The following is a 56,254-nucleotide window of genomic DNA, read 5'->3' as shown; positions in this document are numbered from 1 at the left end:
CCGCGTCGTGCACGCCGGCCGCCGCCAGCTCCGCCGACCGCCGCGAGCTGAACGGCCCCAGATATGCCGCCTCCGGCTCGGCCACCGCGCGGACCAGCGACAACCGGGGGTATGCCTCCGCGGTGAGCTTGAGCCACACGACCCGCTCGGGGTACTTGGAGCGCCGGTTGTACGGCGGGGCGTGCGCGGCGATCAGGCGCAGCTCGCGCACCTCCGCCTCGAGCGAGTGGGCGCACTCGACCGGCTCCACCGTCTCCGCCGCGGCCAGCATCTCCGAGATGCGCGCCCGCTTCTCGCCCGCCGTGAAGTAGCTGCGCACGCGGGTCGCGATGTCGCCGGAGGTGCCCACGTAGAGCGGGCGGCCGTCGGCGGCCCGGAAGATGTAGACGCCCGGGACGTGCGGGAGCCCTTCGGCCAGGTGGCGCTTGCGCCGCTGGGTCGGGGTGACCGCCTTGGCGAACTCGATCGCGTCGCCGAGCGTGTGCACGCGAAAACTGCCCAATCGGCCGATCAGCGCGTGCAGCACCTCCACCGTGGCGTGCGCGTCGTCGAGGGCCCGGTGGGTCGGCTGGCGCGCGGTGCCGAAGTGGGCGGCGAGCGTGCCGAGCCGGTGGTTGGGCACCTCGTCGCGGGTCATCGCCCGACGGGCCAGCGCCACGGTGTCGAGCACCTTGGGGTGGGGCCAGCGGTAGCCGTGCCTGGCGCAGGCGGCCTTGAGGAAGCCGACGTCGTACGACGCGTTGTGGGCGACCAGCACGCTGCCCTGGATGAACTCCAGGAAGCTCGGCAGCACGCGCTCGATCGGCGGCGCCTCGTAGGTCATCGCCTGCGTGATGCCGGTCAGCACGGTGATGAACGGCGGGATCGGCACGCCGGGGTTGACCAGTGTGGCCAGCACGCCCAGCTCCTCGCCACCGCGCACCTTGACCGCGCCGATCTCGGTGATGCCGCCCCCGTCTGGCGCGCCGCCGGTGGTCTCCAGGTCGACGACGACGAACGTGGTCTCCCGCAGCGAGAGGGCCGCCGGGTCGTCGAGAAGCGTGTCGAGGGTGCCCTGGACGTAGTCCACATGCGTCACGCGCGGCACGGTAGAAGACAGGTACGACATTCTTCCCATCGGGTTCCCCGTCCGGGAAAGGGTTCGATCCGGAAAAGATCGTCTCCGCAGCCGGGCGAGGATGGCGTAGGTGGTGGGAGACTTGTGGGATGTCCGTACCGGTTCCGCCCGACGACCACACCGCCGGTGGTGTGGCCCATGGGGGGTCGGAGCCTGTTTCGGGTGAAATGTCCCCGTCCGTCCTGTCTGATCCCCCAAGCGCGGTCGCGCCGCCCGCCGGAGTCGCCCCGCCAGCGGAGCCGGCCCCCGAGTCCTCGGGCGACGGCGCGGCACCGTCCGAGCCCGAGCCGGAGCCCGTGCTGCCCGAGCCGGTGCGCCAGCGGGTGATCGGCCTGACCGCGGCCGCCCTGCCCACGCTCCCCGCCGACGAGCTGCCGGCGGCGCTGCGCCGGGTCGCGAAGTTCGCGCCCAACCGGCGGGCCCGCCACGGTGGCCCGATGATCGCCACGCAGCTCGCCGGCGACCCGCTCTTCCGCCAGCGGATCACCAGCCGGGTCCTCGACGAGGCCGGCGACCTGGGCGCCGCGGTGATCGAGGGCATCTGCCCGGCCGCGGCCGACCCGGTCGAGGTGGCCGCGCTGGCCTACCTGGCCCGCCCCGAGGGCTGGCGTGACCTGGTCGCCGCCGCCGGCGAGGCGGTCCGCGCCGAGGCCGACAGCGCAGCCGTCGCCGAGCTGCTCCGCGATGCCGAGCAGCGGGCCGCCCGGGCCGAGCACGACCGCGCGGTCGCCAAGGTCGAGGCGGAAAAGCTCCGCGACGAGCTCGCCCGCGTCCGCGAGGAGCTGGGCCAGCTCCGCGAGGAGACGCGCCAGGCGACCCGGGCCTTGCGCGAGATCCAGGCGCGCGAGCGCAAGGCTTCCGAGATGCTGGCCACCGAGCGGGGGCGGGCCGCGCGGGCCACCGCCGACCACGATGCGGAGCTGCGGCGGGTCCGGGCCAAGCTCGCCGAGGCCGAGGCGGTCGCCGGCAACGCCCGGGCCACCGCCAAGGAGGCGCGGGCCGTCGACGACGCGCGGCTGTGGCTGCTGCTGGAGACGATCGGCCAAGCGGCCGTGGGGCTCCGCCGCGAGCTGGCGCTCGACCCGGCGGAGCGGCGGCCGGCCGACTTCGTGGCCGACGCGTTCGCCGACCGCCCCGACGAGGTCTCCAGCACGCGCGCGCTCGACGGCGACGACCCGGCCCGCCTCGACCAGCTGCTCGCGCTGCCCCGGGCCCACCTGGTGGTCGACGGCTACAACGTGACCAAGCGCGGCTTCGGCGAGATGTCGCTGGAGCAGCAGCGCAAGCGCCTGATCACCGGGCTCGGCGGCATCGCGGCGCAGACCGGCGACGAGGTGACGGTGGTCTTCGACGGCGCCGAGCGGGTGCACGGCCTGCCCCCGGCCCCGCGGGGCGTGCGTGTGCTCTTCTCCCGCAAGGGCGAGACCGCCGACGAGCTGATCCGCCGCCTCGTCCGCGCCGAGCCGTCCGGCCGCCCGATCGTGGTGGTCTCCTCCGACCGCGAGGTGGCCGACGGCGTGCGCCGCCACGGGGCGTATCCGCTGGGTGCGGACGCCCTGCTGCGCCGCCTCTCCCGCGCGTAGCGGTTTTGTCGTACCCCTCCCATACCGTCGATGTCACGGACGGTGGCTGTCCGGCCCACCCTGAGGAGGGACGATGCTCATCGATTGCGACACCTGCGTGGTCCGTGGGGCCGCGTGCGGCGGGTGCCTGGTGAGCGCCCTGCTCGACACGCCGCCCCAGCAGGGCGATCTCACCAGCGACGAGCGGCGGGCGATCGAGGCGTTCGCGCGGGCCGGCTTCGAGGTGGAGGTCATCTCCGAGCCGGTGCGCCCCCGCCTGCGGCTCATGCCGGGCGGACGGCGGCGGCGCCACGTGGCGTGACCATTCGACCTTTCAGCCAAGCAGCGCGGAGCTTGCGTCCCGCCTGACTTGCGCCATGGCAGACCGCAAGTGGGGTCGAAAAGGGTTGAATTACTATCGGCTCGCATGACCCCCAGGCTCTGGGCGGCCGTCGCGCTCGGCGGCCTCGCTGTGGCGCTGCTGGTCGCGGCCGCGCTGCTCGTGCCATGGCACCGCCCGCCCGCGCCCCGCGCCGACCAGCTCGACGCCCTCCGCGACCTGCCGCAGGAGCAGGTGCGCAGGGGCCGCGAGTTTCACTCGGCGCTGCGCCCGGGGTCCTACGTCGGGCTGGTGCTCGGCCTCGCCGTCACGCTCGCGCTCGGCCTCACCCCGCTGGGCAGCCGGCTGGTGGAGGCGGCGGGGCGCCCGTTCGGCGACCACTGGATCGCGCGCGCGGTGCTCGGCGGGCTGGCGGTCGTGCTGGTCGCCCAGATCGTCACCCTCCCGCTCGCCGCGTGGCGTCACACGATCGTGGCGCGCTACGGCCTCTCCACGCAGACCTGGGGCGGCTGGACCGTCGACGTCCTGAAGTCGTACGCGGTGAGTGCCGTCATCGCCGCCGTCGCCCTGCTCGGCTTCTACACGGTCACGCGGCTGGCGCCGCGCTGGTGGTGGGCCTTCGGCGCCGCGGGGGCGGCCGCGCTCGTCGTGCTGCTGTCGTTCGTCCTTCCGGTACTCGTGGAGCCGGTCTTCAACAAGTTCACGCCGATGGAGCCCGGGTCGCTGCGTACCGAGCTGATGAGCCTGGCCCAGCGCGACGGCGTGCCGGTCAAGGACGTGCTGGTGGCCGACGCGTCCCGGCGCACCCGGGCCGTCAACGCGTACGTGTCCGGCCTCGGCCCGACCCGCCGCATAGTCGTCTACGACACGCTGCTGCGCGAGGCGCCGCCGGCCGAGGTGGCGAGCGTGGTGGCGCACGAGCTGGGGCACGCCAAGGATCGCGACGTGTTCACCGGCACGCTGATCGGCGCGCTGGGCGCGGCGGCCGCGGTCGTGGCGCTCTACCTGCTCGGCGGCTGGGCGTGGCTGCTGCGCACCGCGGGCGTCGACTCGATGGGCGAGCCGCGGGCGCTGGCGCTGATGCTCGCGGTGGTGGCTGTCGCCGGCATCGTCGCCGCGCCGGTGCAGAGCCTCGTCTCCCGCCGCGTCGAGGCCCGGGCCGACGCGCACGCGCTGGAGCTGACCCGCGACCCGGCGACGTTCGAGGCGATGCAGCGGCGCCTCTCCACGGTCAACCTCGGCGATCCCGATCCGCCCCGCTGGGAGTACCTCTACAGCGCCTCCCATCCCTCTACAGTGGAGCGCATGGCGGCGGCGCGGGCGTACGCGCGCGGCGAGCGATGACCACGCTCCTCGTCACCAACGACTTCCCGCCCCGGCCCGGTGGCATCCAGTCGTTCGTGCACGGCCTGGCCGTACGGCAGCCGCCCGGCTCGCTCGTCGTCTACGCCTCCACCTGGCAGGGCGCGGCGAAGTTCGACGCCGAGCAGCCCTTCGAGGTGGTCCGCGAGGCGACCTCGGTGCTGCTCCCCACGCGGCGCGCGGCCCGGCGTTCGGCGGAGATCGCGAGGGCGTACGGCTGTGACACCGTCTGGTTCGGCGCCGCCGCGCCACTCGGCCTGCTCGCCCCTGGGCTGCGGCGGCGGGCCGGCGTCGAGCGCGCGGTGGCACAGACCCACGGCCACGAGATCGGCTGGGCCGCCCTGCCCGGCGCGCGCGGCCTGCTGCGCCGCATCGCGCGGGGCACCGACGTGGTGACCTACCTGGGGGAGTACACGCGCGTGCGGCTGGACAAGGCGCTGCGCGGCCTCACCGACCTGCGCCGCCTGGCGCCCGGCGTCGACGTGGACGCGTACCACCCGGAGGTCGACGGCGCGGAGATCCGCCGCCGGCACGGCCTGGGCGACCGCCCGGTCGTGGTGTGCGTCTCCCGCCTGGTGCCCCGCAAGGGCCAGGACGCGCTGGTCCGCGCGCTGCCCGCGATCCGCCGCCGCGTGCCCGACGCGGCCCTGCTCGTGGTCGGCGGCGGCCCGCACCGGTCCACGTTGGAAAAGCTCGCCGCCGGCGTGGAGGGCGTGGTCCTCACCGGCTCGGTGCCGGCCGAGGAGCTGCCGGCCCACTACGCGGCGGGCGACGTCTTCGCGATGCCCTGCCGCACCCGCAACCGCGGTCTCGACGTCGAAGGGCTGGGCATCGTCTACCTGGAGGCGTCCGCGTCCGGCCTGCCCGTGGTGGCGGGCGACTCGGGCGGCGCGCCCGACGCGGTGCGCGAGGGCGAGACCGGTTACGTGGTGGGCGGCCGCGACCTCGACGCCATCGCCGACCGCGTCGCCACGCTGCTCTCCGACCGCGACCTCGCCCGCCGCATGGGCATCGCGGGTCGGGAGTGGGTCGAGCGGGAGTGGCGCTGGGAGAGGCAGGCTGCCCGCATGGCCGAGTTGCTGTGATCGACAACTGTCCAGGGTGGACAGACCTTGGCCTGCGGTGGACGGCAACCGGCGCGCCGAGGAAGATGCGCCGGCGCCGGGGGCGGTCGACTGGCTGACCGCGCGCGGTCAGGCGGCGGGGTCGGGCTGCTGGTACGCGCTGGCCTGGAGTGTGAAGAGCGTGGCGTACGTGCCGGCGAGCGCCATCAGCTCCTGGTGCGTGCCCTCCTCGGTCACCGCCCCGTGGTCGAGTACGTAGACGCGGTCGGCGTCGCGAACGCTGGCCAGCCGGTGGGTGATCAGGACGACGGTGCGGCCGGCGGCAAGCTCGCGCAGGCGCTGGTACACGTCGTGTTCGGCGCGGGCGTCCAGGTTGGCGGTCGGCTCGTCGCAGATGAGCAGCGCGGCGTCACGGAAGAAGGCGCGGCTCACCGCGAGCCGTTGCCACTGGCCGCCGGAGAGGTCGGCGCCGTCGGTGAAGTGGCGGGAGAGCAGCGTGTCGTACTGACGGGGAAGCTCGGTGATGAAGTCGTGCGCGTCGCCCTGGCGGGCGGCCAGCTCGATCTCGGGCTGTTCTGTGGGGCGTTCGTACCGACCGATCGTGATGTTGGCCCGCGCGGAGAGCGGCCACCGGGTCGGTTCCTGCATGACGACGGCGACCTGGTCGCGGACGCTGACCGGGTCGACGCCGGAGAGGTCGACGCCGTCCCAGGCCACCGTGCCCCGGTCGGGGTGGTAGAGGCCGGCGAGCAGCCGGGCGAGCGTGGACTTGCCGGAGCCGTTCTCGCCGACGAGCGCGATGGTCTCGCCGCGGCGGAGGGTCAGCGTGACGTCGCGGACGGCGGGGCGGTCGGCGCCGGGGTAGGCGAAGGTGACCTCGCGCAGCTCGATCGTGCCCGGTCCGAGCGGCGCGCGGGCCGGCGGCGTGGCCTCCGCGCGCTCGGTGGCGAGGGCGCAGAAGCCCTCGTAGTCGCTGAAGTACAGGCCCTGCTCGTACAAGTGGTTGACGCTGAACGCGACCTGGGTGAGCCGGCCGATGCCGGTGCTGATCGCGTACGCCGCCGCGCCGCCCGCCGCCAGCTCCATGCGGCCGGTGACGAGCAGGACGACGAGCACGGTGTACGTGAGGCCAGTCGCCACCCCGCCGAGCGCGGCGCCCATGAGATTGGTGCGCACCTGGCGGGTCGAGACCCGCATGTACTCGCCGGTGGCCACGTCGAGCAGTCGCTTCACCTCGGTGAGCAGGTACCGCCGCACGGTGAACGCGCGTACCTCCGGCGCCGGCTCGCGGTCGGCGAGCAGGTCGCTGAGCATCCACTTGCGACGCCACACCGCCACGAGGCGCAGCTGCTGCCGGTAGCCCAGCCGCGCCGAGCGTACGGCCGCCCAGCCGGTGGGGAGCACGGCGAGCACGAGCAGGGGGAGGAGGACCGGGTGGAGGACAGCGAGCACGCTGCCCGCGGCGGCCAGCCCGACCAGGTTGGTGCCCAGCTCGATCGCGTGGTCGACGACCCGCTGCGCCGCGTCGATGCCCCGGTCGCGGGCCCGCTGCATCGCGTCCCGCCAGTCCGGGTCGTCGAACGTCGCCAGGTCGACCCGCGTCGTCAGGTCCAGCAGCCGCATCTCCGCGGTCTGGCTCACCTGCGGGGACAGTCGCCCCTGGGCGGCCGTCGCGGCTGAGCCGAGAAGCGTGTGGAGGGCGCCCGCGCCCACCATGACGAGCAGCGAGGGTACGGCCGCGCGGATCCGGTCCGGCGTCGGTCCCTCGCGCAGGAGCCCGTCGAGTACGCCGACGACGCTCACCAGGCCGGCCGCGCTGGCGACACCGGCCGCCAGCTCGAAGCCGACCACGGCGAGCGTGTGCCGGCGGCTGGCCTGCCACGCCAGCCGCCACGCCTGTGCCAGCAGGTGCGGCAGCCGCCGCAGCATCCGCCAGAAGGTGGCGTTGGCCGCCTCGGCGGTGGCCGTCAGCCAGTACGGGACCTTGAGTTCGTCATCTCCCGCGTCCATGTGTCATTGGTACGCGGTGTAGCCCATCTACAACAGAGCGTCCACATTCGAGGCCGGCATGGGTACGCCGAAGTGCCAGCCCTGGGCCGCGTCGCAGCCGATCGCCCGGAGCCGGTCGGCCTGCGTGGCGGTCTCCACGCCCTCGGCGGTGACGGTGAGATCGAGCGTGTGCGCCAGCGACACCAGCGTGGCGAGGATCCGCTCGTCGGTCATGCTGGCCGGCTCGGCGGCCGGCGCGCGTAGACCCTCCACAAAGGAGCCGGCCACCTTCAGCTCGCAGACCGGGAGGGTACGCAGGTAGGAGAGGTTGGAGTAGCCGGTGCCGAAGTCGTCGATCGCGATCCGCACGCCCAGGTCGGAGAGGGTGCGGAGATTGCCGACCGACTCGTCGGCGCCGTTCATCATCGCGCTCTCGGTGATCTCGAGCTGGAGCCGGTCGGGCGGCAGGTCGTGCTGGCGCAGCAGGCCGGTGACCTCCTCGACCAGCCCGTGGCCGCGCACCTGCCGCACCGCCAGGTTGACGCTCACGAACGGCGCCTTGGGGCTCAGGTCGATCCAGTGCCGGGCCTGCCGGCACGCCTCGGCGAGTACCCAACCGCCCAGGCGCACGATCAGCCCGGTCTCCTCGGCCAGCCCGATGAACTTGTCCGGCCGCAGCACGCCCAACTGCGGATGGCGCCACCGGACCAGCGCCTCGACGCCGAGCAGGCGGCCGTCGGCCAGCGACACCAGCGGCTGGTAGTCGAGGCAGAACTCGCCCCGCTCCAGCGCGGCGGGCATGGCCGAGGAGAGGGCGTACCGGGTCAGCTCGCGCTCGTTGCGCTCGGGGTCGAACAGCGCCCACCGCCCCTTGCCCGAGGTCTTGGCCCAGTGCAGCGTGATGTCGGCGGCGCGCATCACCTCGCTCGGCGTGGTGCCGGCGACCGGGCGCTCGACGATGCCGATGCTGGCCGAGACGCGCAGCTCCTGCCCGTCCACCATGGACGGCTCGCTGACCGCGGCCAGCGCGGCGTCGGCGACCTTGAGCACGTCGTCGGTGCAGGTGGTGTCTTCGACCAGGATGACGAACTCGTCGCCGCCCATCCGCGCGACCAGGTGCGAGCCCACACCGCGACGCAGCTTGGCGGCGACCGAAACGAGCAGCAGGTCGCCGGCGTGGTGGCCGAGCGTGTCGTTGACCATCTTGAAGCCGTCGAGGTCGACGAAGCAGACCCCGATGCGGCGGTCCGAGCCGCCCTCGCGGTCGAAGGCGGCGGCAAGCCGCTCGGTGAAGAGCGCGCGGTTGGGCAGGTCGGTGAGGGGGTCGTGGGTCGCCTGGTGGCGGAAGCGCGCCTCGCTCTCGCGGAGCGCCTGCTCGGCCTGCTCGCGGGCGACCAGCGCGGCGCGCCGGATCGCCTCCTGCTCGTCGAGCGTGCGGTCGCGCAGCGCGCGGGCGTATCCGATCGCGACCGTGCCGAGCAGCCGCGCCATCCGGTCGCGCAGGTCGTCGCTGGAACCAGGATCGGCGGTAGGGGAGGTGGGGGAGATGCCGAGGTCGCGCAGCAGCCGCAGGTCGATGACCTCGATGGTGCGGCCCAGCCCTTCGGCCGAGGCGATGTGGGCGGCGACCAGCTCGGCGCCGATCTGGTAGCCCCGGCGGAGGCTGAACGGCTCGGCGTACAGCGCGTCGACCAGGCGGATCGTGAGCCCTTCCAGGAACTCCTCCAGCTCGGCCGGGGTCACCGGTACGTAGCTGGTGCCGGTGACCGCCTTCGCCCAGGCACGGGCGAAGATCGCGAGTCCGGGGCTTTGCCGGCTGGCATCCGCTCCACTGGCGGGCGGCGCGGCCGAGCCGGTGGTCCCGGGCGCGGTTGGCCCGTACCCGGGGGTCGCCACCGGGTACGGCATCGCGTCCGGGTCATGGATCACGAGAGCCGACCCACGCCGCCGATGTAGATCGACCGTTCGGCGTCGTCCACAGTGTGCGGTGTGTCCGGCCGCCACTCGGGGACCCACACCACGCCCGGCTCCACCAGTGTGAAACCGTCGAAGAGGCGGATGATCGCGTCGCGCCCCCGAATGGACAGGGGGAGGTCGGTGCGCTGGTAGACCGCGCTCGCCTCGTCCCACTCCGTCTCGGTGCGCCCATCGCCGCACACCTGGGATAGCACCAGGTAGCTGCCGGGCACGAGCGCCGACCGGAGGCGGGCGACGATCTCCGGCGGCTGGTCGTCGTCGCGGATGTAGTGCATGACCGCCACGATCATCAGCGCCACCGGCTGCCCGAAGTCGATCAGCTTGAGCACGTCGGGGTGGTCGAGGATGCGGTCTGGGTCGCGGATGTCCGCCTGGATGGCCACCGCGCGCTCGTTGCCGGCGAGGATCTCCCGGCTGTGCCCGACCACGCCCGGGTCGATGTCCACATAAGCCACTGTGGACTCGGGCGCCATCCCCTGGGCGATCTCGTGCACGTTGCCGACCGTGGGGATGCCCGAGCCGATGTCGAGGAACTGCCGGACCCCGGCCTCCACGAGGAAGCGCACCGCCCGCCGCAGGAACGCCCGATTGGCCTGCGCGATCAGCGGCGTCTCCGGCACGGCCGCGATCATCGCCTGGGCGGCCTCGCGGTCGACGGCGAAGTTGTGCGACCCACCGAGGAAGTAGTCGTACATGCGGGCTGCGCTGGGCCGATCGGTGTCGATCGTCGCTGGTGCCCAGTCCGGACGTCGCATACCGTCCCCTCTGTCCTGTCCGGGGTCAAAATGGCGCGCTTGGGTGGTCGCCGCCATTGTGCCCGGAGAGTGTGCCGCCTTCCAGACTCGCCCGCCATACCCCGCCCGTACGGGCAGACTACGCCGGAATGGGTCGCTATGCGGTGCGCCCAGCCGGCGGGACATCATGGTCATCCTGACGGTGACGTGTCACCGTGGTGGACGTGGACGATACGGCATGGACCGGACTCGCGGTGGCCGTGGCGGCACTGGCCGCCGCGACCGCCTTCGGTCTGTGGCGCCGCCGGCGGGATGGGCGCCTCCGCGCCGCCGCGTCGTCCGAGCCGATCCCCACGGTCCTCACCAGCCTCGGCGTCGAGCGGGGCACGCCGGCGACGCTGTTGCAGTTCTCGTCCGCGTTCTGCGCGCCGTGCCGGGCGGTGAGGCTGGTCTGCGCCGACGTGGCCAAAAGCGTCGAAGGTGTGCGGCACGTGGAGGTCGACGCCGAAAGCCACCTGGAGGCGGTCCGCGAGCTGGGCATCTGGCGCACCCCGACGGTGCTGGTCGTCGACCGAGGCGGGCGGGTCGTCCAGCGGGCCTCCGGCGTGCCCGCCAAGGCACAGGTGATCGCGGCGGTCGCCCCGCTGCTGGAGCCGGCCCGATGAGCGGCCTCCTGCTCACCCGCCGCCGCGCCGTCGACCACGGCCGGCTCGCGGCGAGCCTGTGTACGGACTGAGTCAGTCCCGCTCAGTCCCTATCGCCCGTACCCCCGGAGGCTCCTCATGCTGCTCGACCCCCGCGGACCGCGCTTCGCCGCGGCGCTGACCGCCCTCGTGCTCGTCGTCGTCCTGATCACCGGCTCAGGCTGGCTCGCCCTCGTCCAGGCGGCGGTCTTCGCCGTCACCGCGATCGACCCGCGCCGCGGCCCGTACGGGCTGCTCTACCGCGCCCTGGTCGCACCCCGCCTGGGCCGCCCGGCCGAGCTGGAGCCCGCCGCGCCGGTGCGCTTCGCGCAGGTGCTCGGCTTCGCGTTCGCGGTGCTGGCCGCGGTCGGATACCTCTCCGGCACCACCGCACTCGGCCTGGTGATGGCCGCGTTCGCACTGGTCGCGGCGTTTCTCAACGCGGCCTTCGGCCTGTGCCTGGGCTGCGAGTTCTACCTGGCCTTCCGCCGCCTGACCGGCCGCCCGCTCGCCGCGCGGGTGCCGGCCCCACAGGCCAGGCGCTGAGCGCGGCCGCCCCTCCCGCCGGGGCGCCGCGATCAGTCCGTCAGAACTTCGGCGCGTCAGGGGCCTCGAGCAGGCCCAGGCGCAGCGCGGTCATCAGGGCCTGGGCGCGGTTGGCGGCGCCGAGCTTCTCGTACAGCTTGGAGATGTGGGTCTTGGCCGTCGACTCGCTGACGAAGAGCTGCTTGGCGATGCCGGCCACGCTCATGCCGTCGGCGAGCAGGCGGAGCACCTGGCCCTCGCGTGGGGAGAGCTGGGGGCCGGACGGCGCGAGCCGGCGCTTCATCGCCTCGGCCAGGTCGGCCGCGGTGAAGGCGCTGGGGGAGGAGGCGGCGTGCCGGGCGGCAGCCACGACCTCGTCGGCCGGGGCGGTCTTGGGCACGAACGCGCTCGCGCCCGCCTCGAGGGCGCCGAAGAGCTGGTCGTCGCCGGCGTACATGGTCAGGACGACGATGCCCATGGTCGCGGAGGACTTGCGCAGCGCGCGGGTCGCCTCCAGACCGCTGCCGTCGGGCAGGCGCAGGTCCATGATCACGACATCGGGCTGCAACGCGCCGGCCTGGCGCACCCCCTCGGCAGCCGTGGCCGCCTCACCCACGACCTCGAACTGGCGGTCCCGCTCGAACGCGTGCCGAAGACCCTTGCGGATCAGGTCGTGGTCATCGACGAGGAGGACCTTGGTGCGGGTGGTCGGTGGTGTGGGGCTGGTGGTCATGCTGGGCTTACTCCCCTTCTGGTGCATTTACGCTATCGCGCACGCTATCGCGCCGGGGCGAGCTTCCCAGTACGACAGCGACAGTTGTGCCGCTCGGATGGCGTGGCCTGATCTCTAGCCGGCCACGGATACGTTCCGCTCTCTCTGCCATGATCGCAAGGCCGTACCTCCCGTCCGGCCGCTGGTCAGCGATGCCCTGACCGTCATCCGACACTTCAATTTGGGCGTACGGCGGATCGATCGCACACGTTACCCAGAGATTGGACGCGCCCGCGTGCTTTCGCGCGTTGGTGATCGCCTCCTGGGCGATGCGGAGCAACTCGGCCTCGGTGGCGGCCGGCAGCCGGGCGGTGGACTCGTCGAGCGTGTAGTGGACGCGCAGGCCGGCGGAGGCACCGACCTGCCGGGCGTACTCGGAGATGGCCGCGGCCAGGCCACCGTGCCGGTCGACCTCGCTGCGCAGCTCGAACAGGCTGAGTCGCAGCTCAGTGATGACGCGAGTGACCTCGCCGCGGAGCGAGCGGAGTTCCTCGCCGCTCTCCTTGGCCTCCTCGGGGAGGAGCGCGAGAGCGTTGTCGATGCCGTATCCCACCATCACCAGTTCCTGCGCGACGCCGTCGTGGATTTCCCGCGCGAGGCGCTGCCGCTCCTCGTTGGTGGCGAGGGAGCGGACCTCGTCGAAGAGCAGCGCGGCCTCCAGCCGGAGCGCCGCGGGTCCGGTCACCGCGGTCACGCGGTCGACGACTGATGATGGGTACGCGTTGGTGACATCGGCCTCGAGAGTCACCAATCCGACAGTGCGGACGCCGGCCACGAGTGGGACCACGAGGGCCGAAACATCACCTTTGCGGTGCGACCGCGACTGCGACCGGTGGGCGGTCTGCGGCTGCTGGCTCGCCCACGCGTCGGCGATGGCCGAGTCGGCATCGAGGGTCGTCTCCCAGTCGACCCGGTCGACGCCGGTCTGGGCGAGTACGACGAGGCGGCCGCCCCCGCTCGCGGTCAGCACCGCCGCCCGGTCGGCCCGGGTGAGCGTGCGCAGCTCGTCGAGCAGGTGCTCGGCGATGCCGCCCGGGTCGAGCGTGGCACCGGGGAGCTGGCGGGCGACGCTGCGGAGCTGGGTGAGCAGGCGGGTCGCCTCGGCGTACGGCTGCGGGGGGCGGTTGTCTCCGCGGGCCTGGAGCACGCGGTGGAGCGTGCCCGCGGCGGTGATCCCCACCACGGCGAGGATCAGCCACTGCGCGGAGGCGAGCAGGTATCCGCCGTCGGTGATCAGGCGCTCGTCGTTGGCCTCGGTGACCGCGCCGCCGAAGGCCAGGGTCACCGCGGCGACGCCGAGCAGGGCGAGGGACTCGCGGCTGCGGCGGTACAGCGTGGCGACCGTGAGGGGGACCGCCAGGTAGGGCAGCATCGCCTCGGCGCCCAGCCCGGAGCCGAGCGTGCCCTGGATCTGCGCCTCGGCCGCGACCTTGCCCGCCGCCAGGCCCACGATGATGACCTCGGCGAAGCGGCCCAGCGGCCCCAGCACCACGTGCCGCGGGGCCAGGATGCCCGGGATGGCGGCGACCGCCAGCAGTCCGATCCACCGCAGCTGCTCGACCTCGTGCGTGGTGATCAAGGTGAGCACCGCGACCAGGGCCAGCATGACCAGCCGCGCCGCCACCGCCAGCGGGTGCGGCCGGGGCTGCCCGTGCGGGCGGGTACGCGGTCGGGCCGCGGTGGGGGACGGGTGCACGTCAGCCTCCGTAGATCGCGGAGATCTCGTCGGCGTACGTCTTGTGCACCACGCCGCGTTTCACCTTCAGCGACGGGGTCAGCTCGCCGGTGGCCTCGGTGAAGTCACGCGGGAGGATGCGGAACACCTTGATCGCCTCGGCGTGCGAGACCGCCTTGTTGGCCTCGTCCACCGCCTTCTGCACCTCGGCCCGCAGCTTTTCGTCGTCGCGGCGGTCGGCGACCGTGTCGGTCTCCGGGTAGCCCGCGCTGGCGCGCCACTTCGGCCACGCCTCCTCGTCGATCGTGACCAGCGCGGCGATGAACGGCTGCCGGTCGCCCACCACCAGCGTCTGGCTGATCAGCGGATGCGCCCGGAGGCGGTCTTCGAGCAGCGCCGGGGCGACGTTCTTGCCGCCGGCGGTCACGATGATCTCCTTCTTGCGCCCGGTGATCGTCAGGTAGCCGTCGGCGTCGAGCTCGCCCAGGTCACCGCTGTGGAACCAGCCGTCGCTGTCGAGCACCTCGGCGGTGGCCTCGTCGTTGTTCCAGTACCGCTCGAAGACCACCGCGCCATTGATCAGGATCTCGCCGTCGTCGGCGATCCGGATGGTCACGCCGGGCAGCGGGCGGCCGACCGTGCCGATGCGGATCGCCTTGCGCAGGTTGACCGCGACCGCCGGGGACGTCTCGGTGAGCCCGTACCCCTCGTAGACGGTGACTCCGACGCCGCGGAAGAAATGCGCGAGCCGCGCGCCCAGCGGCGCTCCGCCGGAGATGGCGTCGGTGCACTGCCCGCCGAGCGCGGCGCGCAGCTTGCCGTAGACCAGCCGGTCGAAGAGCGCGTGCTGGAGCTTCACCGCGAGGCTGGGGCCGCCGGGCCGGTCGAGCCCTTCGCTGTAGGCGATCGCGACCGCCTCGGCCCGGTCGAAGATCTTGCCCTTGCCGTCGCCGTGGGCCCGCTGCTTGGCGGTGTTGTAGACCTTCTCGAAGACCCGGGGGACCGAGAGCACGAACGTGGGCCGGAACGCCTGGAGGTCGGCCACCAGGTTCTTGACGTCGGCGGTGTGCCCCATGCGGGCCCGCGCGGTGACCACGCCGACCTGGATCAGCCGGGCGAACGAGTGGGCCAGCGGCAGGAAGAGCAGCGTCGAGGCGCCGGGGCGGAAGAGGTTGTTGAGGCCAGGGATGGCGTTGGCGATGTCGGAGTAGATGTTGCGGTGGGTGAGCACGCAACCCTTGGGGCGGCCGGTGGTGCCGCTGGTGTAGATGATGGTGGCCACGTCGCCCGCGCCCACCGCCCGGCGGCGCCGGTCGATCTCGGCGGCCTCGACGCTCGCGCCCCGCTCGCCGAGCGCATCGAGGTCGCCGGTCTCGATCTGCCACACCTCGCCGAGCGCGGGCAGCTGGTCGCGCTCGCCCGCGACGGCCAGCGCGTGCGTGTTGGTCTCCACGAAGCACGCTGTGGCGCCGGAGTCGGCGAGGATCCAGGCCACCTGCTCGGCGCTGGAGGTCTCGTAGATCGGCACCGTCACGCCGCCCACCGACCAGATCGCGTAGTCGATGAGGGTCCACTCGTAGCGGGTCTTGCTCATCAGCGCGACCCGGTCTCCCGGCTCGACGCCGGCCGCCACCAGCCCGCGGGCCAGCGCCACCACATCGTCGCGGAACTGGGCGCAGGTGACGTCGACCCAGCCGTGCGACGTGCGCCGGGCGAACTGGACCGCGTCGGGGGCGGCCTCGGCGTTGTCCCAGACGGGGTCGGTCAGGCTGGCGGCGTCACCGATGGTCACCACCGGCGGTACGGCGAACTCGCGCACGTCACTCCTCACGGAAAACTAACCGCAACCTACCCGGGAGCAGGGCCGGTCCGCTCGCCAGCCCGCGGGCCGACACGGGGTAGCCTGCGCTCCATGGCGGACTCCTCCACCCAGTCGATAGTCATCGCCGCGCCGCCGGAGCGGGTCGCGGCCGTCATCTGCGACTTCGCCAGCTACCCCGAGTGGACCGACGCGATGAAGCGGGTCGAGGTCCTCGAGGAGTACGAGGACGGCTACGCCAGCCAGGTGCGCTTCACGCTCGACGCCGGTGTCCTGGCGGACGAGTACACGTTGACATACGAGTACGCCGAGGACATCTCCCGGATCGAGTGGCACCTTGTCGCGCCGTCGAAGATGCAGCGGATCCAGGACGGGGCGTACGACATCGTCGACAACGGCGACGGTACGACGACCGTCACTTACACCTTGGAGGTGGAGTTGTCGGTGGGCATGCTTGGAATGTTCCGCCGCAAGGCGGAGAAAATGATCATGGATACGGCGCTGAGGCAACTCAAGCGCCGCGTCGAAGGGGAAGCGTAGCGTCATGAACCCGACCGATCCCGCCTCCGCCCGCGAGGAGGCCGAGCGCCTGGTGGCGACGGTCCTCGCCACCGTCTCGTCGGGACGGGGCTTCGGCTCCTTCTTCGGCGCCCCACACGAGCCGGGCCCGATGGCGACGGGGTCGGCCGAGTGCTGCGTGTGCCCCCTGTGCCGGGCGATCGCGGCGATGCGCGACCCCAACCCGCAGTTCGCGGAGCGCGTGGCGACCGGGGCCGGCGACTTCGCGGCCGGCGTGGCGAGCCTGCTGCGCTCGCTCTCCGTGCCCCCGCCCGCGCCTCCTACTGGCCAGTCTCCTACGGGGCAGTCTCCTACGGGGCAGTCTCCTACGGGGCAGTCTCCTACGGGGCAGTCTCCTACGAGGCAGGATGGCCCTACCGCGGATTCCGGTTCGCGGGACGATGAGGAGGATGTCTGGCGCGCCGCGACCCGCGCCAGTCATGATCCAGGGCCGGAGTAGGGCGGGTCGGCTGCCCGAAGGGCTTCGACAGAGGGGACATCAGCGTGACGCTGACCATCGGTGTGGACGTCGGCGGCACGAAGGTGGCCGCCGGTGTCGTCGACCCGGCCGGTGCGGTGTTGGCGCAGACGCGCCGCGACACCCCCGCGGATGACGTGGCCAAGACCCGCGACGTGATCATCGAGGCGGTCGCCGAGATGGCTCGCGGGCGCGAGATCGAGGCGGTCGGCATCGGCGCCGCCGGCTGGATCGACGCCACTCGCTCGAATGTGCTCTTCGCCCCCAACATCGCCTGGCGCGACGAGCCGCTGCGCGAGAACGTGACCGCCGCCACCGGCCTGCCCGTCATCGTGGAAAACGACGCCAACGCGGCGGCCTGGGCGGAGTTCCGCTTCGGGGCGGCCCGGCAGGCCGAAGACTCGATGGTCATGTTCACCATCGGCACCGGCGTGGGCGGCGCGCTCGTGCTCGGCGGCGAGCTGGTGCGCGGCACGCACGGCATCGCGGCCGAGCTGGGCCACATGCTCTCCGTGCCCGAGGGCCACCTGTGCGGGTGCGGGCGGTATGGCTGCCTGGAGCAGTACGCCAGCGGCAACGCCCTGGTCCGCTTCGCCCGCGCCGGCGCCCGCCAGGAGCCGGGCCGGGCCGCCGCGCTGCTGGAGCTGGCCGAGGGAGACGCCGAGGGGATCACCGGTCCGATGGTCACCGCGGCGGCGATGGACGGCGATCCGGTGTCCCGGCAGGCGTTCGCGCAGATCGGGCACTGGCTCGGCATCGCGCTCGCCGACATGGTGCAGATCCTCGACCCGCAGATGCTGGTGGTCGGCGGGGGCGTGGTGGAGGCGGGCGACCTGCTGCTCGGCCCCACACATCGGTCCTATATGGACTCGCTGGCGCAGCGCGGGCGCGTACCCGTGGCCGAGCTCAAGCCGGCCGAGATGGGCAACGCGGCCGGCGTGGTCGGCGCGGGAGACCTCGCCCGCCGGCGTTAGGGTCGCTCGGTGGGGCGGCGGGCCGGTCCGGCGTCGGGTCCGGCCCCCGTGCGGGCGAGCGAGCGAGGAGATGCTGTGGATCTGCGGGTCCTGACGTACAACGTGCACAGCCTGAAGGACGACCAGGCCGCGCTCGCCGCGGTGGTGCGGGACATCGCGCCGGACGTCCTGATCCTGCAGGAGGGGCCGCGCCGCTTCCGCTGGCGCGGGAAGGGCGCGGCGCTCGCCCGGTCGTTCGACATGCTGGTCGCCGCCGGCGGCCTGCCCTCGCTGGGCAACCTGATCTTCACCAATCTCCGGGTACGGGTGCACGACGCGTGGTCGATCCGGCTCCCGCACACGCCGGGGCGGCACATGCGGGGCGCGGCTTTCGCCGAGTGCTCGGTGGGGGCGGCCCGCTTCGTCGCCGCCGGCTCGCACCTCTCCACCGACGCGGCCGAGCGCCCGGCGCAGGCGGCCGAGCTGCGCGCGGCGCTCTCCAAAGTGGAGCTTCCGGTGGTGCTCGGCGCCGACCTCAACGAGTCCTCCGCGGGCAGCGCGTGGCGTCTCCTGGCCGAGGGGATGACCGACGCGGCGGTGGCGGCGGGCGGTCGCGACCGGCCCACGTTCTCCTGTGCCAACCCCCGCGACCGCATCGACGCGCTCTTCATCGACCCGCGCGTCTCGGTGCTCGGGTACGACGTCGTGGACACTCCGGAGGCGCACCGCGCGAGCGACCACTTTCCCGTGGTCGCCCATCTGCACTTCACGTGAATCCCCTGGGGGAGCTGTTTTCGGAGGTCTCGGCTCGGATACTCGCCATGGAAACATTCACTTGTATCTATGGAGTGTTGCCGTGTCGCCCTCGATCCGCGCCGTCCTGACCCCCGCCGTCGCATCCCGCCCGGCACCACCGCCCCTGACGCCCCGCGCCTACGTCGACTTCTACCGCGACCCGGCGTCCCGCCTCGGGCTGCTGGTGACCGCGGTGTCGATGTGCTACGTGGGCGGCATCGCGATGTTCTGGTTTCACGCGATCTACCTCGACGAGGGCGGCCCGGCGATCAGCTGGCTCGTGCACTGGCTGCTCGACTCGTCGTTCGCCTTCGTGGCGCTGACGCCGGCGCTCGCGCTCATCATGCCGCTGGCGGTGTGGGTCGCGCGCGCCGTCGCGCCCGCGTCCAAGCGCCTGATCCCGTGGCTCTACGCGGCGGTGGCCGGCACGGGGTTCGCGCTGGTCACCACGCCCGGCCCGATCGCGCACGACCTGATCGTGGGGCGCGGCACGTGGGTCGCCGAGCAGGTGACCAGTGCGGTCGGCGACCCGTCGGCACCACTGCCGCCGGTCGCCGACTATCCGCCGCTGGCCGCGATGGCCCAGCAGTTGGGGGCGGGCGTGCCGCTGTACGTCGCGCTGATGGCCCTGACGGTGCTCGCACTCCGCGCGCTCCTGCGCCCCCGTCCCGCTCCCGACCAGCCATAGGGTCGGTCTGGCGGATCTTCGCAGGGCTGCGGCGGGCCCAGACGGCGTCCGATCGCACCGGACAAAAGGTTACATACAGCACCGGTATGCGACCTTCCGCCCTGAAGCGGTGTCCACCGGCATCGCCGGGCCGGTGGGCGCTGGTGGTCACCGCCAGACGATCTATGCCGAGCGCTGAGGTATCACGCCCGTGAGCCTCGCCGCACGCCCCTGGCCGGTCGACCGGGGCCAGAGCATCGACGCGTAGCGTGCGTCCGTTTCCGCGCGGCGAGCGCTCGATGCCGGCGGCGGAGGCGGTGGGGTTGTGTACCGCGGAGGGTGCGGCCGCGGGAGCAGCGGCTTGGAGCGCGGCGGACATCGCGGTAGCCCACGTCTGTCCCTTGGAATACATAGATCGTCTAGCTCGCTGCTCGCCGGTGCAAGGCGGCCTTGAGCTCGGCGACGAAGCCCTCGAAGTCGTCCCGGAGCCGTTGGGCGGTCACGTGCAGCACGACCCAGTCGGCGCCGAGCAGGCGGTTGAGGCGGCGGCGGTCGCGGTGGAGCTGCTCGCCGTCCGAGTGCCAGGCGCCGTCGTACTCCACCGCCACCTTCTGCTCCGGCCAGGCGAGATCTACGCGGGCGAGGAAGGTGTCGCGGCGCTCGATGACGTGTTGCGTGACCGGTCGTGGCACCCCCCGCCAGCACAAGGCGTACGCGGAGCCGGGTCTCCTGCGGCGACTCGGCGCCGGGGTCGGCGAGCGCGGTGGCCGCACGTAGGCGGCGCCAGCCCCGCGCCCCCGCGCGGCACGCCGCGAAGGCTTCGAGGTCGGCGACGCTCACAAGGCGGCTCCGGAGCAGCATGTCGATCACGACGACCGCCTCCACCGGGTCCAGCCACTGCGCCACGTCCCAGCAGGTCCGCGCGGGCGTGGTGGTGCGTACACCGTCGAGGTCGCGCAGATCGCCGGTCGCGAGGTCGGCGGTGTGGACGCGGAGGCCGGTCACCGGGCCGAACCGGGCGGGTCGAGGGACGACGACCTCCACCGGGTCGGTGTCGCCCGGGGTGCCGGCACCGTAGAGCGCGGCCGCCGAACGCCCGGCGACAGCGCCGCTCGGCGGGAGGAAGTAGCGACATACCGCGAGGCAGCGGTGTCGATGCGTGATCGCGAGCGAGGCGTCGGCGTAGACACCGCGGAAGAGCGGCCGCCAGGCGCTGCTGCGCAACTGCTTGGTGGTGAGCAGGCCCTTGGCGACCGCGGCCCGCCCAAGAAAGACCTTCCCCACGAGGGCGGCAGGCCGCCGAGGCTCTCTTCCCACCCCTGAAACTCTGGCCCGTAGGGCCGCCCCGTGTCTGTCCCTGTGGACAACGCCGCCGTCGAGTGGGCTGTGTCCCCGACATTGCCGTTTGGTCGGGGGTTGAGTGGGCTGTGTCCGTGACGTAGCCCCTTGGTCGGGGGTTGAGGGGGCTGTGTCCCTGGCATTGCCGGTTGGTCGGGGGTTGAGAGGGCTTTGTCCCTGGCATTGCCCCTTGGTCGGGCGTTGAGTGGGCCGTGTCCGTGACATTGCCGGTTGGTCGGGGGTTGAGTGGGCCGTGTCCCTGACATAGCCCCTTGGTCGGGCGTTGAGTGGGCCGTGTCCCCGACATTGCCCCTTGGTCGGGCGTTGAGTGGGCCGTGTCCCCGACGTTGCCCCTTGTTCGGGGCTGCGCGGGCCATGTCCCTGACATTGCCGTTTGTTCGGGCGTTGAGTGGGCTGTGGCCCTGACAGTGACCCGATCGGGCGGGGTTTGCGGGCGGGCGCGCCGAAACATTCCGGCGGGGGTGGACAAACGGGGCGGGCAGCCGAGAGGATTTCGCAGCGCCAATTTCAAGGAGAAGACTCGGTGACCACCTCCACCGACCACGACAGCGCGACCCTGTGGCGAGATGGGCGCCCGGTCTACGACCGCGGTGAGACCGTCTGCGTCGTCGGCGCCGGCCCAAGCGGCCTCGCCGCCATCAAAAACCTCAGGGAAGCCGGCTTCGGCGTCGACTGCTACGAGCGCGAGACCGGCGTCGCCGGGGGTTGGAACTGGCGGCACGACCGCAGCCCCGTCTACGCCAGCACGCACCTGATCTCGTCCAAGCCGTTTACGCAGTACCCCGACTTTCCGATGCCGGACGACTGGCCGGACTATCCACACCACAGCCAGGTGCTCTCCTATCTGGAGCGATACGCCGACCACTTCGACCTGCGCCCGCACATCTGGTTCGGCACCGAGGTGGTCAAGGTCGAGCCGGCCGACGGGCTGCGGTGGGACGTGACGACCCGCAGCACCGGGGGGTACGGTGCGGAGCGGACCCACCGATACGCTGCCGTCGTCGTCGCCAACGGTCACAACTGGTCGCCCAACCTTCCGGTGTACGACGGGCTCGACGAGTTCAAGGGCAAGGTCATCCACTCGTCGGCGTACAAGGATCCGGCCGAGCTGCGCGGCAAGCGCGTGCTGGTGATCGGCGGTGGCAACACGGGGTGCGACATCGCGGTCGAGGCGGCCCAGCAGGCGTCCCGCTGCTGGCACTCGACCCGGCGCGGCTACTGGTACGCGCCCAAGTACCTGCTCGGCCGCCCCACCGACCAGTTTCACGACTCGGTGCTGCGGCTGCGCCTCCCGCTCCGCGTGCGGCAGTGGCTGTTTCACCGCACGCTGCGGCTGGCGGTGGGCGACCTGCGGCGCTTCGGCATGCGGCGGCCCGACCACCGGGTCTTCGAGACCCATCCGATCGTCAACAGCCAGCTCGTCTATCACGTGGGGCACGGTGGCATCGCGCCCTTGCCCGAGGTTGCCCGCTTCCGGACGTACAGCGTGGAACTCACCGACGGCACCGAGGTCGAGCCCGACCTGGTGATCGCGGCGACCGGCTACCGGCCGCGCTTCGAGTTTCTGGCACCGGAGGCGCTGTCCGCGACGCCGGAGGGGCGGCCGCGGCTGCACCTGCACGCGTTCTCCCGGCGCCACCCCACGCTCGCGGTGGCCGGGCTGCTGGAGTCCGACTCGGGCATCCTCCCGCTCGTGCACTGGCAGACCGTGGCCATCGCGCGGTGGCTGCGGCTGCGCGAGTCGGCGCCGCAGCGGGCCGGCGAGTTCTGGACGCGCGCGGTGGCCAAGGAGCCCGACCGCGCCTGGTCCGGCGCCAAGGTCAAGGACACGCCGCGGCACTGGTTCGAGGTGAGCCATGTGGACTACCTGCGGGCGCTGCAAAAGATGATCGACGGGCTGGCGGAGGCGCGCTCATGAATGCACCCCACCGAAACGCTCCGCTGCGCTCCACGTTTCCGCGGGGATCCCGCCTCATCCGCTTCGAAGACTGGGCCAAGCCGGTGCCGCCGGTGCGGCGCGAGGTGCTCAGCGCCACGCCGGAGGTCGACGAGGGCAAGCCGCCGGTGCTGTTCGTGCCGGGCTTCGGGCACGGGGCGTGGGCCTTCGCCGAGCACTGGCTGGAGCACGCCGCCGGCCGTGGCTTCCCGGCACACGCGGTCAGCCCACGGGGTCATGGCGGCAGCGGCGGCACGCCGGGCGCCTCGCTGCGGGCGTACCAGCATGATGTCGTGCAGGCGGCGGCGAGCCTGCCCCGGCAGGCCGTGCTGGTCGGGCACGGCGCCGGGGCCCTGGTGGTGGAGCGGGCGATGGCGCGCTACCCCGCGCGGGCGGCGGTGCTGGCGGCGCCGGTGCTCGGCGGCTGGGCGATCCTCGGGGCGGCGCTGCGCCGAAACCCCGCCGGCACGCTGCCCGCGATCCTCGGGGGCCGGCTGCGGCTGAGCCGCCGCCAGCTCTTCAGCCGGGAAGTGCCGGACGCGGTGGCGAAGGGCTACGTCGCGCGCCTCGGCCGGGCCTCCGCCCGCGCGCAGTGGCAGCTACTGCTCCACCGCGCGCCCGAGCCCGCCGTGGGCGACCCGCCCGTGCTGGTGGTGGGGAGCCCCGACGACCGCGTGGTGCCGGCGTCCGCCCTGACCCGCGCGGCGCGGCGATACGGCGGCGCGCCCCTGCTCTTCCCCGGCATGGGCCACGACCTGATGCTCGACGCCCGGTGGCGCGAGCCCATCGACGCGATCCTCGACTGGCTCGAAAAGGGCGGCGCCTGACCCGGCCCTCGGTCCTGACTCACGCTCCGTCCCGGCTCCCGGCTCCCGGCAGCGCAGAGCGCCGCCGTGCCGTGCCAGGCCAGCGCCGCCGTGCCGTGCCGGGCCAGCGCCGCCGTGCCGTGCCGGGCCAGCGCCGCCGTGCCGTGCCGGGCCAGCGCCGCCGTGCCGTGCCGGGCCAGCGCCTGAGCGCCACCACGAACGCGCGGGACGGAGGACAACAGGGCACCGCCCACAAGAGACCGGACGTACGCGAGGCGGCGGCACCGCGCACCGGTGCCGCTGCCTCAGCCCGGCCACCAGCGCCGGCCGGGACCGTGCTCAGTCCGCGGTCAGGCGTGCCGCCAGCGAGCCGGTGTGGTCGAGGGCCGTGAGGTAGGAGCGGGCCCACGCCTGGATGTCGTGGGCGCGTAGGTACTCGCGCATCGCGCCCATCCGGGCGGTCACGTCGCCGGGCGACGCCTCCTTGGCGTGCATGAGCGTGAGCTTGAGGCCGTCGAGGTCGTGCGGATTGACCAGGTACGCCTGGGTCAGCTCGGCCGCCGCGCCGGCGAACTCGCTCAGCACCAGCGCGCCGGTGTTGTCGACGCGGGCGGCCACGTACTCCTTGGCGACCAGGTTCATGCCGTCGCGGAGCGGGGTGACCACCATGATGTCGGCGGCCCGGTAGAGGGCGGCCAGCCCGGCCCGGTCGAAGGGCTGGTTGAGGTAGTGGATGGCGGGCTCGCCGACCCGCCCGAACTCGCCGTTGATCCGGCCGACCTTGTGCTCGACCCGGTCGCGCAGCACCTGGTACTGCTCGACGCGCTCGCGGCTGGGCACGACCACCTGCACCATCACCGAGTCGCGGACCTTGACGTGGCCGTCGGCGAGCAGCTCGCTGTAGGCCTTGAGGCGGTGCTCGATGCCCTTGGTGTAGTCCATGCGGTCGACGCTGAGGATCATGTGCTGCGGCTCGCCGAGGTCGGCCCGGAACTGTCTCGCGCGCGCGACCACCTCGGGGCTGCGGGCGAGCTGCTCCATCTCGGCCATGTCGATCGAGACCGGGAATGCGCCGATGCGCACGACCCGATCCTCGACCGCGATGCGGCGGTCGGTGGCCGGCACGTTGAGCACCTTGGCGCAGAGCTGGGCGAAGTTGTGCGCGGCCTGGGCCCGCTGGAAGCCGACCAGGTCGGCGCCGAGCATGCCGAGCAGCAGCTCGGCGCGGCGGGGGAGCTGCATGAACAGCTCCGGCGGCGGGAACGGCACGTGCAGGAAGAACCCGATCAGCAGGTCGGGGCGGAGCTCCCGGAGCATGCCGGGCACCAGCTGGAGGTGGTAGTCCTGCACCCACACCACCGCACCGGGCTCGGCGATCTCCGCGGCCGCCTCGGCGAAGCGTTGGTTGACCCGCTGGTACGACTCCCACCAGCGGCGGTGGTAGACGGGCTGCTCGACGGCATCGTGGTAGAGCGGCCAGAGGGTGGCGTTGGCGAAGCCTTCGTAGTGCTCGCGCACGTCTTCGGCGGTGAGGGCCACCGTGTGCATGCGTACGCCGTCGACATCGGGCAGGCTCGGTGCCGGACCGGTGCCGCCGGCCCAGCCCACCCATGTCGCGGGCGTGTGGTGGAGGATGGGGTGCAGGGCACTGACCAGGCCGCCTGGGCTGCGTCGCCACTCACAGGCGCCATCGGGCGCGACCGTGTCGTCGACGGGCAGGCGGTTGGCCACCACCACGAGGGAACTCTGCCGCATTCGGCACCTCGTTTCGGCGGAGGCGGCGATCGGAAGAACCATCGACAAACCGCGCGCCATGGTCGGGGGAATTGGCGTGATAGGAGTATTCCTACTGACGCCAAGTTACACAAGCGTTACGCAACGGAGACAGCAGTAGATGAATTTCTCTGTCTCAGGCGTTGTCTGACGCGAAGTTTTCCGTAACGGGCCAGCTCACCCGCTCGGTGCGAGGGGAACGCCGTCAGACGACCGCGCCGTCGTCGGGGTCCGCGTCTTCGTCGTCGCCCGAGCGGAGGCGCCAGATCAGCGTGACGAAGCCAGCGAGGATCGCGGTGAACCCGAGCAGCGTGGTGATGCTCCGGTCGGCCGGGAGCAGATCGGGGAAGAGGAAGAGCACGAAGCCGCCGATGATGGCGACGATGCCCAGCACGGCGTACTTCGAGATGCGGGGGAACGGTGGCGGTGGCGGTGGCGTGTAGCCCTCGTCGTCATCGCCGGGCAGGTCGGCACCAAAGGTGTCGAGACCGTCCAAAAGGGACGGCTGCTCCTCTTCGCGGCGGCCGAGGGTGACGCCGCTCACCAGGGTCGCGTCGGGCAGGGGCTCGCTCTTCTGCACCGGGGCGGCCTCCTCGGCCGCCGGCCACGGCGGTGTGCGCTCCGCCACCTCGCTGTGGAAGCCGGCCACGATCCGCTGCCACTCCGCCTCGACGTCGACCGCCGGCCGCTCCGGCGTCGGCGCCTCGGTCAGCTTGGCCAGGTGGTCGCGGGCGACCTCGAGGTGGGCGCGATCGACGTACAGCCGGTCGGTGGGGCGTGGCGGGATGGTGGTCGTGCGAGTCACAGGATTGAGATCGGCGGATGGCTGGAGGTAGGCCGCGATGCCGCCGGCGGCCAACACGTCGAGGAGGTGCTCGCCGACCCGGGGGTCGACGTCGCCGGCCACGGCGTACTCAGTCGCGTCGAGCCCGTTGTCCCGCCGCCCCCGCCGGGCACCACCCGCTGACACCGCACACACTCCTCGCTGGCGCTCGTGGCGCCGGGTCGGTCGGGCTTACGCACCACACGCGGGTGTGCGGTCCGTGCACTGAATCGTGACACGGCGAGGACTGGTTCGGGGAGTGCGTTGTGGCGCGGCGTACCCGCTTCGTAGGCTCATGCCGACGGTTCCGTGCGCGGACCTCTGCGGGAAGGACGCCTGTGCTGTACTGGTTGCTCAAGTACATCCTCCTGGGCCCATGGCTCAGGTTGATCTGGCGGCCGCAGGTCGAGGGTCGTGATCACGTGCCGGACAGCGGGCCGGCCATCATCGCGAGCAACCACCTGTCGTTCTCCGACTCGATCTTCATGCCGTTGATGGTCAAGCGGAAAGTCACCTTTGTTGCCAAAGCCGAGTATTTCACTGGCAAGGGGCTCAAGGGCTGGCTGGTCAAGATGTTCTTCGTCGGCACCGGCACGATCCCGGTCGACCGCTCCGGGGGGCGGGCCGCGCAGGCGGCGCTCGACACGCAGTTGCGAGTGTTGCGCGAGGGCAACCTGGCCGGCATCTACCCCGAGGGCACGCGCTCGCCGGACGGTCGCCTCTACCGGGGGAAGACCGGTGTCGCGCGCCTGGCGCTGGAGAGCGGCGCCCCGGTCATCCCGGTCGTGATGCTGAACGCCGACGAGATCCAGCCGCCCGGCAAGATCATCCCCAAGATCCAGCGCGTGAAGATCCGCTTCGGGCGGCCGCTCGACTTCGGCCGGTACGCGGGGATGGCGGGCGACCGCTTCGTCGAGCGGGCCATCACCGACGAGATCATGTACGAGCTGATGGAGCTCTCGGGCCGAGAGTACGTCGACATCTACGCCCAGAAGGTCAAGACCCAGCAGGCCAAGGCCACTTCGTCGGCCACGCCCCCCTCAGACACCGGCGCCGAGCCCCCGCCCGCCCCGGTGGCCGCCTGACCCCTCCTACCGCCGGCGCTCTCGCGCGGGCTCAGGAGGCGAGGATCGGCGCGTGGCTGGCGTCCGGCGTGGCGCCCTGGGCCAGTCGCAGCAGGCCCGGTGCCTGGTTGCGATGGGCGAACGCCCGCACCTCCTGGAGCGTGGACTCGGCCGCGGCGTGGTCGCCCGACCGGCGCAGCTCGCCCGCCGCGAGCGCCAGCGCCAGCACGCGGTCGGTCGCGTCCGGGATGCCCGCGTAGATCTCCGCCGCCGCCAGGAAGCCGGCCGCCGCGCCGCTCACCGGAGCCGGGCCGGCGCCCGGCACGCCCTCACCACCGGCCGGCCCGGGAGCGGTGCGCGCCTCGCGAGCCGCCGCCGACACCGTGTGCAGTGCCGCCTCCGACCAGGGGGTACGGTGTGGCACCTCGGCCAGCGCCGCCCGCAGCGACCCGGCCGCGTCGGGGCCGGTGAGGGCCGCCGCGTACGCCGCCGCCGCGACCCACTCGCCGCTGGCCAGGGCGGGGATCGAGCGCCAGGCGGCGACCAGTTCGTCGAGCAGCACGGCCGCCTCGCGCTCGCGGCCGTCGAGGGCCCGGCAGAGCGCGCCAAGGCCGAGCGCGGTCCAGTACGGCCGGTGGAAGCCGCTGCCCCGGGCGGTGTCGAGCGCCTCGTCCACGTCGTCGGCGTGCGGCTCGCCGCGCAGGATGCGCAGCACCGAACGCAGCCCTCGCACCTGCATGTCCCACCGGCCCGTGGGCGTGTGCAGGAACGCGTCGGCGGCGGCGAGGAGCGCGGGGAAGTCGCCGGCGAAGTACGCGCGCATCGCCTCGCCCGAGTAGCCGGTCGCCAGCACGCCCCGGCCCGTACCGCCGCCGAGGAGCGCGTCGGAGCCGACCCAGTCGCCCTCCTCGCGGGTGGCCCAGGCGAGGTTCTGCACGGCGCGGGGGAGGGCGAGGAGGTGGCGTTCGCGGCAGAAGGCGGTCACCTCGCGCAACTCGTCGAGGCCGGCCCGGTCGCCGGACTGGTAGCGGGCGGCGGCCACCGTGATGCGCGCGTTGGCGATCAGCTCGACCACTCCCGGCCCGGCCGTCGGGCCACCGGGGGCCGACGTCAGCAGCCGCTCGGCCATCTCGGCGGCCGCGGTGGCGGCTTCGATCGCGGGGTCGCGCTCGTAGTTGAGCATGTGCAGGCGGCCCAGCTCGGCGTACGCGTCGGCCTTCGGCGCGCTGTCCGGCAGGCTGTCGAAGAGCTCGACCGCCCGGTCCAGGCTGGACAGCGCGGCCGTCCGGTCGGCGCGTACCCAGGCTGCCTGCCCGAGCAGCGTCCAGGCGCGGGCGGCACCGGCGTGGTCGCCGGCGGCGAAGAGACGGTCGGCGAGGGCGGTCAGCGCGGCCACGTCGAGATCACCGAGCCGGTGGAACGAGACCTCGGCGGCGAGCAGCTCCAGGTCGAGGCCGGGGTCGCCGGGCAGCGCGAGGGCGCGCTCGGCATGGGCGGCGGCAGCGTCCAGGGCGTGCAGGGCGTACGCCCGGCGGGCGGCCCGGTGCAGCGCCTCGCGGGCGGCGGTGGCGTACCGGTCGGCGCGGATGCCGAGCCGCCGGGCGATGTGGTGCGCGGCCCAGCGGTGGTGGGCCAGCACCTCGGCGAGGTCGGTGCCGCGCGTGTGGGAGAGCGCGTCGAGCCAGCCGGCGGTGCGCTCGTGGCGGGCGATCCGCTCGGTGCGGGGCAGGCGGCGGTAGCAGACGTCGCGGACCAGCACGTGGCGGAAGCGGTATTCGGCCTGGCCGGCGATCGTGGACTGCGGCCGCTCGTGCACGAAGTCGCGCTGTTCGAGGCGGCGCAGGCAGCGTTCGACCCATTCGACCGGGCGGCTGAGCGCGGCCGCGACCGCGCCGGGCCAGAACGAGGTGCCCACCACCGAGGCGGCCAGCAGCGCCTGCCGGTCTTCGCTGTCGAGCAGGTCGATGCGGTTGGCGATCACGCCGTGGACGCTGTCGGGCATGGTCAGCTCGCGCTCTGAGTCGAGCGACCAGCCGCGTCCGGACTGGCGCAGCGCGCCCTGCTCGATCAGCATCCGCACGTACTCGTGGGCGTAGAGGGGGTTGCCGTCGGCGACCTCGACGAGCGGGCCGAGCATGTCGGCGGAGAGCGGACCCCGGCCGAACAGGTGGCTGTAGAGAGCGGCGATGCCGGTGTCGGGCAGCGGTGGCAGCGTGATCGCGAGCGAGCTGGTGCCGGCCCAGCCGGGCGCCTGGTCGAGCAGCTCGGGACGGGCGGTGCAGAGCAGCAGCAGCGGTACGTCGCGGGCGGACGCGGCGAGCAGCTCCAGGAAGCGCAGCATGGTGTCGCCGGCCCAGTGCAGGTCTTCGAAGACGAGCACGGTGGGGCGGCGGGCGGCGAGCGCGACCAGGAAGCGCCGCCACGCCGACTCGGCCTCCTCGGCGGGCAGGCGGCTGCCGTCCAGCCCCACGAGCGGGCGGAGCGCGTCGACGAGCCGGTCGGCCTCCGCCGGCGGCACCAGGTCGGCGACCGTGGCGGCCAGCCGGCGGGCGGCGGTGGGGGCGGTGTCGGTGTCGAGGATGCCGGTCTCCGCCTTGACGATGTCGGCCAGCGCGGCGAACGCCACGTCGTCACCGAACGGCGGGCAGTTTCCCACGTGCCAGGTGACCGGTGCCGCCGGCGCGAGCGCGTGCAGCTCGCGTACCAGGCGGGATTTTCCGACGCCCGCGTGGCCGAGGAGGGTGACCAACTGCGGCGCGCGGTCGTCGAGGGCGCGGTGCAGCGCGTTGTCGAGGAGCCGCAGCTCGTGCTCCCGGCCGATCATCGGTGTGGCGTCGGCCGCGCGGTCCGCGCGCGCCGCGCGCAGCGGCGCCTCCGCCAGCCACACCTCGGTCGGCGCCGAGCGGCCGCGCAGCGTCACCGCGGGGCGGGCCGCATACCTGATCCGGGTACGGGTCAGCGTGTACGTGGTGCCGCAGACCAGCACTCCGCCGGGCGGCGCCACCGCCTGTAGCCGGGAGGCGGTGTTGACCACGTCGCCGGCCACGATCGCCTGCCCACCGTCGCGGGCGGCGGCCACGTCGACGATCGCCTCGCCGGTCGCCACGCCCACGCGGAAGCGCAGGTCACCGGCGAACCCCGCGAGTACGCGCTGGAGCTCCAGCCCGGCCCGCACGCACCGCAGCGGGTCGCTCTCGGTGGCGACCGGCGCGCCGAAGAGGGCCATCACCGCGTCGCCGATGTACTTCTCCACCACGCCGCCGTACTGCCCCACGACCCGCCGCGCGGCCGAGAAGAAGCCGGTCTGCATGGCGCGGACAAGCTCGGGGTCGCTGCTCTCCACGTACGGCGTGAAGTCGATGAGATCGACGAAGAGCACGCTGATCCGCCGGCGGTCCTCCTGGGGCGTCCCGGCCTGGCCCGGGCCGAGGCCCGCCCCGCACCCGGTGCAGTACGCCGCGCCGGCCGAGTACGGCCGCTGGCATCGCGCGCAGGCGGGGCTGAGCTCGGCGCCGCACCCCGCGCAGAAGCGATCCGCGGGCGCGGCTGGCCGGGCGCACCGAGGGCATGGGGCGGAGATGCGTCCTCCCGGGAAGGTAGGGCGTGGTCGGGCCCGTACCAAATCGAGTATCGCCGCGGCTCGCCCGCCCGGGAAGCGGGCAGTCGGCCGAATCACCCACTCAGCGGTCGGCCATGCCCGCCCGGCGCCGGAGGGCGGCCACGTCGGTGACGACGATGCGACGTCCTTCGGTGCGCAGCCAGCCGCGGCTGGCGAAAGAGCCGATGGCCTGGTTGACGCTTTGGCGGGAGCCGCCGGCCATCTCGGCGAGCTGGCTCTGGTTGAGCTCAATGGTGATCATGGGCGCCTGGTTTTCGCCGGCCAGCCTGACGAGCGTCTTGGCGACCCGGCCGGGCAGGTCGAGGAAGACGTGGTCGGCGTTCTGCTCGGTGAGGCGGCGGATGAGCGAGCCGAGGGAGCGCATGACCGCGTCGAGGATGCGGGGATTGTTGTGGACCAGATCCATGAACGCGGGGCGGGACAGCGCCAGCGCGGTGCAGTCTTCGATGGCCTCGGCGGAGGCGGACCGGGTCGAGGCGTCGAGAAGCGAGACCTCGCCGATCACGTCGGGCGGGCGGACCACGGAGAGGACGGCGCGCTCGCCGGTGGGCGAGGTGCGGAAGACGGCGACAGCGCCGCGTTTGAGCACGATGAGGGAGTCGCCGGGATCACTCTCCACGAACAGGAGCTGACCCTTGCGGTAGGTGCGCGGCACCGCCGCATTGATGACCCGCTGTCGCGCCTCGGGCTCGAGACCGGCGAACATCTCGACGCCCGTCAGTGCGTCGCCAGGATCCGGCAGGCGACCTTCCACGGTCCAACCCCTCCCCGGTAAGGACCACATTCCCGTTTCGCCTGCCATCGAGGCAGAAACAGGTCGAACACACAACAATCACCGCCAGTGGCGGGCCTGTCAACACCACATGCTGTCCCGCGTGTCGCGTGCTGTACACCCCTGCGATCACATCGGCGACAGTCAGAGTCTCAGGATACGTGCAGGCTAGATGTCAGGTCCGTCGCAGGTGGGGGAACATACGGGGGCCACGGCGGGTCCGGCGGCGGGGATGAGGGGCCGGCCAGGGAAAGCGCGGGGGGTCGCTTTTTTCCTGGCCGGCTCGTCGCTTGTGAAGACCGGTGTGCGGGCATATGCCATTTCCACCTGATCGAGGACACCGGGCATGATGGTCCACCGATGGTGTACCGCTATTTCTACGACTGCGAGTTCATCGAGGACGGCCGGCTGGTCGACCTCGTCTCGATCGGTGTCGTCGACGAGTACGGCCGCGAGTTCTACGCGGTCTCGACCGAGTTCGACGACTCCCGCGCCGTGCCCTGGGTACGGCGAAACGTGCTGGACCGCCTCCCCTCGCCGGCCGACCCAGCGTGGCGCTCCCGCGAGCGGATCCGCGACGACCTGTACGACTTCCTGATGGAGCCGGTGCGCGGCCGCCAGGAGCGGCTGGAGCTGTGGGCCTGGTACGCGGCGTACGACCACGTGGCGCTCGCCCAGCTCTGGGGGGCGATGCCGGCGCTGCCCCGGGAGATACCCCGGTTCACGAAGGACCTTCGGCAGCGCTGGGACGACCGGGGCCGCCCCCCGCTGCCGGGCGCCGAAGCCGACCGCCACGACGCGCTGGTCGATGCCCGCCACAACCTGGCACGCTGGCGGGCAATGGGTTGAACCCGGCCATCCCGTGTTCAGACAGGGCGATTAGAGTGCGCAATTGACGGCTCCGCCCCGGGCCCGGCAACGACGCCGACGGGCCATCTTCATTCACAAATGCCAGGAGGATTGAGGACATCATGCGTATCGGCGTGCTCACCGGCGGCGGTGACTGCCCAGGTCTCAATGCGGTGATCCGAGCGGTGGTGCGCAAGGGCGTGGCCACCTACGGGCACGAGTTCGTGGGCTTCCGCGACGGTTGGCGGGGTCCCCTGGAGGGCCAGACCAAGCCCTTGGGCATCGCGGAGGTGCGTGGCATCCTTCCGCGCGGCGGCACCATTCTCGGCTCCTCCCGCACCAACCCGTTCAAGATTGACGGGGGCGTGGAGAAGATCAAGGAGAACCTGGCCTCCCTCGGCGTCGACGCGCTCGTCGCCATCGGCGGCGAGGACACGCTCGGCGTCGCCACCAAGCTCGACGAGCTGGGCGTCAAGGTGGTCGGCGTGCCGAAGACCATCGACAACGACCTCAACGCGACCGACTACACGTTCGGCTTCGACACGGCCGTCAACATCGCGATGGAGGCGATCGACCGCCTGCACACCACGGCGGAGAGCCACCACCGCACGCTTGTCGTCGAGGTCATGGGCCGCCACGCCGGCTGGATCGCCCTGCACGCCGGCCTCGCCGGCGGTGCCAACGTGATCCTGCTGCCCGAGCGGCAGTTCGACGTCGAGCAGGTCGCCCAGTACGTCGAGAAGCGCTTCCAGCACCAGTACGCGCCGATCGTCGTGGTCGCCGAGGGCGCGCAGCCGCTCGACGGCCAGATGGTGCTGCACAACCAGGAGCTGGACGCGTTCGGGCACGTGCGCCTGGGCGGCATCGGCCAGTGGCTGGCGGAGCAGCTCGAGGCGAAGACCGGCAAGGAGGCCCGCACGGTGGTGCTCGGCCACATCCAGCGCGGCGGCACGCCGACCGCGTTCGACCGGGTGCTCTCGACCCGCTTCGGCCTCCAGGCGATCGACGCGGTGCACGAGGGCGACTTCGGCAAGATGATGGCGCTGCGCGGCACCGACATCGTGCGCGTACCGCTCAAGGAGGGCACCGGCGAGCTGAAGACCGTGCCGCTGGAGCGCTACACCGAGGCCGAGGTCTTCTTCGGCAGCTGAGACCCGGCGTCCGACCGGCGCGCCGCCCAGGGGTGGCGCGCCGGTTCACGTCGTGAGGGGGAGGATGGGCTGATGGCACCAGGAGTGCACACGGTCGCCGTCATCGGCGCGGGCAAGATCGGTGAGCTGATGCTCTCCGGGCTGCTGCGCGCGGGCTGGCCGGCCGACAAGCTGATGGCCACGACCCGCCGCCCCGCCCGGGCCGAGGAGCTGACCCAGCGGTACGGCGTACGCGTGGTCGACAACCTCACCGCCGTCGCCGAGGCCGAGGTGCTCGCGGTCGCGGTCAAGCCACAGGACGCCGCCGCCCTGCTCGGCGACATCGGCGCCAAGGTGCCCGCCGACAAGCTGGTCATCTCGCTCTGCGCCGGCCTGCCGACGAGCTTCTTCGGGCGGCGGCTGCCCGAGGGCACGCCGGTCGTGCGGGTCATGACCAACACGCCCGCGCTGGTCGACGAGGCGATGACCGCTATCTCGGCGGGCCCGCACGCCACCGCGGCGCACCTGGCGCTGGCCGAGGAGATGTTCAAGCCGCTGGGCGCCACGCTGCGTGTCCCCGAGTCGCAGCAGGACGCGGTCACCGCGCTCTCCGGCTCCGGCCCGGCGTACTTCTACCTGCTGGTCGAAGCCATGATCGATGCGGGCATCCTGCTCGGGCTGCCCCGCCAGGTGGCGCACGAGCTGATCGTGCAGACCGCCATCGGTTCGGCCGTCATGCTCCGCGACTCCGGCGAGCACCCCGTGAAGCTCCGCGAGGCGGTCACCTCACCTGCGGGAACGACGATTTCCGCGATCCGCGAGCTGGAAAACCACGGCGTGCGGGCCGCCCTGCTGGCCGCCCTGGAGGCCGCCCGCGACCGGGCCCGGCAGCTCGCCCAGCAGAGCGAGTAGCCACAAGATCAGGAAAGCCCGACACTCTCGGGTGCTCCTGATTCACTCACGCGTTCATCCCTTCCGGGCCGCTCTCCACCCTCCTAGGGTTCATGACAGGGAGTAGTGACAGCGGCACTCAGGGAGGTATGGCATGCGACGTCTCGCGGTGATTCTCGGTGGTGTCGCGGCGGCTCTCTGGGTCTCGGCACCGGCGTCCGCGTTCGCTCACGACAAGGTCACGAGTCCTGTCCTGCACACCGTGCTCGACGTGCTCGTGCTGGCCGTGGTGACCGCGCCGATCTGGACCGCGTACCTCTGGGGCGGCCGGCGGCGAGGGCTACTGATGACTCTCGTGGCGGTCGTCCAAGTGCCGGTGGCGGTAATCGCGTTCGTGCCGATCGTGCACCCGGTCGTGCACGCGGTGGCGTTCGTGACCGGGCTGGGCCTGACCGCCGCGTCACTGCTGTACGTGCGCCGGACCGCGCCTTCCCCCGCGCCGGCGCACGCACCCCGTTAGGCCGCGCTCCACCGGAGCGCGGGGCGCCCGCCTTACCCCGCAGCAGGCGGGCGCCCAATACGTGAATGAAGTGCACAACTTCAGAGAGACCAGGGGCAGCGCCCCGCTCAGGATCCGCTGTCGGTCGCCCAGGCGGCCGGCGGCGGCCAAGGTCCGAGTCCTCCCGGCCCGCCGACCGCCGGCAGGACACCATCCGGACCCGGAGCGCGCGCCTCACCCGACGGCGGGCCGGTCATCGGTTCGGTGGGCAGGACGTGCTCGCCGAGCGTGAGGGCGGTGACCTGCCCGCCGTCGTGCACTCTGGTCACCGGTGGGCAGCCCTGCCGGGGCGGCTCCCACGAGCCGTCGGCGCGGCGCACCGCGTTGAAGCGGCAGTGCGGCTCACCCACGTACCCCCAGGCCATCAGGAGATCGGCCCCGGCGTAGCTGTAGACGCCGACGGTGAGCACCGCCGACCCGACCGGGCCGTCGGCGCGCCGGTGGAAACTGCCGCGCAGGCCGCGTACGACCACGCCGTCGAGGTCGACGTCGTTGATTACTTTGTGTAGTCGGTATCCCGACAAATCGGGCAGCTCCATGACCGCTCAACGAATGCCCCATACTGTCGGACGTGTTCACTCTGGCCCAGGCTCGCCATCTTCTCGCCACGCTGCGTCCCCGCATCGACGAGCTGATCGTGCTCCGCGCCGACCTCGCCGAGCTGCACGCCGACCTGGCCGACGGCGGCACGAGCCCGCACGGCGGCCTCCCCGAGGTCAAGGCGCTGGAGGCGCGCATCTACGGCATCCTGGACGAGCTCGGCGAGCACGACATCCAGGTGAAGGGGTACGCGCCGGTGCTGCTCGACTTCGCCGGCGAGCGCGACGGCCGCCCGGTGCTGTGGTGCTGGCTGGAGGGCGACCGCGACATCGGCTGGTACCACCGCCTGGAGTGCGGCTTCGCCGGCCGCCGCAAGCTGCCCGCCTAGGGGCTGTTTCCTAGGGCATGGCCGCGCCTGCGGCATACGCCCCCTCGTGTCGACCTGCTGAGGCTGGGCTCTGCCCGACCCGCCGCCAGTGCCAGAGCTGACGGGTTGCCAGGCCGTGCCCCGCCTCCGAAGAGGTCCTTGGTCGGCCCCGCGCAGCCGAATCATTACCGCTACTCGCGACGCCGCGCGGCCCCGTCGCGGTGCCCGACAGCGTCAGCTACGCCGACGCGGTACTGCCCGCCGCCGTCTGTCCCGGATTGACTTGTCGCAAAGCTTGACGCACCATGTTGAGACAAGATTTGAGACATCGGAGGCGTCAATGCCGAATGGAACGTCGCCGGATGTCGATTCGCTGGCGCGTCCGACGGACCTTGAGCGGGCCGGCGTGTGGTTGGTCGGGATGAGGGGAGCGACATGACTGACGGGCTCGACATCGACGGGGTGTCGAAACGCTACGGCGAGGTGTTCGCCCTGCGGGACATGACCTTCGACGTCCGCGCGGGGGAGCTCTACGGGTTCGTCGGGAGCAACGGCGCCGGCAAGACGACGGCGATGCGGGTCATCCTGGGCGTGCTGGCGCCGGACGTGGGCGAGGTCCGGTGGGCCGGCCGGCCGTTGACGATGTCGACCCGGCGCCGGATCGGTTACATGCCGGAGGAGCGCGGGCTGTACCCGAGGATGAGTGTCGGCAGTCAGTTGACCTACCTCGCCCGGCTGCACGGCATGTCCGCCGCGGCCGCGAAGGCCTCCGCCGACCGGTGGCTCGAACGGCTCGGTGTCGCCGCTCGCCGCGACGACGAGGTGCAGAAGCTGAGCCTGGGCAACCAGCAACGCGTCCAGCTCGCCGCTTCGCTGGTGCACGATCCGCGGATCCTCGTGCTCGACGAGCCGTTCTCGGGCCTCGACCCGGTCGCGGTCGACGTGATGAGTGAGGTTCTGCGCGAGAAGGCCGCCGAGGGCATCCCGGTGATGTTCTCCAGCCACCAGCTCGACCTGGTCGAACGGCTCTGCGACCGAGTGGGCATCGTCCGCAGCGGGCGGATGGTCGCGATCGGGACGGTGGACGAACTCAGGGCGACGGGAGCGCGGCGGATCCTCGTCGACGCGCCGCGGGCGGACACCGGCTGGGCCGACGACCTGGCCGGGGTGCGCGTGGTGTCCAGGGACGAAACCCGCACGGTGGTCGAACTCGACAACGGGACCGACGACCAGACCGTGCTACGGGCGGCGCTGGCTACCGGGCCGGTGCGCGAGTTCGGCCAGCGACGTCCCTCGTTGACGGAACTGTTCAGGCACGTCGTCAGCGAAGACGTGACCGCTGCGGAAGGGAGTCGGGCATGACCGAGGCACCGGTAGGCACCTGGGACGCCGTGCGGCTCATCACCGTCCGCGAGATCACGGCGCGCACCAGCTCCAAGGTGTATCGCATCAGCAGCATCATCATGGTCCTCGCCGTGGTGGGAGCCGTCATCGCCGCCAAGCTGATCGATGGCGGGGGCACGGGCAGCACGGTGGGCTTCACACCATCCGTGGCGCAACTGGCCGCGCCCTTCCAGTCGGTGGCCTCGGCGGTCGGGCAGATCGTCACGACGAGCGCCGTGGACGAGACGGTGGGGGAGCGGCAGGTTCGTGACGGCGAGCTTGACGCCCTCGTCATGGGCACGCCGGCCGGCTTGCGGGTGGTCGTCAAGCAGGAGCTGTCCGAGGACCTGCGCAGCGCCCTCACCGTGCTCGCCCGCCAGATCGCCCTCAACGACCAGATCACCCGCGTGGGCGGCGACCCGGCGGCGGTGAACAGCGCCGTCGACTCGGCCTCGTTCGCCCTGCGGACCCTGGACCCCCCGCGCGAGCACGAGGGCGCCCGGCTGCTGCTCGCGTTCGTCGTCAGCTTCCTTGTGTACGTCGCGATCCTCATCTATGGACAGATCGTGGCGCAGGGAGTGGTGGAGGAGAAGTCGAGCCGGATCGTGGAGATCCTCCTCACGACGATCCGACCGTGGCAGCTCATGGCCGGCAAGGTGCTGGGAATCGGGCTGGTCGGCCTGGCCCAACTCGCGGTCGTGATGGTGGCGGGCATCGTGACCGGCCACGCGACCGACTCGTTCACCTTCCCGTCCGCCCTCGCGGGCAGCGCGGCACTCTGGGCGGCGGTGTGGTTCCTGCTCGGCTACGTGGTCTACGCACTCGTGTTCGCCGCACTCGCCGCGCTCGTGTCCCGCCAGGAGGAAATCGCCGGCGTGACCGCGCCGGCCCTGATGCTCATCGCCCTGCCGTACGTGGCCGGCGTCTTCGTCCTTCCCGCCGACCCCGACAACGAGTTCGTGGCGCTGATGTCGCTCATCCCGCTCTTCGCACCGATGCTCATGCCGATGCGGTCGGCCCTCGACGTCGCACCGGTGTGGCAGGTGGTCGTGTCGATCGGTCTCACACTGCTTCTCATCGTCGTGCTGGTGTGGTTGGCGGGGCGCATCTACCGCAACGCCGTGCTGCGGATGGGCGGCCGGGTCAAGATCAAAGACGCCCTGCGGGCGAACTGATCCGCCCGGGGACCACACGAGCGGGCAGGAAAGCGACAACGATCAACGCCGGTCGAGTTTGAGCGTCCCCACGCCCTGTGCGGCGGTCACGTCGTAGCGGGCCTTCGCCTGGTCCCAGCCGTTCGGCGTGAACGTGGTGTCCGGCGCGACCCGCGAGCGGTTGAGGCGGTCGAGAGTCACGTTGGTGGCGCCCTTGACCGCCTTCACCCGCGTGTGTACGCCGGCCGGCGCGTGCAGCAACAGCTCGTCGAGCCCGCCGCCGAGCCGGATCGGCACGGTGCCCTCGGGCTTGGGGAGGGTCAGCTCCAGCCGCGTGGCGCCGGCCGGCATCTCCAGCCCGGAGAGCTTGCCGCCGCTCAGGTCGACGGTCTGGCGGTCGGCGCCGCCGCTGAACACGAGCTGCCAGGTGACCCGCGTGTTCAGCCGTACCTCGACCGCGGTGGCGCCCTCCCCGTCGCTCGACGTCATGCGTACGGTCACGCGGTTGCCCTGGATCGTCGCGCGCGGCACCGCCTCGTCGTCGTCGGGAGTGGTGACCTGGAAGAGGTCGTCGCCGAGGTCCGTGCTCCGTACGGTGACCGCGGCCGCGCCGCTGGCCAGCTCCAGCTCCGCCTCGGAACGCCCGTTGACCGGCGCCGCGATCGTGTGTGACAGCCCGTCGCCGTCGACCACCTGGCGGTACATCGTGGCGACCGCGAACACCGCGACGCCCATGATGGCGCCGGTCAGCGCGACCGCGAGGACGAGCAGCGGCCGGCGGCGGCGCCCTGCCGGTCGGCCCGGGCCACCCCGGGGACCGCGCGGCGGGCGGCCTCCCTTGCCTCGGGGCTCGGCCAGGTCGTCGTCGGGCGTGATGTCGAGGGGCGCCGGCCACGCCTCGGGCGGATCGCTCTCCCGGGGTGGTCCGGACCACTCGTCGACGGGCGCCTCGGCCGGAGGTGTGACCCACTCCGGCCGCCCCCGGTCGCGGACGGGCGGTGTCAGCGTCCGGCCACCGTCCGGCGCCGGCTCGCGGGCCGGCGTGGTGACCCAGCCGTCGCGCGGCGCGCCGGCCCGCGCGGGGCGCTCGTTGGCATCCCGGCCGGGTCCGGCGCTCCGCCGGTCGCCGGGGCTCACGGCCCACTCCGGCCGCTCGTTCGCGTCCCGCGTGGGCGTCGTCGTCCACCTGTCGTCGGAGGCCGGCACGGGCGAGACAAGCCAGTCCGGCCGGGCCGGGGCCTCCGAGGCGGTGTCGCGGGGGCGCTCCTCGTTCCAGCCGTTCTCCGGCCTGGCATCCTGGGGGTTCGTGTCGCGCGCGCCGTCCCGGCCCGGGTCGTGGCGCCCCGTCCCGCATAGGGCGGCACCGTGCGGCGCGGGCCCGCCCGGCGCGGCGTCGTAGGCCTCCGGCGCCGGGGCGTAGGACACGGCATCGGGCGCTCCGGCGGCGTACGGCTCCGGGTCGTAGCCAGGGCCGTCGTAGGACACGGCATCGGGGGAGTCCGCGTCGCCGGGCGCCGAGTCGCGAGGGGTGAACCAGTCCGCACGCGTCGCCGGCCCCGTGCCGTCCTGCCACGCGTCCGCCGGCGCCGGTACGGCCCGCGGCGGTGCCGGCGGGGCGTCGTCGGCGGGCCTTCGAGGAGCAGGTACCGGCCGCGCCGCTGAGGGCGGCGCCTGGGGTACGCGCTCGCCCGCCGCACCGTCCCGCTGCGGGCGCGGCACGGTCCTCCGCTCCGGCCGCCCGTTCCGTTCGCCACGGGCGGCGGCCAAGCCGGCGGGCGCCCCCGCCGTGGCCTGGTCCCAGCCAGTGGCTGCGGCCGGGCCGGACGGCGCCGCGGGCGGCTCGTCGCCGGGGGGCGTCCCCCACTCCGGCAGCGGTGTCTGGTTGAGGGAGGCGGCCCACTCCACCAGGCGTACCTCGTCGGGGACCGGCTCCTCGCTGGCGGACCTGTCGCGCCGCCACCGCCGTTCGCGCTGGGGCTTCGGAGGCTTGGGCGGCTTCTCGCGGCGGGACTTCTTCTTGGGGGCGGACGTGTCGTCGGTGGGCGCTAGCTCGATCGCCGCCTCCACCGGCTCGAAAGGTGTGACGCCCCGGTTGGGGTCGTCCTCGTCCAGCCACGACAGCATGCGTTCGCCTGGCTGGGCAGTCATGGGCCGTCCTCCCCCTCGCGAGACCGATCGCTCACCGGTACGTACGTACGCGGCGGCCCAGCGGTTGAAGCCCGAGGTCGATCGAGAAATTCGCATCTTGACGAGTTCATGCCCGTGTGAGTAACGTCGCATCAACCTTCTGGAAAGTTTCCTAACAATTAGGGAGACGTCGGATGAGGAGATCCCTACGGCGTGCGCTGTGGGCCAGCACGGTGGTCGCGGTGGCAGTCGCCGCGATCCCCGTGGCGTCGGCCTTCGGCGCGGGAAGCGTCACCACTCAGTTTGCCGCTAGCTCAGACTGGGGCAGCGGCCACGAGGTCCGGGTCACGGTAACCAACGGCTCGGACGCCGCGGTCGCCACCTGGCGGATCGAGTTCGATCTGCCGGCGGGCACCACCATCAGCAGCTTCTGGGACGCGGACGTCACCCGCTCCGGCAACCGGTACGTGGCAGTGAAGAAGAGCTGGGCCGGCAGCATCCCGCCGGGCGGCTCGCAGTCGTGGGGCTACATCGGCACCGGCGCGTTCCGGGCCCCCACCAACTGCACCATCAACGGCGCGTCCTGTGGCGGTGGTACCAACCCCACCACCGCCCCGCCGACCACCAGGCCGCCAACCACGGCGCCGCCGACCACCGCACCCCCGACGACCGCTCCGCCCACCACTGCGCCGCCGACCACCGGCCCGCCGCCTCCCGCCGGGCGCAAGCTCGTCGGCTACTTCGCGCAGTGGGGCGTCTACCAGCGCCAGTACTTCGTCAAGAACATCCACACCAGTGGCTCGGCCTCGAAGCTGACCCACATCCTGTACGCCTTCGGCAACGTCACCAACGGCCAGTGCGTGATCGGCGACTCGTACGCCGACTACGACATGGCGTACACGGCGGCCAACAGCGTCGACGGCGTCGCGGACACCTGGGACACCGGCGCGCTGCGGGGCAGCTTCAACCAGCTCCGCAAGCTCAAGCGGATGTACCCGAACATCAAGGTGATCTGGTCCTTCGGCGGCTGGACCTGGTCCGGCGGCTTCGGCCAGGCGGCGCAGAACCCCACCGCCTTCGCCAACTCCTGCTACAACCTGGTCGAGGACCCGCGCTGGGCGGACGTCTTCGACGGCATCGACATCGACTGGGAGTACCCGAACGCCTGCGGCCTCACCTGTGACAACAGCGGGCCGAACTCGTTCAAGAACCTGATGTCGGCGCTGCGCAACCGCTTCGGCCCCAACAACCTGGTGACCGCGGCGATCACGGCCGACGGCAGCAGCGGCGGCAAGATCGACGCGGCCGACTACGCGGGCGCGGTAGGGAGCCTCGACTGGCTCATGCCGATGACGTACGACTACTTCGGCGCCTTCAACCCGCAGGGCCCGACCGCTCCGCACTCGCCGCTCACCGCGTACCCGGGCATCCCCACCCAGGGCTTCAACTCCGACGCGGCGATCCAAAAACTGAAGAGCAAGGGGGTACCGGCGAGCAAGCTGCTCCTCGGCGTCGGCTTCTACGGCCGAGGCTGGACCGGTGTCACGCAGAGCACGCCCGGTGGCACGGCGACCGGTGCCGCACCGGGCACGTACGAGGCGGGCATCGAGGACTACAAGGTGCTCAAGACACGCTGCCCGTCCAACGGTACGGTCGGCGGCACGGCGTACGCGTACTGCGGCAACCAGTGGTGGAGCTACGACACGCCCGCCACGATCGGCGGCAAGATGACGTACGCCCGCAACCAGGGTCTCGGCGGCGCCTTCTTCTGGGAGCTGTCCGGCGACACCACCAACGGTGAACTGATCGGCGCCATGCGCGGCGGTCTCGGCTAGCCAACTCGCAAGTCCCACACCAGAGGCGGGGAGCCAGGTTACTGGCTCCCCGCCTCGCATTCAGCCCTCGGAAATACGCTTGGCCGGTACGACGTTCATGGCTATCATGATCGTCATGTTCGCCCCGGTTGGCTTCGCGCGGCCCGCAGGCATCGGCCTGCCCGCCGCGGCCGCCGCGTGTGCGTCGCCGGTCCGTCTGGATACCTGACCCTCCTCCCGTTCCCGCGGGCAAGCCGTCCATCGCGGACGGTGTGGTCGTGCGCGCGGACGCCGGGGGGAGGGTGCCCCGCCGTTTCCCGTACCAGAAAGCCTTTCCTGAAACAGGGGTTGATCCACCATGGCCAAGAGCCAGTTCGTGCGGACCAAGCCGCACCTCAACATCGGCACGATGGGGCACGTCGACCACGGCAAGACGACGTTGACGGCCGCCATCACCAAGGTCCTCGCCCAGCGGGACCCGTCGGTCAACCAGTTCGTCTCGTTCGACGGCATCGACCGGGCGCCGGAGGAGGTCGCGCGCGGCATCACCATCAACATCGCACACGTCGAGTACGAGACGGCCACGCGGCACTACGCCCACGTGGACATGCCCGGCCACGCCGACTACGTGAAGAACATGATCACGGGGGCGGCGCAGGTGGACGCGGCGATCCTGGTCGTCTCCGCGCAGGACGGCGCGATGCCGCAGACCCGCGAGCACGTGCTGCTCGCCCGGCGGGTCGGCGTGCCGTACCTGGTGGTGGCGATGAACAAGGCCGACGCGGTCGAGGACGAGGAGCTGCTCGACCTGGTCGAGCTGGAGGTGCGCGAGCTGCTGTCCGAGTACGGGTTCCCCGGCGACGAGGTGCCCGTGGTGCGGGTCTCCGCCCTCCGCGCGCTGGAAGGTGACCCGCGCTGGACGCAGTCCATCGTGGACCTTCTCGAGGCGGTCGACTCGTACGTGCCGGTGCCGCCGCGGATCCTGGACGAGCCGTTCCTGATGCCGATCGAGAACGTGCTCACCATCTCGGGCCGCGGCACGGTGGTCACCGGCGCGGTGGAGCGCGGCGCGCTGCGGGTCGGCGAGCCGGTCGAGGTGGTCGGCTTCGTGCCCACGACGTCCACTGTGGCCACCGGGCTGGAGACGTTCGGCAAGTCGCTGGACCGGGCCGAGGCGGGCGACAACGCGGCGGTGCTGCTGCGCGGCGTGAAGCGCGACCAGGTACGGCGCGGTCAGGTGGTCGCGGCGCCCGGCTCGATCCGCACGCACCGGAAGTTCCGGGCGCGGCTGTACGCCATGACCACCGCCGAAGGTGGCCGGCACACGCCGTTCTTCGGAAACTACCGGCCGCAGTTCTACTTCCGGACCACGGACGTGCCGGGCGCGGTGGACCTGGGCGAGGCCACGATGGTCATGCCCGGCGACACCGTCGACCTCACGGTCGAACTCGGCGCGCCGGTCGCGATGGAGGTCGGGCTCGGCTTCGCGGTGCGCGAGGGCGGCCGCACGGTGGCCGCGGGCTCGGTCACCGAGCTGCTCGATTAGTGCGGTGGCCACTAACGTTCACCGGCTGGCCGGCGGCCTTCGGCCGCTGGTCAGCCGGGCCGGCGAAGCCGGCAAGGGTTAGGGCCTGGGACCGGGGAGCGCGGCCCCGCGACGGGGTCGCGCTCCTCGCCACGGGGGCGCTATGCCAGCTGCGCCGGCTCCAGCCCCACCTCGCGGGCGGCGCTCACCCGGACCCAGTCGTTGAGCTGGCGCCGTGTGATCACCCGCTCGTGCACCGCGACCTGCACGGCGAGCCCATCGATCAGCGCGAGGATCCGCCAGGCGGCGCCGGCCGGCTCTTCGCACTTGAAGGTGCCCTGGTCGACGCCGGCCGAGATCACCTCGGTGAGGGCCTCTTTCCACCGCAGATCAAGGCGCCGGGAAACCTTTTCCAGCTCCGGTGTCCGCAGCGACTCCGACCAGCCGTCGATCCACATCGCCCACGACTTTGAACGCCCCTGTGGTGCGTACAGCCGAAGGATCTTTTTCAGCTTTTCCAGCGGCGGCACGGTGGAGTTTACGACCGCGTCCAGTCGTGCCAGATCCTGCTCGGCGGCGTACGCGAACGCCTGCGCGAGCAGATTTTCTTTCGTGGCGAAATGGTAGAAGACCAGCGCTTGGCTGACGCCCGCGGCGGCGGCCACGTCGGAGGTGCGTGTGTTTGCCAGGCCGCGCTCCACGATCACGTTGCAGGCGGTGCTCAGGAGCGCATCAAGGCGGACTTCAGCCGCACGTCTCGTCACAGCGCACACAGTAACTCATGAATGCCTGAGCTATTTTCGCAGCTATTCTCGATCGCCATTAGCAGGCGAAATCGAATTCGCGATCGTGATGCTCCCCGCTCGGGGGATAGGGTACCCGCCGATCATACGAGGTCGGACAGATCAAGATCGGCGGTGGTCGTTGCACCTCTGGCACGATCGGTCTGCCTGAGGTGGCTGTGCAGAGGATGTCGCTAACGGCCGAATGGGCGATCGTAGGCGTGGTCGCCCGCGGGGGGTGACTGATCTCTATCGAGCTGGACCGCGCGGCGCCTGCGCCCACGGCCACTCACCTGCGGTGCGGCGGACCGGAGGTGGTGGACGGGCGCCCATCGTGCCCGCGGCGAACGGGAGAGTGCGGCGATGGGCGGCTTTGGGCAGAGGCCCGCTCAGGCCGAAGCCGGCGTGCCCGCCAGCCGGGCCGGCTTCCACCGCGCCGCCGAGGAGACGCCTGGCCGGGAGGGCGCGCACCGTGCGGTGGCCGACACCGACGACCGGGCCGGCGCGCACCATGTGTCGGCGCCCCCCTTCGGACCCGGCCCACTGCGCTCGATCGGCGTGCGCATCCTGCTTCCGGTGCTCGTGGCCACCGTCGGTCTTGTCACGCTCGGCGTGATGCAGACCCGCGACGCGCTGACCGAGTCCGCCCGCGCGGGCGACGCCCGGATCCTCGCCCGCACGGCGAGCACCGGCATCGCGGTCGCCCACCAGGCCGAGCTCGAGCACGCCGAGACGATCGCGCTGCGGCTGCGCGGCGGCGAGGCCGGCAAGCAGCTCCTGGAGGCGCAGCGGGCGCGCACCGACGCGGCCCGCGAGCGATACTCCGCCGCCGCGCGGGAGGCCCGCGTGGCCGCGCCGGCCCTGGCCGCCAAGCTCGACGCGGCCGACGGCGTGCTCGACCTCCTGCCGGGCGTGCGCGCGATGGCGGTCAACGCGCCCGACGGCTCGCCCGAGGTCTTCGACGCGTACAACGCGGTGACGCACGCGATGATCGGCATCGCCGACGCCGTGCCGAGCCAGCTGACCGAGCCGCGGCTGCTGGAGAGCGCCCGGGCGGTCGTGCTCGTCACCGAGCTGGAGCACCTCGCCGCCGAGCAGCTCGACCTGCTGCGGCGGGTCTTCAACCGGGAGAGCCTGGAGCCGGGCGAGCTGGTGCGGCTTGCCGCGTGGGAGGGCGCCGAGCACCACCAGCTGGAGGTGATCGAGCGGCTGCCCGGGCCGACCGGCGCCCGCTTCGACGCGCTGGTCTCCGGCAACGACGTCACGCGCGCCCGCGGCATGCGCGACAAGGTGCTCTCCACCGGCGGCTCGCCCGCCTCGCTCAAGGTCGACCCCGACGTCTGGTACGCGGCGCAGAGCGGCCTGCTCCGCCGGCTGCGGCTGATGCAGTCGGAGCTGTCCACGACGATGGAGCGCGAGGCGTACGACCTCCAGGTCGCCGCGCACAAACGCACGCTGGCCACCGCCGCGCTCACCAGCCTCCTGGTCGGGCTGGCGCTGGCCGGCGCGGCCATCCAGGCCGTGCGCACCAGCCGCCGGCTGCGCCGCATGCGGGCCACCGCGCTCACGGTCGCGCACGGCGAGCTGCCCACGGCGGTCGCCCGCGTCTCCGCCGCGCGCGACGAGTCCGGTGTCCGCGACACGCTGGAGGCATCCGGCGCGCGGGTCGACAGCATGCTGCCCCCGGGCGTCGACGAGATCGGCGAGCTCTCCACCGCGTTCGCCACGATGCACCGGCAGGCGCTGTGGCTCGCCGCCGAGCAGGCGTTGCAGCGCATGGAGACGACCGCCACGTTCACCGCCCTGTCCCGCCGGGGCCAGACGCTGGTGCAGCGGCAGCTCCACCTGATCGGCGAGTTCGCCCGGCAGGAGGGCGACCCGGGCAGCCGCGCCCGCCTCTTCGCGCTCGACCACCTGGCCGCGCGGATGCGGCGCAACGAGGAAAACCTGCTCGTGCTCGCCGGCGGCGACCCCGGGCGGCGGTTCACCGACGCGGTGCCGATCCGCGAGATGATCCAGCTCGCCGCGGCGGAGATCGAGGAGCCGGCCCGGGTCGACGCGGTCGCCACGCCGCTGCTGGCGGTCTCCGCGCACGTCGTCGGCGACGTCGTGCACCTCCTTGCCGAGCTGCTGGAAAACGCCGCCAGCTTCTCGCCGCCCGCCACCAGCGTCCGGGTCGCCGCCCGCCAGGCGGTCGACCACGTGACGCTGACCATCTTCGACGAGGGCATCGGGCTCACCGCCGAGCGGCTTGCCGAGGCCAACAAACGGATCGCCCATCCCTCCGCCCTCACCAGCACGCTCGTCGGCACGATGGGCCTGCTCGTGGTGGGCCGGCTCGCCGCCCGGCACGGCATCAGGGTGCAGCTGACCAGCGTGGCCGGCGGTGGCACCGCGGCCACACTCACGCTCCCGGACCGCGTCCTCGCGCCGCTCCCGCCGCCCCCGCGGTTCTACCGTGGACAGTTGCTGGGGCCGCTGCCCGACCCGGCGCCGTCCGCCGCGCCGCCGCGTGCGGGAGAGGCCCAGCCGGAGGAGCCTGTGCGGCTGGCGCCGGTGCGGATGGCTCCCGCGACGGTCGACGGGATCACCGCCGCCGGGCTGCCCAAGCGGGCGCCAGCGCAGGCACTGCCCTCCGGACCGGTCGCCGGCCGCCTGCCCGCCCCGCCGGCGCCGCCCCGGCAGCGCGCGGGCGGCACGCCCGACCCCGACGAGGTCCGGGCTCGACTGTCCAGTTTGGCCAGTGGCATCGCCGCGGGCCGCCGCACGGCACCACCGCAATCCACGGCGCCCCCTTCGGCCGCCGCGCCCCCCGCCCTCTCGTCGCCGTCCCCGGAGGACGCCCATGATGAACCCCGCTACGGACTCCCTACCGGCCCCCGTCGACTACGGTGACCTGGGCTGGCTGCTGACTTCGTTCGCGCGCAAGGTGCCGTCCATCGTGTACTCGCTGGCGGTCTCCGTCGACGGCCTCGCGCTCGCCGCCTCCGAGCGGCTCGACCCCAACCAGGCCGACCAGCTCGCCGCCATCACCAGCGGCCTGGCCAGCCTCTCGGTCGGCGCGGCGAAGTGCATGCAGACCGGGCAGGTCCGTCAGTCGGTGCTCGACATGGACGGCGGCGTACTGCTCATCATGTCGGTCGTCGACCGCGCCTACCTGGCAGTGCTCGCGGAGTCCGGTGCCGACCTGGGGCAGGTGGGCTACGAGACGGCCGTGCTGGCCCAGCGCGTGGCGACCGCGCTCGACCCCGGCGCCCGCCCGTCGTGAGGCGTCCGTCGCTCGCCAGGCGGCTCCTCGCGCTGCTCGCGGCGGTGACACTCGCCGCGGGCTGCGCGCCGGAGCCCCCCACCGATCTGCGCGACGGCCACCTCGTACTCGGCACGGGCAACACGACCGGCGTGTTCTACCAGGTCGGCGGCGCCTACGCCGACGTGATCACCACGCACCTGTCCGGATACGAGGCGATCGTCGCGCCCACCGCCGGCTCCGCCGACAACCTGCTCCGGCTCGGCCTCGGCGACGTCGACATCGCGCTGACCTTCGCCGACGTGGCCGCCGACGCGATGCGCGGGCGGGGCGCCTTCGCCGACGGCGCGCGGCCGCTGCGCGCGCTCGCGGTGGTCTACCACAACTACACGCACCTGGTCGTCCGCGCCGACGCCGGCATCCGCGCGCCGGCTGACCTGCGCGGCAAGCGGGTCTCCACCGGCACGGTCAACTCCGGCGCCGAGTTTCTGGCGCTGCGCCTGATCCGCGCCGCCGGGCTCGACCCCGACCGCGACATCAGGCGCTCCAGCCTCTCCCTCTCCGCCACCACGCGCGGGCTGGCCGACGGCACGCTCGACGCCACCTTCTGGTCCGGCGGCCTGCCGACGGTCGGCATCACCGAGCTGATGGGCGCCGAGGCGGAGATGAGGTTTCTGCCGCTCGACGGGCTGCTGCCGGAGCTCGAGCGGCTCTACCCGGCGACGTACGGCACGGGGAAGATCCCCGCCGCCACCTACACGCTGCCCGGCGACATCCCCACCGTCACGGTCGGCAACCTCGTTGTGGTCGACGCCGGCATGCCCGAGCGTCTGGCGCACGACCTGACCGCGCTGATCTTCAAGTACCGGCAGGAGCTCATCGACGGGCATCCCGAGTGGGGCGCGGTCGACCGCGAGTCCGCCGGCCACACGGGCGTGGTCCCGCTGCATCCCGGCGCCCAGCGCTTCTACGACGACGGCTGACGGCGCAGGGCCGCGCGCGGCCCGGCTCCGGCCGCACCGTCCACATCGCCATCCGGGCTGAGCGGCGAGTCACTGTCCAAACAGGTCGGTCACGTCGACGTCGCGGAGGCGCTCGGGGTCGGCGAGCACGTCGATCGCGACGATCCGCCCGCCGGCCACCGTAAACGCCATCACAAACTGGGCCTGCCCGCGCATGGCGACCACCGCGCCGGCGGCACCGTTGACCAGCGCCGGCCGTACGAACGGGGAGAGCCGACCGGACGCGAACGCCTGCCCGGCCACCGCCTCCGCCCCGCGCAGCGTGAACGTCATGCCGGGGCGCGCCGGGCCGCCGTCCGAGCGGAGCACGACGTCTGGGTCGAGTACGGCCACCAGCGCCGCGAAGTCACCGGCCCGGGAGGCGGCGAAGAACGCGTCCACGACCGCGCGCTGGCGCCGCACGTCCGGGTCGGGAGCCGGCGCCTGCCCGCGTATCCGCCGGCGGGCCCGGCTCGCCAACTGCCGCGCGGCGTCCGGCGACCGCTCGATCATCGGCGCGATCTGGTCGAACGGCACCGCGAACATGTCGTGCAGCACGAACGCGAGCCGTTCGGCCGGCGTCAGCGTCTCCAGCACCACCAGCAGCGCCAGCCCCACGGAGTCGGCGAGCACCGCCTCGTACTCCGGGTCGACGCCGGACTCGGGGCTGACGATCGGGTCCGGTACGCGTACGTCGAGCGGATCCTCCCGCCGGTGCTGGCGGGAGCGGAGCTGGTTGAGGCAGACGCGGGCCACCACGGTGGTCAGCCAGGCGCCGAGGTTCTCCACCTCGGTGGTGTCCGCGCGGCGCAGGCGCAACCACGCGTCCTGCACGGCGTCGTCCGCCTCGCTGACCGAGCCCAGCATCCGGTACGCCACCGCGCGCAGCCGCCCCCGGTGCTCCTCGAACCGCGCGGTCAGCCACTCGCCGTCGCCCATGCCTGTCGCCTCGCTCACACCTGTCACGTTGCCTCCTCGCCCCGGGTCACAGGGGTAGACCCGCCAAATCCCACCGATGTGACCGGGAGATCGACATGACCACGCCAATCCTCCTCACCGGCGGTACCGGCACGCTCGGCCGCCAGATGCTGCCGCTGCTCCGCGCCGCCGGCCGGAAGGTGCGGGTGCTGAGCCGGCGCCCGCACGACGCCACCGACGGTGTGGAGTACGTCACCGGCGACCTCGCCACCGGCACCGGGATCGACGCGGCCGTGACCGGCGTGGAGACGGTTGTGCACTGCGCCGGCAGCGCGAAGGGCGACGACGTGAAGGCCCGCCACCTGGTACGCGCGGCCTCCGCGGCGGGCGCGCGGCACCTGGTGTACGTCTCCGTCGTCGGCGCCGACCGGGTTCCGATGACCGGCCGGGCCGACCGGGCGATGTTCGGCTACTACGGCGCGAAGCGCGGGGGAGAGCTGGCGGTCGCCGGGGCCGGCCTGCCCTGGACCACGCTGCGGGCCACGCAGTTTCACGACCTGATGCTGCGTACCGCCAGCGGAATGGCGAAGCTGCCGGTGCTGCCGGTCCCCTCCGGCATGCGCGTGCAGCCGGTGGACTCGGGCGAGGTGGCGGCCCGGATGGTCGAGCTGGCGCTCGGCGAGCCAGCGGGGCTCGTGCCCGACCTGGGCGGCCCCCGCGTGTACGGCATGGACGAGCTGATCCGCGACTACCTCCGCGCGACCGGCAAGCGCCGCCCGCTCCTGCCGATGCGGATGCCCGGCGCGGCCGCGGCGGCCATGCGGGCCGGTGTCAACCTCACCACCACCGGGGGTACGACCGGGCGCCGCACCTGGGAGGAGTTTCTGGCCGAGCGGAGTTGAGCCACCTCACGCCGTGGGCGCCGGCACGAGCCTGTCGAGCAGGAGCCGCAGCCCGTACTCGAACCAGGCCTCCAGTCTGAGGGCGGAGTCAGCTCACGAGGCCGGCGTGATGCGCGAGGATCGCGGCTTGGACCCGGTTGGTCAGCTGTAGCTTGGCCAGCACTCGGCTGACGTGGCTCTTGACGGTGGCCTCACTCAGGTGCAGGCGCCGGCCGATGTCGCTGTTGGGCAGCCCTTCGCCGACGGCGGCCAGCACCTCCCGCTCCTTGTCGGTCAAGACCTCTATCCGGCGCAGTGCGTCGCGGCGATGCGGGCTGCTCGGCTCGGCGAACCGGTGCAGCAGGCGGCGGGTCACCCGAGGGGACAGCATCGCGTCGCCCGCTGCCGCGCTCCGTACCGCGTCCGCCATCTGGTCGGCGGTCGCGTCCTTGAGCAGGAAGCCCACCGCACCGTGGCGCAGCGCCCGCTCCACGTACTCGTCCAGGTCGAACGTGGTCAGCACGACAACCTTTGGCGGGTCGGGGAAGCGGGCGAGCGCGGCGGTGGCGGCGAGGCCGTCGGCGCGCGGCATCCGGATGTCCATCAGCACCACGTCCGGCCGGTGGATGGTCGCCTCGCGCACCGCCTGGTCGCCGTCTTCGGCCTCGCCCACGACCTCGATGCCGTCGTAGGCGGACATGATGGTCCGCAGCATGGCCCGGACCATCCACTCGTCGTCGACGATCAGGACCCGGATCACTGGTCCACCTCCCGTGCCACTCCGGCGGCCGGCATCCAGGCCACCACCTCGAAGCCCCCGTCTGGCAGGTGGCGAGTGCTCAGCGTGCCGCCCACCAGCCGGACCCGCTCGCCGATGCCCAGCAGCCCGTGCCCGCCGCCAGGGGCCGAGACGGCCGCCGCCGCGCCCGCGTCGTTACGGACGGCGAGGCGCACACCTTCGCCACCGGATGACAGGACCACCGTGGTACGCGCGGCCGGCGCGTGCCGGTGCACGTTCGTCAGCGCCTCCTGGACGACCCGGTAGACCGCGTGCTCCACAAGCGACGGTGCCCGTAAACCATCCTCGACGGACAGCTCGACCGCGAGCCCGAGTGCCTGGGACGCGGCCACCAGCTCGGCCAGGTCGGGGATGCCCGGCTGGGGGCGCAGCGGGGCGGCGCCATCCCGCAGCACACCGACCAGCGTGCGAAGCTCGTCGAGCGCGACCCGGCCGATGCTCTGGATCTGGCCGGCGATCGCCGCGGCGTCCCTGCCGTGGGCCGACTCCAGTGCGGTGGCGTGCAGGACCATGAGCGAGACCCGGTGCGTGACGACGTCGTGCATGTCCCGGGCGATCTGCGCCCGCTCCTCCGCGCGGGCCTGGTCGATGCGCATCCGCTGTTCCCGTTCGATGCGCCGGGCCCGTTCCTCCAGACCGGCCACCACGGCTCGCCGCGACGTCAGGTACAGGCCGACCAGGACCGGAAGGATGCACAGCGCCAGGCTGATCGGAAGGCTGGCATCCGCGCCGTACTCCAGCCACATCGGCGTCGACACCACCGCCACCATCGCCACGGTCAGCCCGACGCGGAGGCGGGCCGAGCGCAGATAGGCACCGACGGCGTACTGCGCTATCGGTATGGCCGGCCAGGCGCCCGCGACGAGCCAGCACGACACGGCACCGGCGTACAGCAGCAGGGGCCGCCTCCGGTGGTGGAACACCGCCACGCCGGTGGCCACACCGAGCGCCGCGGTGACCGCCAGCGGCGCCGTGCGGTTGACGAGTGGGGAGCCGTCGAACAGGCCGGACTGGAAGTCTCGCCACACCCCGGCGGCGACGCAGAAGGCAGCGACGACCCCGTCGGCGATGCGGCCCGCGCCTGGTCGCAGAGCCCGCCTTGCGGTCATGAGGCGAGTCTATGCAGCACCGACCGTGGCGACGTCCGCCGAAGGATGCAGTCGAAAGGTGTGCCTCCCGGCTTGACCGGTCGACCTTGAGCGGGCGGTTTCGGATACTTGGCCCGATGCCCGCGTGCCCGGGCCGTACCTAGCGTCGGGGCATGGATGCCGGAACGCGTGACCTCGCCCGCCCGCTGCAATGGGCCTTCGCCGCATTCGCGGTCCTCAACATCGCGCTGCTCCTCCAGGGTTCGGGCGCGACAGTGTTCCGCGTGATGGCGCTCGCGGGATACGGCGCCGGTGCGGTCCTCAGCGTGGCCGCCGCGCTGCGGTGGCAGCCGCACGGCCGCCGGATCGCGATCGTCGTGCACCTGGCGCTGGCGCCGCTCCAGTTCGCGTTCAGCATCGCGGTGCTGCTCGCGCTGGTCGGGATCATCCTCTCGCTGGTGATCCTGGCGCAGTGCAAGCCGCGCTACCCACGGCTCGCACCGCGGGCCCGCCGGGTCTGGTTGACCCTGCACGTCGGCTTCAGCGTGGGCTGGCTGGGCGTCGCACTCACGATGACCGCCCTGGCCGTCATCGGCTGGGCCGCGGACTCCCCGACCATTCGGCACGGCGCCTACGAAGCGTTGCACGTCATCGACCTCGCGGTCGCGATCCCGTCGATGGCACTCTCCATCATCACCGGCGTCGTGGTGTCGCTCGGCACCAAATGGGGCCTGGTCCGGTACAGGTGGGTACTCACCAAGTTCGCCATCTCGGTGAGCATCCCGCTGGTGGCCGGCACCGTGGAGGGTGCCCTCGCCGACGAGTTGGCCCGCCGCACCATCGACCCGACCGGCGAGCCGGGAGCGACCGGCGTCGCGTTGATCGCCTGCCTCGGCGCCTTCGCGGTCGCACTGTGGGGCGCGACGATCCTCTCCGTGGTCAAGCCGTGGGGACGTACCCGCTGGGGACGGCGGGACGCCGAGGAGACAAGGCGAGCCGCCCCACGCCGGCCAGCCCAGCCGGAGCCGGCACTGCCCGCGATGGACGCACGCCTCTGACCGGAACGCCGTCAGCCGGACAGGGCGAGGACGCCGCCGGTCAGGAGCGCGATCGTCTTGACCGCCTCCAGGGCTATGTAGGCGTAGTGGGCGCGGGAACGAGGTGGGTCGCCGGTCGCGGCGCTCACGAGGACACTCCGGCCGGGATCAGGTGGACCACGCAGAGGTCCGGCTCGGCGAACGGTTCCAACCGGTCGGCGGTGACCGGCGCATCTGGGCACGTGCTCCGGGCCGGTAGGGCACCATGAGACGAAGGGCGCCGTAGCGTCGGCTGGTCCAGGCCCCGCACCCCTCCGGCCGCCGAGGGATCAACGTGTCAACGGAGGTGCTGATCGTGGTCAGTACGCGCGGCGATTCTGCGGGTGAGATCGTGGTCGGCGTGGATGGGTCGGTCCAGTCGAGGGCCGCACTGCAGTGGGCGGCGCGGCAGGCGCGGCTGACCGGCGCGGCGGTGCACGCGATCACGGTGTTGGAGCACCAGGCCGCATACGAGCGGGGGCCGACACTCCCGTATGAGGAGTCCGCCGCCACGGCACGTGAAGTGCTCACCGAGACGGTACGCGACGCGGTCGGGCCGGGCCCGGACGTCGAGATCAGGGAAAGCGTACGGCCCGGCCATCCGGCGCAGATCCTCGTGGACGCCTCGCGGGACGCGCGGGCGTTGGTCGTGGGGAGCCACGGTGTGGGCGGGTTCGTCGGCGCACTGCTGGGCTCGGTCAGCCAGCACTGCGCGCACCACGCCCACTGCCCGCTGGTGATCATCCCTGGCGACCGGAGTGTGGCGACGCGACCAGCGACCAGGTCGGCGGCCGCCCCCCGCCCTTGACGGCGAGGCCGCGCGGGCCGCCACGGATGCGGCGACGAGCCCGTACACCGGGGCGATGCTAACAGCTCTTCCCGGCACCGCCGCCGGGTTTCGTCCCGTGCGGATCGGCCCATCGCCGGTCGAGACACCGCGATGCGGGCCGCATCAGGTATGGGTGAGGCGCTCGGCGTGGTCGATCTCTGCCGCGGTGATGTCGCTCGGCTGGCTGGTCCGCAGTCGCCAGCGAGTGACCAGCCCGTCCGGGCCGCGGAACTCGCCACCGGCGAGCGCGAGGTCTATGCGCTGTCGTACGAGGCTTTCCGAGGCCGGTTCGGTGGCGAACAAGACCCGCACGCGCACCTCGTCGCTGGCCGGCTCGGCCCGGGTGTGGTGCGCCGCGAGCGGGCAGGGCGGCTGGTGTTCCCAGTGGCCGCACAGTGCGACGGTGATCGCCGCTCCGGGCGCTCCGAGGTCGGCGTCGGGCGCCATGACGAGCACAGCCTCGTGAGCGTACGCAGAACGCATGCCTCAGTATGCCGTGGCCTTGGTGGTGACGGGGTTTGCCGACGGCCTGGAGTAGGCGGCCAGGTAGGTTGCGTTTCACGGTAGCCCGAAGGCCAGGAGGCGGTATGTGGAGCATCGATGACGTGCCGAGCCAGGCTGGTCGGGTCGCCGTGGTGACGGGGGCCAGTGCCGGCATCGGGTTCGCGACCGCCAAGGCGCTGGCGGAGCGCGGCTGCCATGTCGTGCTGGCCGTACGGGATCCGGCCCGCGGTGCCGACGCGGCGGCCCGCATCGGCGGTTCGACCGCGGTGACCCGGTTGGATCTCGCGGCACTGGATTCGATCCGGTCGGCCGCCACCAGGCTGATCGGCGAGTATCCGAGGATCGATCTGTTGATCAACAATGCGGGTACGTGGTCGGCCACCAGAGCCGAGACCCGCGATGGTTTCGAGTTGCAGTTCGGCGTGAATCATCTCGGGCACTTCGCGTTCACCGGTCTGATACTGGGCACCATGCTGGCCACGCCGGCGTCGCGGATCGTCACGGTAAGCAGCGTGAGCCACCGCGGTGGTGCGGTAGACCTGTCCGACCTGCCGATGCTGGAGACCTACCGGCACACCGCCGCGTACGCGCGGTCCAAGCTGGCCAACCTGCTGTTCGCGTTCGAGCTGCAACGCCGGTTGGCGGCGGCTGGTGCGGTGACCGCGTCGCTGGCCGCGCATCCAGGTGGCGTCTGGACCGGACTGTTTCGTGGCGCGAACCCGGCGTTGCTGGTGAACACGCTGGGCCGGCTGGTGACGCAGTCTCCCGAGCGGGGCGCGCTGGCCACCCTTCGGGCCGCGACGGACCCCGCGGCCACCGGCGGTCAGTACTACGGCCCGGGTGGGATGGGCGAGTTGCGGGGCGCGCCCAAACCGGTCCGGGCCATCGCCAAGGCGCACGACGAGGCCCTGGCTCGGGAGTTGTGGGCCGAGTCCGAACGGCTGACCGGTGTCGAATATGGACCAACCCTGCGACCGGCCTGAACACGACTCACGTCAGCTCCTGCGCCAGCCGATCCAGGCCGCCTCTGATCAGCTGCCCGTACTCGTCGTCGCCAAGCGCGCCGATGCCAGCCCGCGCCTGCTGGAGGTGCTCCCGGGCACGGTCGAGATCACCGAGCTTGCGGTAGCACTCAGCCAGGTTGAGGTGCAACGACGGATACAAGCCGGCCACGGACAGCGTCACCCCGGCCTGCGCCGCCCGGTCATCGGTGATCAGGTCGGCCGCCGCCAAGGCTCGCTGATCCCAGATCAGCTCCTGGTGGACATCGTCCTGTACATCGGCCATCGAGTGCGCGAGCACGCAAATGTGCAGCGGATCCCCTTGCTCCCCGCCGATCTCCTCCCAGATCTGCGCGAAGGAGTGGCGAGCTGCCTCACGCTCGCCTTGACCATGGTGCAGCTCCACCGCTTGGCCGATTCGAGCGAGCGTTGGATCGGTGATCATCGACGGGCTCCTTCGTCAGCTCAGCTCGCTACGGTGACATCATTCAACCGCACAGCACCTGGTGACTAGCGGTAGTTTGTTGACTTAGGTCCGATTTGAGTTGTAGCTTCAGGTTAGGGTGC

At 72.5% G+C, this 56,254-nt stretch carries 50 protein-coding genes and 1 pseudogene (1 of these 51 cut by a window edge); 30 read left to right on the top strand and 21 right to left on the bottom strand.

The window, feature by feature from the left end; translation table 11 throughout:
* Positions 1-1,108: the 5' portion of a DEDD exonuclease domain-containing protein gene (locus ACFFIA_RS40185; protein ID WP_377262093.1), read on the bottom strand. It extends 653 nt beyond the left edge of the window; 1,108 of the gene's 1,761 nt are visible here — the first part of the coding sequence; its start codon is at positions 1,106-1,108; its stop codon lies beyond the left edge, outside the window.
* A 98-nt stretch (positions 1,109-1,206) separates the two neighbouring features.
* On the opposite strand from ACFFIA_RS40185, the gene ACFFIA_RS40180 reads away from it, so the two are divergent.
* From ACFFIA_RS40180 to ACFFIA_RS40165, 4 genes are all read left to right on the top strand, one after another.
* The gene (locus ACFFIA_RS40180) at positions 1,207-2,700 is read left to right on the top strand and encodes an NYN domain-containing protein (RefSeq protein WP_377261953.1); all 1,494 of its coding nucleotides are present in this window, start codon (positions 1,207-1,209) and stop codon (positions 2,698-2,700) included.
* Between the two features lie 73 nt (positions 2,701-2,773).
* Positions 2,774-3,001, top strand: coding sequence for a hypothetical protein (locus tag ACFFIA_RS40175; RefSeq protein WP_377261950.1), 228 nt, complete (start codon positions 2,774-2,776; stop codon positions 2,999-3,001).
* A gap of 105 nt (positions 3,002-3,106) precedes the next feature.
* A complete protein-coding gene (locus tag ACFFIA_RS40170) occupies positions 3,107-4,363 on the top strand; it encodes a M48 family metallopeptidase (RefSeq protein WP_377261948.1) in 1,257 nt (418 codons plus the stop codon).
* Positions 4,360-5,466 (top strand): glycosyltransferase family 4 protein, encoded by a 1,107-nt coding sequence (locus ACFFIA_RS40165; protein ID WP_377261946.1) that lies wholly within the window; start codon positions 4,360-4,362, stop codon positions 5,464-5,466. Before ACFFIA_RS40170 ends, ACFFIA_RS40165 begins: the two co-directional genes overlap by 4 nt.
* Positions 5,467-5,574: 108 nt before the next feature.
* On the opposite strand, the gene ACFFIA_RS40160 is transcribed toward ACFFIA_RS40165, so the two are convergent.
* From ACFFIA_RS40160 to ACFFIA_RS40150, 3 genes are read right to left on the bottom strand one after another with little or no spacing between them, the layout of a single operon-like run.
* Positions 5,575-7,455, bottom strand: a complete 1,881-nt coding sequence (locus ACFFIA_RS40160; RefSeq protein WP_377261943.1) for an ABC transporter ATP-binding protein — start codon at positions 7,453-7,455, stop codon at positions 5,575-5,577.
* Positions 7,456-7,482: 27 nt separating this feature from the next.
* Positions 7,483-9,342: a putative bifunctional diguanylate cyclase/phosphodiesterase gene (locus ACFFIA_RS40155; protein ID WP_377262091.1), complete on the bottom strand. Its 1,860-nt coding sequence runs from the start codon at positions 9,340-9,342 to the stop codon at positions 7,483-7,485.
* Between the two features lie 17 nt (positions 9,343-9,359).
* Positions 9,360-10,166 (bottom strand): SAM-dependent methyltransferase, encoded by an 807-nt coding sequence (locus ACFFIA_RS40150; protein ID WP_377261941.1) that lies wholly within the window; start codon positions 10,164-10,166, stop codon positions 9,360-9,362.
* 203 nt (positions 10,167-10,369) lie between these two features.
* On the opposite strand from ACFFIA_RS40150, the gene ACFFIA_RS40145 reads away from it, so the two are divergent.
* Positions 10,370-10,810 carry a TlpA family protein disulfide reductase gene (locus ACFFIA_RS40145; RefSeq protein ID WP_377261939.1) on the top strand — a complete coding sequence of 147 codons (441 nt, stop codon included), beginning with the start codon at positions 10,370-10,372 and terminating at the stop codon, positions 10,808-10,810.
* A 117-nt stretch (positions 10,811-10,927) separates the two neighbouring features.
* Positions 10,928-11,374 carry a DUF4395 domain-containing protein gene (locus ACFFIA_RS40140; protein WP_377261937.1) on the top strand — a complete coding sequence of 149 codons (447 nt, stop codon included), beginning with the start codon at positions 10,928-10,930 and terminating at the stop codon, positions 11,372-11,374.
* 40 nt (positions 11,375-11,414) lie between these two features.
* Here ACFFIA_RS40140 and ACFFIA_RS40135 read toward each other — a convergent pair whose 3' ends face one another.
* The 3 genes from ACFFIA_RS40135 to ACFFIA_RS40125 all read right to left on the bottom strand — a co-directional run bounded on the left by ACFFIA_RS40135 (position 11,415) and on the right by ACFFIA_RS40125 (position 15,619).
* Positions 11,415-12,086 carry a response regulator transcription factor gene (locus ACFFIA_RS40135; RefSeq protein WP_173038679.1) on the bottom strand — a complete coding sequence of 224 codons (672 nt, stop codon included), beginning with the start codon at positions 12,084-12,086 and terminating at the stop codon, positions 11,415-11,417.
* A gap of 7 nt (positions 12,087-12,093) precedes the next feature.
* Entirely contained in the window at positions 12,094-13,731 is a 1,638-nt protein-coding gene (locus ACFFIA_RS40130; protein ID WP_377262088.1) for a sensor histidine kinase, read from the bottom strand.
* Positions 13,732-13,822: 91 nt separating this feature from the next.
* Positions 13,823-15,619: an AMP-dependent synthetase/ligase gene (locus tag ACFFIA_RS40125; RefSeq protein ID WP_377261934.1), complete on the bottom strand. Its 1,797-nt coding sequence runs from the start codon at positions 15,617-15,619 to the stop codon at positions 13,823-13,825.
* Positions 15,620-15,712: 93 nt separating this feature from the next.
* Here ACFFIA_RS40125 and ACFFIA_RS40120 point away from each other — a divergent pair, with 93 nt between their 5' ends.
* The 5 genes from ACFFIA_RS40120 to ACFFIA_RS40100 all read left to right on the top strand — a co-directional run bounded on the left by ACFFIA_RS40120 (position 15,713) and on the right by ACFFIA_RS40100 (position 19,091).
* The gene (locus ACFFIA_RS40120) at positions 15,713-16,159 is read left to right on the top strand and encodes an SRPBCC family protein (protein ID WP_377261932.1); all 447 of its coding nucleotides are present in this window, start codon (positions 15,713-15,715) and stop codon (positions 16,157-16,159) included.
* Between the two features lie 4 nt (positions 16,160-16,163).
* A complete protein-coding gene (locus ACFFIA_RS40115; RefSeq protein ID WP_377261930.1) occupies positions 16,164-16,637 on the top strand; it encodes a hypothetical protein in 474 nt (157 codons plus the stop codon).
* A gap of 44 nt (positions 16,638-16,681) precedes the next feature.
* Positions 16,682-17,629, top strand: coding sequence for an ROK family glucokinase (locus ACFFIA_RS40110; protein ID WP_377261928.1), 948 nt, complete (start codon positions 16,682-16,684; stop codon positions 17,627-17,629).
* Between the two features lie 75 nt (positions 17,630-17,704).
* Positions 17,705-18,382, top strand: coding sequence for an endonuclease/exonuclease/phosphatase family protein (locus tag ACFFIA_RS40105; protein WP_377261926.1), 678 nt, complete (start codon positions 17,705-17,707; stop codon positions 18,380-18,382).
* Between the two features lie 82 nt (positions 18,383-18,464).
* Positions 18,465-19,091, top strand: a complete 627-nt coding sequence (locus tag ACFFIA_RS40100; protein WP_377261923.1) for a hypothetical protein — start codon at positions 18,465-18,467, stop codon at positions 19,089-19,091.
* A 398-nt stretch (positions 19,092-19,489) separates the two neighbouring features.
* Here ACFFIA_RS40100 and ACFFIA_RS40095 read toward each other — a convergent pair whose 3' ends face one another.
* Both ACFFIA_RS40095 and ACFFIA_RS42655 read right to left on the bottom strand, forming a co-directional pair.
* Entirely contained in the window at positions 19,490-19,762 is a 273-nt protein-coding gene (locus ACFFIA_RS40095; protein WP_377261921.1) for a DUF559 domain-containing protein, read from the bottom strand.
* 91 nt (positions 19,763-19,853) lie between these two features.
* Positions 19,854-20,633, bottom strand: a pseudogene (locus ACFFIA_RS42655) (type IV toxin-antitoxin system AbiEi family antitoxin); the annotation flags it as partial.
* A gap of 319 nt (positions 20,634-20,952) precedes the next feature.
* On the opposite strand from ACFFIA_RS42655, the gene ACFFIA_RS40090 reads away from it, so the two are divergent.
* Positions 20,953-22,347, top strand: a complete 1,395-nt coding sequence (locus ACFFIA_RS40090; protein ID WP_377261918.1) for a flavin-containing monooxygenase — start codon at positions 20,953-20,955, stop codon at positions 22,345-22,347.
* Positions 22,344-23,192, top strand: a complete 849-nt coding sequence (locus tag ACFFIA_RS40085; RefSeq protein ID WP_377261915.1) for an alpha/beta hydrolase — start codon at positions 22,344-22,346, stop codon at positions 23,190-23,192. The genes ACFFIA_RS40090 and ACFFIA_RS40085 overlap by 4 nt, the downstream gene beginning before the upstream one ends.
* Before the next feature lie 318 nt (positions 23,193-23,510).
* Here the strand turns inward: ACFFIA_RS40085 and ACFFIA_RS40080 are convergent, their stop codons facing one another.
* Positions 23,511-24,926, bottom strand: coding sequence for an alpha,alpha-trehalose-phosphate synthase (UDP-forming) (locus ACFFIA_RS40080; RefSeq protein ID WP_377261912.1), 1,416 nt, complete (start codon positions 24,924-24,926; stop codon positions 23,511-23,513).
* A 223-nt stretch (positions 24,927-25,149) separates the two neighbouring features.
* A complete protein-coding gene (locus ACFFIA_RS40075; protein WP_377261910.1) occupies positions 25,150-25,914 on the bottom strand; it encodes a DUF308 domain-containing protein in 765 nt (254 codons plus the stop codon).
* A 191-nt stretch (positions 25,915-26,105) separates the two neighbouring features.
* On the opposite strand from ACFFIA_RS40075, the gene ACFFIA_RS40070 reads away from it, so the two are divergent.
* On the top strand, positions 26,106-26,852 hold the full coding sequence (locus ACFFIA_RS40070) for a lysophospholipid acyltransferase family protein (RefSeq protein ID WP_377261907.1): 747 nt from the start codon (positions 26,106-26,108) through the stop codon (positions 26,850-26,852).
* A gap of 31 nt (positions 26,853-26,883) precedes the next feature.
* Here the strand turns inward: ACFFIA_RS40070 and ACFFIA_RS40065 are convergent, their stop codons facing one another.
* Both ACFFIA_RS40065 and ACFFIA_RS40060 read right to left on the bottom strand, forming a co-directional pair.
* Positions 26,884-30,453, bottom strand: a complete 3,570-nt coding sequence (locus tag ACFFIA_RS40065; RefSeq protein WP_377262086.1) for an ATP-binding protein — start codon at positions 30,451-30,453, stop codon at positions 26,884-26,886.
* 58 nt (positions 30,454-30,511) lie between these two features.
* Entirely contained in the window at positions 30,512-31,204 is a 693-nt protein-coding gene (locus tag ACFFIA_RS40060) for a Crp/Fnr family transcriptional regulator (RefSeq protein ID WP_377261905.1), read from the bottom strand.
* A 378-nt stretch (positions 31,205-31,582) separates the two neighbouring features.
* Between ACFFIA_RS40060 and ACFFIA_RS40055 the strand changes: the two genes are divergently transcribed.
* The 4 genes from ACFFIA_RS40055 (at position 31,583) to ACFFIA_RS40040 (ending at position 34,612) form a co-directional block, all read left to right on the top strand.
* Entirely contained in the window at positions 31,583-32,071 is a 489-nt protein-coding gene (locus ACFFIA_RS40055; RefSeq protein WP_377261903.1) for a polyadenylate-specific 3'-exoribonuclease AS, read from the top strand.
* A gap of 122 nt (positions 32,072-32,193) precedes the next feature.
* Positions 32,194-33,222 carry a 6-phosphofructokinase gene (locus ACFFIA_RS40050; RefSeq protein WP_377261901.1) on the top strand — a complete coding sequence of 343 codons (1,029 nt, stop codon included), beginning with the start codon at positions 32,194-32,196 and terminating at the stop codon, positions 33,220-33,222.
* A gap of 72 nt (positions 33,223-33,294) precedes the next feature.
* Positions 33,295-34,113, top strand: coding sequence for a pyrroline-5-carboxylate reductase (gene proC, locus ACFFIA_RS40045; protein ID WP_377261899.1), 819 nt, complete (start codon positions 33,295-33,297; stop codon positions 34,111-34,113).
* Between the two features lie 133 nt (positions 34,114-34,246).
* A complete protein-coding gene (locus ACFFIA_RS40040; protein WP_377261897.1) occupies positions 34,247-34,612 on the top strand; it encodes a hypothetical protein in 366 nt (121 codons plus the stop codon).
* A 107-nt stretch (positions 34,613-34,719) separates the two neighbouring features.
* Here ACFFIA_RS40040 and ACFFIA_RS40035 read toward each other — a convergent pair whose 3' ends face one another.
* Positions 34,720-35,190 carry a hypothetical protein gene (locus tag ACFFIA_RS40035; RefSeq protein WP_377261895.1) on the bottom strand — a complete coding sequence of 157 codons (471 nt, stop codon included), beginning with the start codon at positions 35,188-35,190 and terminating at the stop codon, positions 34,720-34,722.
* A 32-nt stretch (positions 35,191-35,222) separates the two neighbouring features.
* Between ACFFIA_RS40035 and ACFFIA_RS40030 the strand changes: the two genes are divergently transcribed.
* From ACFFIA_RS40030 to ACFFIA_RS40020, 3 genes are all read left to right on the top strand, one after another.
* Entirely contained in the window at positions 35,223-35,579 is a 357-nt protein-coding gene (locus ACFFIA_RS40030; RefSeq protein WP_377261893.1) for a DUF2203 domain-containing protein, read from the top strand.
* A 414-nt stretch (positions 35,580-35,993) separates the two neighbouring features.
* Positions 35,994-36,920, top strand: coding sequence for an ABC transporter ATP-binding protein (locus ACFFIA_RS40025; protein WP_377261891.1), 927 nt, complete (start codon positions 35,994-35,996; stop codon positions 36,918-36,920).
* The gene (locus ACFFIA_RS40020) at positions 36,917-38,116 is read left to right on the top strand and encodes an ABC transporter permease (RefSeq protein ID WP_377261889.1); all 1,200 of its coding nucleotides are present in this window, start codon (positions 36,917-36,919) and stop codon (positions 38,114-38,116) included. The genes ACFFIA_RS40025 and ACFFIA_RS40020 overlap by 4 nt, the downstream gene beginning before the upstream one ends.
* A 42-nt stretch (positions 38,117-38,158) precedes the next feature.
* Here the strand turns inward: ACFFIA_RS40020 and ACFFIA_RS40015 are convergent, their stop codons facing one another.
* On the bottom strand, positions 38,159-40,243 hold the full coding sequence (locus ACFFIA_RS40015; protein WP_377261887.1) for a hypothetical protein: 2,085 nt from the start codon (positions 40,241-40,243) through the stop codon (positions 38,159-38,161).
* A gap of 173 nt (positions 40,244-40,416) precedes the next feature.
* Here ACFFIA_RS40015 and ACFFIA_RS40010 point away from each other — a divergent pair, with 173 nt between their 5' ends.
* The gene (locus tag ACFFIA_RS40010; protein ID WP_377261885.1) at positions 40,417-42,057 is read left to right on the top strand and encodes a glycosyl hydrolase family 18 protein; all 1,641 of its coding nucleotides are present in this window, start codon (positions 40,417-40,419) and stop codon (positions 42,055-42,057) included.
* A 337-nt stretch (positions 42,058-42,394) separates the two neighbouring features.
* Positions 42,395-43,582, top strand: coding sequence for an elongation factor Tu (gene tuf / locus ACFFIA_RS40005; RefSeq protein WP_377261883.1), 1,188 nt, complete (start codon positions 42,395-42,397; stop codon positions 43,580-43,582).
* A 140-nt stretch (positions 43,583-43,722) separates the two neighbouring features.
* On the opposite strand, the gene ACFFIA_RS40000 is transcribed toward tuf, so the two are convergent.
* The gene (locus ACFFIA_RS40000) at positions 43,723-44,325 is read right to left on the bottom strand and encodes a TetR/AcrR family transcriptional regulator (RefSeq protein ID WP_377262084.1); all 603 of its coding nucleotides are present in this window, start codon (positions 44,323-44,325) and stop codon (positions 43,723-43,725) included.
* A 381-nt stretch (positions 44,326-44,706) separates the two neighbouring features.
* Here ACFFIA_RS40000 and ACFFIA_RS39995 point away from each other — a divergent pair, with 381 nt between their 5' ends.
* The 3 genes from ACFFIA_RS39995 to ACFFIA_RS39985 are packed head-to-tail and all read left to right on the top strand — an operon-like array spanning position 44,707 to position 48,573.
* Positions 44,707-47,238, top strand: a complete 2,532-nt coding sequence (locus ACFFIA_RS39995) for a sensor histidine kinase (RefSeq protein ID WP_377261881.1) — start codon at positions 44,707-44,709, stop codon at positions 47,236-47,238.
* Positions 47,192-47,611 carry a roadblock/LC7 domain-containing protein gene (locus tag ACFFIA_RS39990; protein ID WP_377261879.1) on the top strand — a complete coding sequence of 140 codons (420 nt, stop codon included), beginning with the start codon at positions 47,192-47,194 and terminating at the stop codon, positions 47,609-47,611. The genes ACFFIA_RS39995 and ACFFIA_RS39990 overlap by 47 nt, the downstream gene beginning before the upstream one ends.
* A complete protein-coding gene (locus ACFFIA_RS39985; protein WP_377261877.1) occupies positions 47,608-48,573 on the top strand; it encodes a TAXI family TRAP transporter solute-binding subunit in 966 nt (321 codons plus the stop codon). The genes ACFFIA_RS39990 and ACFFIA_RS39985 overlap by 4 nt, the downstream gene beginning before the upstream one ends.
* Positions 48,574-48,642: 69 nt before the next feature.
* Here ACFFIA_RS39985 and sigJ read toward each other — a convergent pair whose 3' ends face one another.
* On the bottom strand, positions 48,643-49,530 hold the full coding sequence (gene sigJ / locus ACFFIA_RS39980) for an RNA polymerase sigma factor SigJ (protein WP_377262082.1): 888 nt from the start codon (positions 49,528-49,530) through the stop codon (positions 48,643-48,645).
* 95 nt (positions 49,531-49,625) lie between these two features.
* Here sigJ and ACFFIA_RS39975 point away from each other — a divergent pair, with 95 nt between their 5' ends.
* On the top strand, positions 49,626-50,411 hold the full coding sequence (locus ACFFIA_RS39975; RefSeq protein ID WP_377261876.1) for an SDR family oxidoreductase: 786 nt from the start codon (positions 49,626-49,628) through the stop codon (positions 50,409-50,411).
* A gap of 88 nt (positions 50,412-50,499) precedes the next feature.
* Here ACFFIA_RS39975 and ACFFIA_RS39970 read toward each other — a convergent pair whose 3' ends face one another.
* Together ACFFIA_RS39970 and ACFFIA_RS39965 are read right to left on the bottom strand one after the other, a co-directional pair.
* A complete protein-coding gene (locus ACFFIA_RS39970) occupies positions 50,500-51,189 on the bottom strand; it encodes a response regulator (RefSeq protein ID WP_377262080.1) in 690 nt (229 codons plus the stop codon).
* Entirely contained in the window at positions 51,147-52,298 is a 1,152-nt protein-coding gene (locus ACFFIA_RS39965) for a sensor histidine kinase (RefSeq protein ID WP_377261874.1), read from the bottom strand. Before ACFFIA_RS39965 ends, ACFFIA_RS39970 begins: the two co-directional genes overlap by 43 nt.
* A gap of 152 nt (positions 52,299-52,450) precedes the next feature.
* On the opposite strand from ACFFIA_RS39965, the gene ACFFIA_RS39960 reads away from it, so the two are divergent.
* Together ACFFIA_RS39960 and ACFFIA_RS39955 are read left to right on the top strand one after the other, a co-directional pair.
* Entirely contained in the window at positions 52,451-53,335 is an 885-nt protein-coding gene (locus ACFFIA_RS39960) for a hypothetical protein (protein WP_377261871.1), read from the top strand.
* A gap of 313 nt (positions 53,336-53,648) precedes the next feature.
* Complete coding sequence (locus tag ACFFIA_RS39955; protein ID WP_377261869.1) at positions 53,649-54,161, top strand: universal stress protein; 513 nt, start codon at positions 53,649-53,651, stop codon at positions 54,159-54,161.
* A 144-nt stretch (positions 54,162-54,305) separates the two neighbouring features.
* Here the strand turns inward: ACFFIA_RS39955 and ACFFIA_RS39950 are convergent, their stop codons facing one another.
* Entirely contained in the window at positions 54,306-54,665 is a 360-nt protein-coding gene (locus ACFFIA_RS39950; protein WP_377261867.1) for a hypothetical protein, read from the bottom strand.
* Positions 54,666-54,769: 104 nt separating this feature from the next.
* Here ACFFIA_RS39950 and ACFFIA_RS39945 point away from each other — a divergent pair, with 104 nt between their 5' ends.
* Positions 54,770-55,669, top strand: coding sequence for an oxidoreductase (locus tag ACFFIA_RS39945; RefSeq protein ID WP_377261865.1), 900 nt, complete (start codon positions 54,770-54,772; stop codon positions 55,667-55,669).
* 7 nt (positions 55,670-55,676) lie between these two features.
* Here ACFFIA_RS39945 and ACFFIA_RS39940 read toward each other — a convergent pair whose 3' ends face one another.
* Positions 55,677-56,132, bottom strand: coding sequence for a tetratricopeptide repeat protein (locus ACFFIA_RS39940; protein ID WP_377261863.1), 456 nt, complete (start codon positions 56,130-56,132; stop codon positions 55,677-55,679).
* Positions 56,133-56,254 lie beyond the last annotated feature (122 nt).

Origin of the sequence: Phytohabitans kaempferiae (assembly GCF_042433955.1) — a bacterium.
GTDB classification, from domain to species: domain Bacteria; phylum Actinomycetota; class Actinomycetes; order Mycobacteriales; family Micromonosporaceae; genus Phytohabitans; species Phytohabitans kaempferiae.
Note: the sequence above shows the minus strand (reverse complement) of the source record. Positions and strands in the feature narration are given on the sequence as shown.

Coding starts and splice junctions, on each gene's coding strand:
- ACFFIA_RS40180 (WP_377261953.1), top strand. CDS start 1,207: ATGTCCGTACCGGTTCCGCCCGACGACCACACCGCCGGTGGTGTGGCC.
- ACFFIA_RS40175 (WP_377261950.1), top strand. CDS start 2,774: ATGCTCATCGATTGCGACACCTGCGTGGTCCGTGGGGCCGCGTGCGGC.
- ACFFIA_RS40170 (WP_377261948.1), top strand. CDS start 3,107: ATGACCCCCAGGCTCTGGGCGGCCGTCGCGCTCGGCGGCCTCGCTGTG.
- ACFFIA_RS40165 (WP_377261946.1), top strand. CDS start 4,360: ATGACCACGCTCCTCGTCACCAACGACTTCCCGCCCCGGCCCGGTGGC.
- ACFFIA_RS40160 (WP_377261943.1), bottom strand. CDS start 7,455: ATGGACGCGGGAGATGACGAACTCAAGGTCCCGTACTGGCTGACGGCC.
- ACFFIA_RS40155 (WP_377262091.1), bottom strand. CDS start 9,342: ATGCCGTACCCGGTGGCGACCCCCGGGTACGGGCCAACCGCGCCCGGG.
- ACFFIA_RS40150 (WP_377261941.1), bottom strand. CDS start 10,166: ATGCGACGTCCGGACTGGGCACCAGCGACGATCGACACCGATCGGCCC.
- ACFFIA_RS40140 (WP_377261937.1), top strand. CDS start 10,928: ATGCTGCTCGACCCCCGCGGACCGCGCTTCGCCGCGGCGCTGACCGCC.
- ACFFIA_RS40135 (WP_173038679.1), bottom strand. CDS start 12,086: ATGACCACCAGCCCCACACCACCGACCACCCGCACCAAGGTCCTCCTC.
- ACFFIA_RS40130 (WP_377262088.1), bottom strand. CDS start 13,731: ATGCTGGCCCTGGTCGCGGTGCTCACCTTGATCACCACGCACGAGGTC.
- ACFFIA_RS40120 (WP_377261932.1), top strand. CDS start 15,713: ATGGCGGACTCCTCCACCCAGTCGATAGTCATCGCCGCGCCGCCGGAG.
- ACFFIA_RS40115 (WP_377261930.1), top strand. CDS start 16,164: ATGAACCCGACCGATCCCGCCTCCGCCCGCGAGGAGGCCGAGCGCCTG.
- ACFFIA_RS40085 (WP_377261915.1), top strand. CDS start 22,344: ATGAATGCACCCCACCGAAACGCTCCGCTGCGCTCCACGTTTCCGCGG.
- ACFFIA_RS40080 (WP_377261912.1), bottom strand. CDS start 24,926: ATGCGGCAGAGTTCCCTCGTGGTGGTGGCCAACCGCCTGCCCGTCGAC.
- ACFFIA_RS40055 (WP_377261903.1), top strand. CDS start 31,583: ATGGTGTACCGCTATTTCTACGACTGCGAGTTCATCGAGGACGGCCGG.
- ACFFIA_RS40050 (WP_377261901.1), top strand. CDS start 32,194: ATGCGTATCGGCGTGCTCACCGGCGGCGGTGACTGCCCAGGTCTCAAT.
- proC (WP_377261899.1), top strand. CDS start 33,295: ATGGCACCAGGAGTGCACACGGTCGCCGTCATCGGCGCGGGCAAGATC.
- ACFFIA_RS40040 (WP_377261897.1), top strand. CDS start 34,247: ATGCGACGTCTCGCGGTGATTCTCGGTGGTGTCGCGGCGGCTCTCTGG.
- ACFFIA_RS40035 (WP_377261895.1), bottom strand. CDS start 35,190: ATGGAGCTGCCCGATTTGTCGGGATACCGACTACACAAAGTAATCAAC.
- ACFFIA_RS40025 (WP_377261891.1), top strand. CDS start 35,994: ATGACTGACGGGCTCGACATCGACGGGGTGTCGAAACGCTACGGCGAG.
- ACFFIA_RS40020 (WP_377261889.1), top strand. CDS start 36,917: ATGACCGAGGCACCGGTAGGCACCTGGGACGCCGTGCGGCTCATCACC.
- ACFFIA_RS40015 (WP_377261887.1), bottom strand. CDS start 40,243: ATGACTGCCCAGCCAGGCGAACGCATGCTGTCGTGGCTGGACGAGGAC.
- ACFFIA_RS40010 (WP_377261885.1), top strand. CDS start 40,417: ATGAGGAGATCCCTACGGCGTGCGCTGTGGGCCAGCACGGTGGTCGCG.
- tuf (WP_377261883.1), top strand. CDS start 42,395: ATGGCCAAGAGCCAGTTCGTGCGGACCAAGCCGCACCTCAACATCGGC.
- ACFFIA_RS39995 (WP_377261881.1), top strand. CDS start 44,707: ATGGGCGGCTTTGGGCAGAGGCCCGCTCAGGCCGAAGCCGGCGTGCCC.
- ACFFIA_RS39990 (WP_377261879.1), top strand. CDS start 47,192: ATGAACCCCGCTACGGACTCCCTACCGGCCCCCGTCGACTACGGTGAC.
- sigJ (WP_377262082.1), bottom strand. CDS start 49,530: ATGGGCGACGGCGAGTGGCTGACCGCGCGGTTCGAGGAGCACCGGGGG.
- ACFFIA_RS39975 (WP_377261876.1), top strand. CDS start 49,626: ATGACCACGCCAATCCTCCTCACCGGCGGTACCGGCACGCTCGGCCGC.
- ACFFIA_RS39965 (WP_377261874.1), bottom strand. CDS start 52,298: ATGACCGCAAGGCGGGCTCTGCGACCAGGCGCGGGCCGCATCGCCGAC.
- ACFFIA_RS39960 (WP_377261871.1), top strand. CDS start 52,451: ATGGATGCCGGAACGCGTGACCTCGCCCGCCCGCTGCAATGGGCCTTC.
- ACFFIA_RS39950 (WP_377261867.1), bottom strand. CDS start 54,665: ATGCGTTCTGCGTACGCTCACGAGGCTGTGCTCGTCATGGCGCCCGAC.
- ACFFIA_RS39945 (WP_377261865.1), top strand. CDS start 54,770: ATGTGGAGCATCGATGACGTGCCGAGCCAGGCTGGTCGGGTCGCCGTG.
- ACFFIA_RS39940 (WP_377261863.1), bottom strand. CDS start 56,132: ATGATCACCGATCCAACGCTCGCTCGAATCGGCCAAGCGGTGGAGCTG.